The 56221-nt window shown below is 62.2% G+C and carries 57 protein-coding genes and 1 pseudogene; 23 read left to right on the forward strand and 35 right to left on the reverse strand.

All coding sequences use genetic code 11. The features are described from left to right. Positions 1–35: 35 nt before the first annotated feature. Both SM753_RS14665 and SM753_RS14670 read left to right on the forward strand, forming a co-directional pair. Positions 36–1985, forward strand: a complete 1950-nt coding sequence (locus SM753_RS14665; protein ID WP_323192170.1) for a bacterio-opsin activator domain-containing protein — start codon at positions 36–38, stop codon at positions 1983–1985. Between the two features lie 283 nt (positions 1986–2268). Beyond that, positions 2269–3054, forward strand: a complete 786-nt coding sequence (locus tag SM753_RS14670; protein WP_323192171.1) for a hypothetical protein — start codon at positions 2269–2271, stop codon at positions 3052–3054. A 62-nt stretch (positions 3055–3116) separates the two neighbouring features. Here the strand turns inward: SM753_RS14670 and SM753_RS21390 are convergent. Next, positions 3117–3335 (reverse strand): annotated as a pseudogene (locus tag SM753_RS21390) (alpha/beta fold hydrolase); the annotation flags it as partial. On the opposite strand from SM753_RS21390, the gene SM753_RS21395 reads away from it, so the two are divergent. Next, a complete protein-coding gene (locus SM753_RS21395) occupies positions 3325–3420 on the forward strand; it encodes a hypothetical protein (protein ID WP_369335365.1) in 96 nt (31 codons plus the stop codon). The pseudogene SM753_RS21390 and the gene SM753_RS21395 overlap by 11 nt on opposite strands. Before the next feature lie 298 nt (positions 3421–3718). Here SM753_RS21395 and SM753_RS14680 read toward each other — a convergent pair whose 3' ends face one another. Both SM753_RS14680 and SM753_RS14685 read right to left on the reverse strand, forming a co-directional pair. Beyond that, the gene (locus SM753_RS14680) at positions 3719–3961 is read right to left on the reverse strand and encodes a hypothetical protein (RefSeq protein WP_323192173.1); all 243 of its coding nucleotides are present in this window, start codon (positions 3959–3961) and stop codon (positions 3719–3721) included. Between the two features lie 92 nt (positions 3962–4053). Continuing rightward, the gene (locus tag SM753_RS14685; protein WP_323192174.1) at positions 4054–5124 is read right to left on the reverse strand and encodes a PQQ-binding-like beta-propeller repeat protein; all 1071 of its coding nucleotides are present in this window, start codon (positions 5122–5124) and stop codon (positions 4054–4056) included. Between the two features lie 801 nt (positions 5125–5925). Here SM753_RS14685 and SM753_RS14690 point away from each other — a divergent pair. The 3 genes from SM753_RS14690 to SM753_RS14700 all read left to right on the forward strand — a co-directional run bounded on the left by SM753_RS14690 (position 5926) and on the right by SM753_RS14700 (position 8652). Then, a complete protein-coding gene (locus SM753_RS14690; RefSeq protein WP_135536002.1) occupies positions 5926–6783 on the forward strand; it encodes a ParA family protein in 858 nt (285 codons plus the stop codon). Further along, complete coding sequence (locus tag SM753_RS14695) at positions 6783–7238, forward strand: hypothetical protein (RefSeq protein WP_323192175.1); 456 nt, start codon at positions 6783–6785, stop codon at positions 7236–7238. Before SM753_RS14690 ends, SM753_RS14695 begins: the two co-directional genes overlap by 1 nt. Positions 7239–7449: 211 nt before the next feature. Then, the gene (locus SM753_RS14700) at positions 7450–8652 is read left to right on the forward strand and encodes an MFS transporter (protein ID WP_323192176.1); all 1203 of its coding nucleotides are present in this window, start codon (positions 7450–7452) and stop codon (positions 8650–8652) included. Between the two features lie 214 nt (positions 8653–8866). Here SM753_RS14700 and SM753_RS14705 read toward each other — a convergent pair whose 3' ends face one another. The 3 genes from SM753_RS14705 to SM753_RS14715 all read right to left on the reverse strand — a co-directional run bounded on the left by SM753_RS14705 (position 8867) and on the right by SM753_RS14715 (position 11939). Then, complete coding sequence (locus tag SM753_RS14705; RefSeq protein ID WP_323192177.1) at positions 8867–9625, reverse strand: IclR family transcriptional regulator; 759 nt, start codon at positions 9623–9625, stop codon at positions 8867–8869. Between the two features lie 184 nt (positions 9626–9809). Then, positions 9810–10778: an alpha-ketoacid dehydrogenase subunit beta gene (locus SM753_RS14710; RefSeq protein ID WP_323192178.1), complete on the reverse strand. Its 969-nt coding sequence runs from the start codon at positions 10776–10778 to the stop codon at positions 9810–9812. 3 nt (positions 10779–10781) lie between these two features. Next, entirely contained in the window at positions 10782–11939 is a 1158-nt protein-coding gene (locus SM753_RS14715) for a thiamine pyrophosphate-dependent dehydrogenase E1 component subunit alpha (RefSeq protein WP_135535998.1), read from the reverse strand. A gap of 130 nt (positions 11940–12069) precedes the next feature. Between SM753_RS14715 and SM753_RS14720 the strand changes: the two genes are divergently transcribed. The 7 genes from SM753_RS14720 to SM753_RS14750 all read left to right on the forward strand — a co-directional run bounded on the left by SM753_RS14720 (position 12070) and on the right by SM753_RS14750 (position 21115). Continuing rightward, positions 12070–12573: an LUD domain-containing protein gene (locus tag SM753_RS14720; protein ID WP_138798758.1), complete on the forward strand. Its 504-nt coding sequence runs from the start codon at positions 12070–12072 to the stop codon at positions 12571–12573. Then, entirely contained in the window at positions 12570–14828 is a 2259-nt protein-coding gene (locus tag SM753_RS14725) for an LUD domain-containing protein (RefSeq protein WP_323192179.1), read from the forward strand. Before SM753_RS14720 ends, SM753_RS14725 begins: the two co-directional genes overlap by 4 nt. 65 nt (positions 14829–14893) lie before the next feature. Continuing rightward, complete coding sequence (locus tag SM753_RS14730) at positions 14894–16144, forward strand: ABC transporter substrate-binding protein (RefSeq protein WP_323192180.1); 1251 nt, start codon at positions 14894–14896, stop codon at positions 16142–16144. An 8-nt stretch (positions 16145–16152) separates the two neighbouring features. Then, positions 16153–18105, forward strand: coding sequence for an ABC transporter permease (locus tag SM753_RS14735; protein WP_323192181.1), 1953 nt, complete (start codon positions 16153–16155; stop codon positions 18103–18105). Then, positions 18102–18854, forward strand: a complete 753-nt coding sequence (locus SM753_RS14740) for an ABC transporter ATP-binding protein (RefSeq protein ID WP_323192182.1) — start codon at positions 18102–18104, stop codon at positions 18852–18854. Before SM753_RS14735 ends, SM753_RS14740 begins: the two co-directional genes overlap by 4 nt. Next, positions 18851–19588, forward strand: coding sequence for an ABC transporter ATP-binding protein (locus tag SM753_RS14745; protein WP_323192183.1), 738 nt, complete (start codon positions 18851–18853; stop codon positions 19586–19588). Before SM753_RS14740 ends, SM753_RS14745 begins: the two co-directional genes overlap by 4 nt. 144 nt (positions 19589–19732) lie before the next feature. Next, positions 19733–21115 (forward strand): FAD-binding oxidoreductase, encoded by a 1383-nt coding sequence (locus SM753_RS14750; RefSeq protein ID WP_369335366.1) that lies wholly within the window; start codon positions 19733–19735, stop codon positions 21113–21115. A 17-nt stretch (positions 21116–21132) separates the two neighbouring features. Here SM753_RS14750 and SM753_RS14755 read toward each other — a convergent pair whose 3' ends face one another. Further along, entirely contained in the window at positions 21133–21768 is a 636-nt protein-coding gene (locus SM753_RS14755) for a helix-turn-helix domain-containing protein (RefSeq protein ID WP_135535992.1), read from the reverse strand. A 189-nt stretch (positions 21769–21957) separates the two neighbouring features. On the opposite strand from SM753_RS14755, the gene SM753_RS14760 reads away from it, so the two are divergent. Then, positions 21958–22419 (forward strand): MaoC/PaaZ C-terminal domain-containing protein, encoded by a 462-nt coding sequence (locus tag SM753_RS14760; protein ID WP_323192185.1) that lies wholly within the window; start codon positions 21958–21960, stop codon positions 22417–22419. On the opposite strand, the gene SM753_RS14765 is transcribed toward SM753_RS14760, so the two are convergent. From SM753_RS14765 to paaA, 6 genes are all read right to left on the reverse strand, one after another. Beyond that, positions 22403–22921 carry a VOC family protein gene (locus SM753_RS14765; protein WP_323192186.1) on the reverse strand — a complete coding sequence of 173 codons (519 nt, stop codon included), beginning with the start codon at positions 22919–22921 and terminating at the stop codon, positions 22403–22405. The two genes, SM753_RS14760 and SM753_RS14765, sit on opposite strands and share 17 nt — an antisense overlap. An 83-nt stretch (positions 22922–23004) precedes the next feature. Then, a complete protein-coding gene (gene paaE / locus SM753_RS14770) occupies positions 23005–23175 on the reverse strand; it encodes a 1,2-phenylacetyl-CoA epoxidase subunit PaaE (RefSeq protein ID WP_202613910.1) in 171 nt (56 codons plus the stop codon). Beyond that, entirely contained in the window at positions 23172–23612 is a 441-nt protein-coding gene (paaD, locus tag SM753_RS14775; RefSeq protein ID WP_323192187.1) for a 1,2-phenylacetyl-CoA epoxidase subunit PaaD, read from the reverse strand. Before paaD ends, paaE begins: the two co-directional genes overlap by 4 nt. Before the next feature lies 1 nt (position 23613). Further along, complete coding sequence (gene paaC, locus SM753_RS14780; protein ID WP_323192188.1) at positions 23614–24462, reverse strand: 1,2-phenylacetyl-CoA epoxidase subunit PaaC; 849 nt, start codon at positions 24460–24462, stop codon at positions 23614–23616. Next, positions 24462–24776, reverse strand: coding sequence for a 1,2-phenylacetyl-CoA epoxidase subunit PaaB (paaB, locus tag SM753_RS14785; protein WP_135535987.1), 315 nt, complete (start codon positions 24774–24776; stop codon positions 24462–24464). Before paaB ends, paaC begins: the two co-directional genes overlap by 1 nt. 5 nt (positions 24777–24781) lie before the next feature. Further along, positions 24782–25723 (reverse strand): 1,2-phenylacetyl-CoA epoxidase subunit PaaA, encoded by a 942-nt coding sequence (gene paaA / locus SM753_RS14790; protein WP_323192189.1) that lies wholly within the window; start codon positions 25721–25723, stop codon positions 24782–24784. 194 nt (positions 25724–25917) lie between these two features. On the opposite strand from paaA, the gene SM753_RS14795 reads away from it, so the two are divergent. Then, the gene (locus SM753_RS14795) at positions 25918–26331 is read left to right on the forward strand and encodes a hotdog fold thioesterase (protein WP_138798764.1); all 414 of its coding nucleotides are present in this window, start codon (positions 25918–25920) and stop codon (positions 26329–26331) included. 126 nt (positions 26332–26457) lie between these two features. Here SM753_RS14795 and paaK read toward each other — a convergent pair whose 3' ends face one another. Both paaK and SM753_RS14805 read right to left on the reverse strand, forming a co-directional pair. Then, complete coding sequence (paaK, locus tag SM753_RS14800; protein WP_323192190.1) at positions 26458–27744, reverse strand: phenylacetate--CoA ligase PaaK; 1287 nt, start codon at positions 27742–27744, stop codon at positions 26458–26460. A gap of 217 nt (positions 27745–27961) precedes the next feature. Continuing rightward, the gene (locus SM753_RS14805) at positions 27962–28573 is read right to left on the reverse strand and encodes a GNAT family N-acetyltransferase (protein ID WP_135535983.1); all 612 of its coding nucleotides are present in this window, start codon (positions 28571–28573) and stop codon (positions 27962–27964) included. A gap of 132 nt (positions 28574–28705) precedes the next feature. On the opposite strand from SM753_RS14805, the gene SM753_RS14810 reads away from it, so the two are divergent. The 3 genes from SM753_RS14810 to SM753_RS14820 all read left to right on the forward strand — a co-directional run bounded on the left by SM753_RS14810 (position 28706) and on the right by SM753_RS14820 (position 30897). Next, positions 28706–29104 (forward strand): universal stress protein, encoded by a 399-nt coding sequence (locus SM753_RS14810; protein WP_323192191.1) that lies wholly within the window; start codon positions 28706–28708, stop codon positions 29102–29104. 93 nt (positions 29105–29197) lie between these two features. Further along, entirely contained in the window at positions 29198–30082 is an 885-nt protein-coding gene (locus tag SM753_RS14815; protein ID WP_135535981.1) for a 3-hydroxyacyl-CoA dehydrogenase family protein, read from the forward strand. Then, on the forward strand, positions 30082–30897 hold the full coding sequence (locus SM753_RS14820; protein ID WP_135535980.1) for an enoyl-CoA hydratase/isomerase family protein: 816 nt from the start codon (positions 30082–30084) through the stop codon (positions 30895–30897). Before SM753_RS14815 ends, SM753_RS14820 begins: the two co-directional genes overlap by 1 nt. Positions 30898–30900: 3 nt before the next feature. On the opposite strand, the gene SM753_RS14825 is transcribed toward SM753_RS14820, so the two are convergent. From SM753_RS14825 to SM753_RS14865, 9 genes are all read right to left on the reverse strand, one after another. Further along, the gene (locus SM753_RS14825) at positions 30901–31368 is read right to left on the reverse strand and encodes a MaoC family dehydratase (protein ID WP_323192192.1); all 468 of its coding nucleotides are present in this window, start codon (positions 31366–31368) and stop codon (positions 30901–30903) included. A gap of 145 nt (positions 31369–31513) precedes the next feature. Further along, complete coding sequence (locus tag SM753_RS14830) at positions 31514–32302, reverse strand: enoyl-CoA hydratase/isomerase family protein (protein WP_323192193.1); 789 nt, start codon at positions 32300–32302, stop codon at positions 31514–31516. Between the two features lies 1 nt (position 32303). After that, the gene (locus tag SM753_RS14835; protein ID WP_323192194.1) at positions 32304–33110 is read right to left on the reverse strand and encodes an enoyl-CoA hydratase-related protein; all 807 of its coding nucleotides are present in this window, start codon (positions 33108–33110) and stop codon (positions 32304–32306) included. Next, entirely contained in the window at positions 33107–33634 is a 528-nt protein-coding gene (locus SM753_RS14840; protein ID WP_135535976.1) for a gamma carbonic anhydrase family protein, read from the reverse strand. Before SM753_RS14840 ends, SM753_RS14835 begins: the two co-directional genes overlap by 4 nt. A 42-nt stretch (positions 33635–33676) precedes the next feature. Next, a complete protein-coding gene (locus SM753_RS14845) occupies positions 33677–34393 on the reverse strand; it encodes an ABC transporter ATP-binding protein (RefSeq protein ID WP_323192195.1) in 717 nt (238 codons plus the stop codon). A gap of 1 nt (position 34394) precedes the next feature. After that, positions 34395–35186: an ABC transporter ATP-binding protein gene (locus SM753_RS14850; protein WP_323192196.1), complete on the reverse strand. Its 792-nt coding sequence runs from the start codon at positions 35184–35186 to the stop codon at positions 34395–34397. After that, positions 35183–36268 (reverse strand): branched-chain amino acid ABC transporter permease, encoded by a 1086-nt coding sequence (locus tag SM753_RS14855; protein ID WP_323192197.1) that lies wholly within the window; start codon positions 36266–36268, stop codon positions 35183–35185. Before SM753_RS14855 ends, SM753_RS14850 begins: the two co-directional genes overlap by 4 nt. Beyond that, positions 36269–37144, reverse strand: a complete 876-nt coding sequence (locus SM753_RS14860; protein ID WP_237561341.1) for a branched-chain amino acid ABC transporter permease — start codon at positions 37142–37144, stop codon at positions 36269–36271. Positions 37145–37195: 51 nt separating this feature from the next. Continuing rightward, positions 37196–38458: an ABC transporter substrate-binding protein gene (locus SM753_RS14865; RefSeq protein WP_323192198.1), complete on the reverse strand. Its 1263-nt coding sequence runs from the start codon at positions 38456–38458 to the stop codon at positions 37196–37198. Positions 38459–38575: 117 nt separating this feature from the next. Between SM753_RS14865 and SM753_RS14870 the strand changes: the two genes are divergently transcribed. From SM753_RS14870 to SM753_RS14885, 4 genes are all read left to right on the forward strand, one after another. Next, positions 38576–39472 (forward strand): CoA-transferase, encoded by an 897-nt coding sequence (locus SM753_RS14870; RefSeq protein ID WP_323192199.1) that lies wholly within the window; start codon positions 38576–38578, stop codon positions 39470–39472. Next, on the forward strand, positions 39462–40232 hold the full coding sequence (locus tag SM753_RS14875) for a CoA-transferase (RefSeq protein WP_323192200.1): 771 nt from the start codon (positions 39462–39464) through the stop codon (positions 40230–40232). The genes SM753_RS14870 and SM753_RS14875 overlap by 11 nt, the downstream gene beginning before the upstream one ends. A 63-nt stretch (positions 40233–40295) precedes the next feature. Then, on the forward strand, positions 40296–40643 hold the full coding sequence (locus SM753_RS14880) for a winged helix-turn-helix domain-containing protein (protein ID WP_323192201.1): 348 nt from the start codon (positions 40296–40298) through the stop codon (positions 40641–40643). A gap of 109 nt (positions 40644–40752) precedes the next feature. Further along, the gene (locus SM753_RS14885; RefSeq protein ID WP_323192202.1) at positions 40753–42387 is read left to right on the forward strand and encodes an acyl-CoA synthetase; all 1635 of its coding nucleotides are present in this window, start codon (positions 40753–40755) and stop codon (positions 42385–42387) included. A 506-nt stretch (positions 42388–42893) separates the two neighbouring features. On the opposite strand, the gene SM753_RS14890 is transcribed toward SM753_RS14885, so the two are convergent. The 11 genes from SM753_RS14890 to SM753_RS14940 all read right to left on the reverse strand — a co-directional run bounded on the left by SM753_RS14890 (position 42894) and on the right by SM753_RS14940 (position 55007). Beyond that, the gene (locus tag SM753_RS14890) at positions 42894–43796 is read right to left on the reverse strand and encodes an ABC transporter permease (RefSeq protein WP_323192203.1); all 903 of its coding nucleotides are present in this window, start codon (positions 43794–43796) and stop codon (positions 42894–42896) included. After that, on the reverse strand, positions 43793–44779 hold the full coding sequence (locus SM753_RS14895; protein ID WP_323192204.1) for an ABC transporter permease: 987 nt from the start codon (positions 44777–44779) through the stop codon (positions 43793–43795). Before SM753_RS14895 ends, SM753_RS14890 begins: the two co-directional genes overlap by 4 nt. Before the next feature lie 23 nt (positions 44780–44802). After that, positions 44803–46449, reverse strand: a complete 1647-nt coding sequence (locus SM753_RS14900) for an ABC transporter substrate-binding protein (protein WP_323192205.1) — start codon at positions 46447–46449, stop codon at positions 44803–44805. A gap of 96 nt (positions 46450–46545) precedes the next feature. Further along, positions 46546–47625, reverse strand: a complete 1080-nt coding sequence (locus tag SM753_RS14905) for an AAA family ATPase (protein ID WP_323192206.1) — start codon at positions 47623–47625, stop codon at positions 46546–46548. Between the two features lie 13 nt (positions 47626–47638). Then, a complete protein-coding gene (locus SM753_RS14910) occupies positions 47639–49618 on the reverse strand; it encodes a VWA domain-containing protein (protein WP_323192207.1) in 1980 nt (659 codons plus the stop codon). Positions 49619–49628: 10 nt separating this feature from the next. Next, a complete protein-coding gene (locus SM753_RS14915; RefSeq protein WP_323192208.1) occupies positions 49629–50705 on the reverse strand; it encodes an ABC transporter ATP-binding protein in 1077 nt (358 codons plus the stop codon). After that, positions 50695–51705, reverse strand: coding sequence for an ABC transporter ATP-binding protein (locus SM753_RS14920; RefSeq protein ID WP_323192209.1), 1011 nt, complete (start codon positions 51703–51705; stop codon positions 50695–50697). The genes SM753_RS14915 and SM753_RS14920 overlap by 11 nt, the downstream gene beginning before the upstream one ends. Before the next feature lie 9 nt (positions 51706–51714). Next, the gene (locus SM753_RS14925; RefSeq protein WP_323192210.1) at positions 51715–52116 is read right to left on the reverse strand and encodes a hypothetical protein; all 402 of its coding nucleotides are present in this window, start codon (positions 52114–52116) and stop codon (positions 51715–51717) included. A gap of 9 nt (positions 52117–52125) precedes the next feature. Then, the gene (locus SM753_RS14930) at positions 52126–53199 is read right to left on the reverse strand and encodes a hypothetical protein (RefSeq protein WP_323192211.1); all 1074 of its coding nucleotides are present in this window, start codon (positions 53197–53199) and stop codon (positions 52126–52128) included. Between the two features lie 115 nt (positions 53200–53314). Next, positions 53315–54448: an enolase C-terminal domain-like protein gene (locus SM753_RS14935; protein ID WP_323192212.1), complete on the reverse strand. Its 1134-nt coding sequence runs from the start codon at positions 54446–54448 to the stop codon at positions 53315–53317. Positions 54449–54461: 13 nt separating this feature from the next. Next, entirely contained in the window at positions 54462–55007 is a 546-nt protein-coding gene (locus tag SM753_RS14940) for a hypothetical protein (protein ID WP_323192213.1), read from the reverse strand. Between the two features lie 128 nt (positions 55008–55135). Here SM753_RS14940 and SM753_RS14945 point away from each other — a divergent pair, with 128 nt between their 5' ends. Further along, positions 55136–55903, forward strand: coding sequence for an IclR family transcriptional regulator (locus SM753_RS14945; protein ID WP_323192214.1), 768 nt, complete (start codon positions 55136–55138; stop codon positions 55901–55903). Positions 55904–56221: the final 318 nt, after the last annotated feature.

Consider the following 56221-nt stretch of genomic DNA (forward strand, 5'->3'; position numbering starts at 1 on the left):
AAAGTTTTTATACTCTCACAATCGGTTTGTTCGCTATGGACGAGGCGACTCCCCCGGTCAACGGATGGCGCGAACTGGCCGAATCGATGCCCGGTGGCGTCGCGATCCAGGTCGACGAGGAGTTCGCCTACGTCACCGAAGAACTGGCGTCGATAGTCGGGACGGATGCGGATTCGCTCACCGGCAGACCGTGGCAAACACTGTTCGATAGGAACGAATCGGACCGCCTCGAACGAACCGCCGTCAGTAAAGCCCGGACTAAGGGTCGATGGGAAGGCAAGGCCCGAACGGGTGACCGGGGTGCCGGCGGAACGCCGGTCGAGATAGCGCTGTCCGCGACCGAGACGGGGAATCTGGTCTGGGCGGTGTCCGAACGTAGTGCCATCCCCGCCGAACGGAACGACGGTTCGGACCGCTACCAGTCGATCGTCGAGGCAGTCGGAGACGGCGTCTATGCACTGGACGAGAATCTCCAGTTTTCGTTCGTCAACGACGAGATGTGCGAGATGTTCGGACGCCCCGAAAACGAGTTGTTGGGGACGGACCCTCGAACGCTGTTCGTGGACGCGGACCAACTGGACATAGCCGCAGACATGCGAGAGCGGGTCGTTAGCGGGGACCTCAGCACCGGCACAGTGGAGGCAGTGACTGAGACACCCGACGGCGACCTGCTGGAGTTAGAGTCGTACTATCGACTGCGAGCGGAACCTGCTGACGGTGAGTTTCCGGGCAGTGTCGGGGTTGTCAGAGATGTCACCGAGCGTAATCGGCGCGAGCGGACTCTGGAACGCCAGCGCGACGAACTGGAGACGCTTGACAGGATCAACGAACTCCTCCTGGAAACCACACGGGAACTCATCCAGACGGCGACCCGAGAAACCGTCGAACGAACCGTCTGCGAACAGTTAGCGGCGTCCGATCTGTACCGGTTCGCTTGGGTCGGCGAGCGGGAGTTTGACGGAAACCGCATCGTTCCACGGGTTACCGCCGGTGACGACAGAGGGTATCTCGACGAAGTGACGATTACTGACACCAGGAGCGAAACCGGTCAGGGGCCGGTTGGACGCGCACTGCGTAGCAACGAGGTGACGGTAGCCAACGTCGACGACTCCTCGTTCGAACACTGGCGGGACGCGGCACGCGAACGCGGGTTCGAATCGGTCGTTGCAGTACCGCTTCGAGACGGGGAGACTGTATACGGTGTGATGGTCGTCTACGCGACCCGAGAAGATGCCTTTAGCGAGCGCGAACAGGCGGGTTTCGACGTTCTCGGTCGGACAGTCGGGTCCGTCATCAGCGCTGCAAAGAGCCGGGAACTGCTGTTCGCTGACGCGGTCGTCGAACTGGAGTTTCGCGTCGAAGACTCGGACACCGTATTCGTCCAAGCCGCGTCGGAGTTCGATTGCGAACTCGAGTTAGACGGGTACGTTCCATCGGCGGGGCGGTGGATCCTCTATCTCTCTGTCACCGGCGGTCGGCCCGTCGCCGTCGCCGAAGCGATGGCGAACGACGAGCGAGTCGAACGCGCTAGAGTCATCGGAGACGAGGGCGGTGACGGCCGCATCGAACTGGTCGTAGCGGAATCGTCGTTTCTCCACACTGTGACCGGAGTCGGAGCAACAGTTCAGGCCGCTTCCGCGGACGGCACCAGTATACGGTTGGTCGTCGAGGCTCCGGACGACGGGGAGATACGTGACATCGTCGACCAGATATTGAGCGTGTACTCGGACGCCGAACTGTTGGCCCACCGCGAACGCGACCGGGAGATTACGACGGTCGGCCGACCCGGCGGAGTACTGGATGACCTCACCGACCGGCAGCGAGAGTCCGTCCGGGTCGCCTACCGGTCCGGATACTTCGACTGGCCGCGCGAAAGTACAGCAGAGGAGATAGCCGAGTCGTTAGATATCTCGTCCGCGACGCTGCATGGACACATTCGGAAAGCCGAGCGGACTATCCTCTCAGCTCTGATAGATGACGATTGACATCCTCCCGCGCCGAAAGACGCCGAATCCCCGAAGGGGATAGTAACGGAGACGGAGACAGATTACGCACCGGTAGTCACAACGTATCACGAAGCATTTCGTCCGCCTCCCCAGGACACTACGTGAGTAGGGGCTAGAACTTTAACGTTAGTCTGACAGGAAATCGTATGAATTCGTATACTACTCCCGCTCCGTATGAGCGGTGCGGATCCAACGAGGTCGGGGAATCGTGACAAGGAAACAGGCACTGTATTCCCTGACAAAGATAGGGTGGATCCTGATAGTGATCGGAACGACTGTCCTCGTGTTTATCGGTCAGACAGAACCGGTCATCGCCCCGTCGCAGCTACCGACAGAACCGATGGTCATCTTCGGCGGAGCGGCCGGAGCGGGGATCGCGGGGGTGCTAGTCGTCATGCATTTTCAGCATCGGTCGTGGAAAGCAATGGGTCGAAAGGCTGGGCTCACGCCGGACGGCGGGTCCGTTCTACCGCTCGGAAAACCGGATCTCACAGGCACAATCAACGGACGGCCCGTCCGGGTCCGGATAAAGACGCGCAAGTCCGGTACTAGCACCGAAGGTGGGACGAACACCACCTCGTACATGGTAGTCGAGGCAGACCTCGACCAACCGGCCGATGAAGGTGCCATTATCACCCGAAACGAGGGGCAAGCGGACGCAGAGCGGATCGATTTCGGCTCCACGTCGGTCATGAGTGAACCTGTCGACGGCGGATTCGTCACGTCCGCCGGGTCCGCAGATCTCGTCCGAAGCGTCCTCTCAGAACCCGTGGAAGACACTCTCCGTGAGGTCCACACGGTCGATAGACTACTCGTCGGTGACGCAGTAAGCACGCTCACTGACGCCGTCCCAGATATGGGAGACTCACTACTTGGCAGTGTCGCCGAAAGCGCGATGGAAATGAGCCTGTCCGGTGATCCGTCGACAGTGACACACGAAATGGACGACATCTTTGTCGACTCTGGCCTGCTCTTGCGACAGGTCAGGGCAGTCGTCGCAGTCGCGGACGCTTTCGAGGATGCGACTGCCGACGACAAACAGGGGTGAGATGTCGTTCGAGTGCGCCCACTGAACGTCTATTCGACGTGGGCTATAGCCACCGCAGGCTCTCAGTTGACGGCTTCAGATAGATGGTCGATCAGCATCCCGGTCACTTCCTCGCAGTCCATGTGAACCCAGTGTGACGCGTTCGGGAACGACCCTAACCGGCCGTTCTCGCAGTAGTCGACGCTCGCTTGCGCCATTTCCGGAACGAGCGCAATGTCGTCCTCCCCCCAGCAGACCAGCGTCGGCTGAGAAACGGTTTCGCGCGGTGGGCTGTCCGAACGGCTTGACTGTGCGCCAAGTACCGCTTCGGAGCATCTCCGGAAGGCTGAAACCAACCTTGTTCGGGCAGTGTTCGAGTACGCCTGATCAGGTCCGTTCTACAGCAGCGGCTCAGTGCCCCGACGCTGAATATCCCGTCGAAACTTCTTCTCGCGGGGTGTAGACGGTTCACAAGTCCCGTCTTCCGCATTCGTCCGACGGTTTCTATGGCGGCCGATCACGGATCGGAGTATTATCCCACGAGTAACTGCCCGATCCACGGGTCCCTGACAGACAGGACATTTTACGAAGCGTTGTCAGTGGGTTTTCATAGCCGTGGAGGGCGGTCGGAATTCAGCGCTAGAGAATAACAAGGAGAGAGTCGCTCTGTAGTCCGGACCGGATGTCAACGGTGTTTCGAGCCAAGTCTGAGATAGATCGTATCGTCCGTGTACGCCAGGTAGTACGCATACACCCCGACGGACGCCACGAGAGCGCCGGCCGCCGCCAGAAGAACGTTGTCCACGACACCCGGATCCCCGAGTCCGGAGTGGATCATCACCCCGCCGACGAGGAGAAACGCCGTCCCCGCGATCAGTTTTACTAGTCGAGCCATCAGTCCCGTCAGTATCGGTATTTCTTTGGCCATCTTCGGTCACCGAAGTGTCAGTCGGTCGCGCCGTCGCGTCTCTGTACTCGTATCCACAACCCGGACTGCCCGGAACCCGCTCTGTCGGGAGTTCATGCCGAAAAGTCAGCGTCATGAGCCGTAATCGTTGCCTCGCACGAGTACACTGCTCCGCCGTGAGCCTCGAAGGTCACCGCCTCAGCCGGCGGGTCCCCTCCTTCGGCGAGTGTCTCGCTGGACGCCGGATCGACCGCGCGGAAGTTACCGGCACGCCGCAAGACGATAGCGTCTCCCGTCGACGCCATCTGACTGTAGTCGCTCATGTCTTCCTCGACAGTCCACGCCACTTCTTCTGCGCCGGGGTCGATCGCGTAGAGGGTTTCCACGCCATAGGCGGTGTAGAACGCCTTACCTTCGGCCGTGACGACCTGTCCGCCGTTGCCGATATCGGCGTCGACTGAAACGTCGGTGCGGTCGCCCGTCTCGATGTCGATGAGCGTGAACGCGTCCCCATTCGGCGCTACCAGCGTCCCGCCGACGACGCCGGTTGTGTGGAGGTCAAGGTCAGATATCGTCCATATCTGCTCAGGCCCGGTTTCGAGGTCTAGATCGTATCCCAGTATCTCGGCGGACCCGTTGGTAGCTCTACGGCCGACCACGGCGTAGTTGCCCTCACCGGCGACCCAGTTCACTCCTTCCTGTTCTATGAGGCTACCGTGTCGGGAGCCGTCAGAGCCCATGGCGTAGAGACCGTCTTCTAAACTGTGGTACTGATGGGGAGTAATGACGTAGTCGGCGAGAGCCAGCATAGGCAACGAGCCTGTTCCGCCCTGGCTCTGTCCGTCTTTTTCGCCGTTCGCCCGCTCGATCGGGTACACCGTTCCCGGACCGGTTCGAGCGGCGTGGTGGACAAAAACGTGAGTGTCCGTCACGGCGAGCCTGTCGATGTCGCCGGTGTCTGAGGCCTCCCACTCGACGCTTTCGTTCTCGGTGTCGATCCCGTACAGGGTATCTTCCACGGCGACGGCCAAAAATCCAGAACCGATAGCAGTGCGATACGCCGTCGGCTCTACCGATTCAGTGGGTAGCTCTTTTTCCCATAGCGTCTCGAATCCCGTCCCCTGCGGGTTGCTGCCGTTCTCATCGTTGTCTTCGTCGTCGTCGCCGGTCCCTCCGTCACTCAAACAGCCAGCGAGACCAGCCGTGGCCCCAGTTGATGCGAGTATCCCAAGCACCGTTCTTCTGTCAGCTGTCGGTTTGGACATTATGTAGCGGTGAGGTGTTAGGCGTTTTAATTAGGACCCTACGTGAGTAGTGTCACGATATCAAGCGTCCGTGTCATCAAAAAGAGACCAGCGGTGTGACCGTCAAACGGCGCAGCGGCAGCCGGAACCAGTTACTATAGCTGTAAGATATAGGTATTAGATATAGATATGAGAAATACCTACAAGATATGACCCAATCCTGGATCTGACACGCAAGACTACTGCTTGAGGCGAGGAATAGCTCCCAAGTCGGCCCTATGGCGTCATCAGGTAGAAATATGACGCGATAGTATAGTTGCTAGGTATAGCTGTATCGTATAGGTATAACATATAGGTAAATGAGATAGTTGCCTCCAGTCGGCGATTATCCGTACCGTCGGAGTGATAGTCCGGAGTACACCGAGACAGTTTCTCTATAGTTCATAGCTATACGTCATAGCTATAGCTTAAACCCGTCTGTTGGATGAACAACTACTGTGAGCCCTGCTCCAGAGACGTGTTCAAGTCGTACGTGAGAGAGATAGATATTAGCTATAGGTATGGCCTATACATTAGGTCCAGTTCGGTCACGAACTAAAAACACCCGCCGCAGTACTGCGGTAATATTCGATACTATAGTTTAGTCCTATACCTATACGATACAGCTATACATCATATTCCAACAATTAAGCTATAACGTCTGACCTAGATTTATATTCCCGGCCTACAACTTCCACTCATATGTTAACCTACACGCCGGTGTCGGAGGCCGGAGGCGTCGGGAAAACGACGACTGCTGCGACACTCGCAGCGAGTCACGCGCGGGCGGGCCACGACGTTCTTGCGATCGATATGGATACGCAAAACGGAAGTCTCACGTATCTGTTCGGACCGGAGTACGACCGGGGCGACCCGGAAGTAGACAATCTCGTTCGGCATCTGGTCGGACGACCGAAGGGGGACTTCCACGACCTCACTCACGAAGTGGGGGAGGGTATTGACCTGATCCCGTCTCACAACATGCTCGAAGACGTCCACGAGTTCCTCCTGAACGAGAAGAACCAGGCGGAGAAACTCGGCGAGTCGTACAGCATGTACCACCAGCTACACCGGGTACTCAGCGACGCAAACGTCCGCGACGAATACGATGTAGTTATCGTCGATTCAGCGGGGAAGGCGGGTCCGATCCTCTACAACGCGCTCGTCGCGGTTCGGAACGTCGTCATCCCATTTGAAGCGACCGCGAAAGGACAGGAATCTATCGAAGGGTTAGACGACCTCGTCGACGGACTCGAAAGCAACATCGGAGTGGACGTTGGCGTCCTGTCCGTCGTTCCGATCGGCTACAAGGATACTCGCGACCAGCGAGAGATCCTGGATGCCCTCCGTGAGAGCGGGTTCCCCGTTCCCGTCGTGATCGGGGAACGCGGTTCGCTCATGGAGGGGTGCTGGAAAGAGCAGTGTAGCCCGTACGGGTACGTCGAGAACCACCGCGACCGCAAACGCGAGTACGAGATGGAGACGCTGGAGCAGTTCGACGACCTCGCTCGATATCTCGAACGGGAGGCGGGCGTCGAGCAACCGGAGGTGACAGCGTAATGGGGCTCAAGTCCGGCTCTCGCGACGCTGGACTCGACGAATCCGAAGACGATTCAGACGGGTCCAACGATGCGAAGTCGACCGAGACAGAGAGCATCGACAAGTCCGAAACGGCCGCCCAAGAACCGGACGAAACGCCGGAGGAAACGGCCCCTGAAGCGTCAACAGAAACCGATACCGGGGCGGAACCGGAGGACCAGCGGCCGACGATGGACTCGCTCCCGTACAAGATCCGCAGAAACAAGGTCAACGAAGGTCGGGAACAGGTCCCGTATTTCCTCCGAGAGGAGATCATAGAGGCGGAAACTGAGTTACAGGAGACGCTACAGGACCGCCTCGACGAAACCGTATACAAGTCGGACTACCGGGAAGCGTCTATGGTAGTTGCACAGCGGAACCCGGAACTCGTCGCCGAGGTTCTCCGGGAATGGGGGTACGATCTAGACACGGGATAGCGACGGATGGAATCGGCCTGACCGGTGTTCCAGTGCCGGCGCGTAAACCCGGACTGGGGGCGAAGGAGTTACCGACCCACTGACCGGCGAAACGGGAAAAGATTCATATCAAGAGCCAGTGTTTTCTGTGCTGTCGACACGCAGTCGTGCCGGCGAACTTACGACTGCAGTGGGAAGAAGACCGGGATGAAAATTAGCAGTTCATATACTGATGAGCACGATACGGAATGCGGTCCAGGGATTGCGAGGAGATGGACGCGGCTGGACACTTCTCATCGTGGCGATAGGGTGGCTGATCATCAGCGGCTCCCGGATCCTCTTTCCGGCGTTGATCCCACAGATCAAAGTCGACTTCGCGATCAACAATGCCAGCGTTGGGTTCGCGATGACGCTGCTGTGGCTGATGTACGCAGGGCTGCAGTTTCCGTCCGGGATCATGGCCGACCGGATCGGAGAGCGGAGGCTTCTCGCCGGAGGAGCTATCATCGCCGCGCTCAGTTACGGCGTGTTTTACCTCTCCCCGGTTTTTGTGGGCTTTCTCGCCGCCTGTTCTCTCTTTGGTCTCGGCGCTGGACTGTTCGGGACGCCCCGTGACATACTCGTCTCACGCACGTTTCCGGACGCAGATAACACCGCGTACAGCATTATCTTCGCCGCCGGAAGCATCGGCGCGGCGTTGCTCCCCTACATCGGGGCGACAATCGCGAACCGCTTGGGGTGGCGACCGGCCGTCGTGTGGCTGCTTCCGCTACTTCTCCTGGTTGGCGCTCTCCTGTGGTGGGTTGTCCCGTCCAGAGAGTCGTCTGGAGACACCGGAACCCTCTCGGCGGCGGAAACTGCGCGTCGGACTCTCAGTGCGTTGACTGAGCGGTCGGTGCTGTTAGGCAGCAGTGTCATGGTGCTTTTCATCTTCACATATCAGGCGCTCGTCTCCTTTCTACCGACCTATCTCGTCGAAGTCAAAGATCTCGACCAGGGGATCGCAGCCCTGCTGTTCGGGCTGTTGTTCGTGGCCAGTGCGATCATTCAACCTATCTCGGGCCATGTTGCGGACCAGTACGGAAAGCACGAGACCGTTCTCTCGTTGATCGCGCTGTCGACGGTGACGCTTCTGCTACTGCCGTTTACGAATGCTCTCATCGCGCTTGCTCTGCTCGTTCCGAGTTTGAGCGTCCGGAATGCGGTTTTGCCCCTGGCGAGCGCGTTTATCGTATCGGAACTCCCGGAGGATGTGCAAGGGGCCGTCTGGGGGTTTCTGCGAACGGTCCTGTTCGGCATCGGTGCCACGGGGTCTACAGTTATCGGACTGTTTGCCGATAGGGAGTTGTTCGATGTCGGGTTTCTCGGACTGGCGGCGTTGACAGCAGTGGCCGCAGTGTTGTGGGTGGGGATCGCTCGGCGGTCGCCCAGTTGATGGGGCCGATCCTCGTTTATGTCCGACACTATCGAACGGACGTTTTACAGAGGAGGACAGATGTAGCTGAAAGCAAGTAGCGTGGGCCGGAGCGCGATTACAATACTACATCTGTAACGACGAGGCGAAAATCAGGAGGAATCCCGACCACCGAAGCAAAGAACGGCCCGTGAGACGGATAAACTGTCAGTCCGGATCGAACGAAGGCCCCGGCTCAGGTGAGCATAAAGTCGAGTTGAATGACGTTCGCCGCATTACGCAGGGCCTCACAGAGCTCATCTCGGCGATCAGGTCGTTTGAACTGGCTACATGGGCCGGAGACGCTGATAGAACCGAGGGGGTGATCGTCGACGATAACGGGAGTAGCGATACAACACAGGCCGTCGACGCTTTCCTCGTTGTCGAACGAGATACCGGCGTCGCGGATCTCGGCTAACTCCTCTTCCAGACCGTCCCGGGAGGTGATCGTCTGTTCCGTAAACCCCTCCAGACCGTGGCGCTCGACGATATCGTCGACTCTGTCGACGGGGAGATGAGCCAGAATGGCTTTCCCGGTGGCCGTGGCGTGCATCGGACGCTGTTCACCGAGGTTCATGTACGCCTGCGTCGAATTGCTAGAGTTCGTCGCGTACACGCACGTCCCCAAGCCGTTCTCCTCGATGACGAGGTTCGTCCGTTCCTCCACCTCGGCCGCGAGTTCGTCTACCTCCTCTTTCCCCTGGCGATACAGGTCAATACTGTGCTGTACTGTCGCTCCGAGCTGGAGGTACTGGCAACTCAATCTGTACAACCCGTCTTCCTTGATCAGATATCCTGCCGAGGTGAGCGTGTTCAGATGCGTGTAGACGGTACTTTTCGGCAACGAAACCACGTCTGCGACCTCGGAGACGCCGATAGGTCCGCGGCGCTGGATGACTTCGACGATGTCGAACGAGCGTTCGACAGCCCCGATAGTTTTCGAATCCGTATCCATGATAGTTATTTATGCTGAATACGGAGATATACTTTTCGATGATAGTAAACGACCGTACGGTACAGGTGAAAGGTGATGTGGATCGGTACCAGAGTTCACGGAGAATCCAATTTCGAGAAGGCTAGGCAGACCCACTAGGCAAGCGAGGGCGAAGAGTAGACGTGTCGTCGGCGGGAGAGTGCCGTCAGTAGTTGACGGTTTCCGAGATAGCTTCCTCGATACGGGGGGGCTGGGGGATGTAGAAGTCCTCCATAGCCAACAGTGGAACCGGAACGTCGAACCCGGTCACCCGTTCGACTGGCGCTTCGAGGAACATCAACGCCTCGTCGTTTATCGTGGCGATGAGTTCTCCGGCGAACCCGCCGCTTTTCGGGGCCTCGTGGACGACGACGCACCGACCGGTCTTTTTCACCGACTGGACCACCGTCTCCCGGTCGAGCGGTGAGATCGAACGGAGGTCGATCAGTTCGACGTCGATCCCGTCGAGATTGTCGACGGCCTCGCGCGTCTTGTGCATCATCGCACCCCAGGCGATCACGGTGACGTCTTCGCCCTCCCGCCTGACTGCGGCCTCGCCCAGCGGTTCGGTGTACGTCCCATCGGGGACTTCCTCGCGGAACGACCGGTAGACGTGTTTCGGTTCCATGAACAGCACGGGGTCGGGGTCGCGGATGGCGCTGATCAGCATCCCTTTCGCGTCGTGTGGGGTGCTCGGAACGGCCACCTTCAGTCCGGGGATGTGGCTGTACACGGCTTCGAGGCTCTCGGAGTGGTGTTCGAGCGCACGGACGCCCGCACCGTAGGGGGTACGAACGGTCATCGGTGCCGTGAGCTCACCGCGGGTCCGCCAGCGTATCCGACTCGCGTTAGTGACTAGCTGGTCGAACGCCGGCGGAAGGAACCCTGAGAACTGGATCTCGGCGACCGGCCGGTATCCGTACGTCGCGAGACCGATCGCCGCGCCGACGATAGCGATCTCGGAGAGCGGCGTGTCGAGAACGCGGTCCCCGCCGAACGTCTCCTGGAGGCCCTCGGTCGCGCGGAAAACACCGCCGGACTCCGCTACGTCCTGACCGAACACAAGCGTGCGGTCGTCGGTGGCCATCTCCTCGTGCAAAGCGTCGTTTATCGCTTCGATTATCGTTGCCTGCATGGTTCACCCCTTGGGGCGCTGCTCGATGTGCTCGTACATGTCCGGTCGTTCGTCCAGCAGTTCCTCGTACTCAGATAGCTGTCGACGGAGTTCCGGAGGCATCTCCTCGTGGAGATGCTCGAATATCTCCCGGACGTCCCGCTCGGCGAACTCGTCGGCGGCCGCGACGGCGTCGTCGAACATCTCGTCTATCTCCTCGCGAACCGCCTCCTCGTCTATCGCCTCGAACAGCCCCTCCGACTGAAGGAACTCGCGGTAGCGCTCTAGCGGGTCCTGTTTCTCCCACTCCTCGACTTCGGACCGCTCGCGATAGCGCGAGGGGTCGTCGCTCGTCGTGTGGGCGGCCCGGCGATAGGTGACGGCCTCAACTAGCGTCGGCGTGCCATCCATCGCGTTCTCGCGTGCAGTCAAAACTGCGTTGTACACCGCGAGAACGTCGTTGCCGTCGACACGGATACCGTCGATCCCGTATCCGAGCGCCTTCTGGGCTACCGTGTCGGCGGCGGTCTGCTCCTCGAACGGGAGCGAGATGGCGTACTGGTTGTTCTGCGTGAAAAACACGGCGGGCGCGTCGAGTACGCCAGCGAAATTGATCCCCTCGTGAAAGGCCCCGGTAGACGTTGCACCGTCGCCGAGGTTGGCGAACGCGACGGAGTCGGCGTCGTCGAGTTTCATTCCCCACGCAGTCCCCGTGACGACCGGGACGTGCGACCCGATGGAGATGGCGACGCCGAACGAGTTCGCGCCGTCCATTCGGGACGCGTCCTCCAGTCCGCGCCAGTACAGCAGGAGGTCCCGCATCGAGAGGCCGTGTATTAGGAGCGTGCCGGCCTCCCGTCCGTACGGAAAGATCCTGTCCTGGTCGGAAAGGGCGAACGCGCTCCCGATGATGCTGGCTTCCTGTCCCCGGCCGGAGGCGTACGTGCCGAGTTTGCCCCGTCTCTGGAGTTTCGTCGCCCGGTTGTCGAACACCCGCTGGAGAACCATCCACCGATAGAGTTCTCGGAACGTTTCGTCGTCGAGGTCGGGCAACCGTTCGGCGTCGTAGGAGCCGTCCGGTTCGAGTATTCTGTACGTGTCCACGTCTACGTCGTCCTGCGAGACCGTTTCCGCATCGGCGGAGATCGGTCTCGCTGGCGCTGGCCGCGGATCCTCGTTCATGCGCTACTGACGCCTTGTCGAGAAGGGTTATAAAGCTTGACAGTTGTTTAATATATCCGATACTATCGGAGGCGATACCTCCGCCCGGGGAAAACGTTACAACCTAGCGGGCGAGGATAGCAGTAAGAGCATGACGACTATTGACACGTTCGAACAGTCGCTGGCCGACCTCCCGGCCGCGGTCGACCGAGTGTCGTCGGACGGGTTCGACGAGGCACTCGAACAGTGTCTCGAACGGCCGGCTGTGGGGGTTTCGCTCCCGTTCCGGGACCTGTCGTTAACCGACCACCCAGTCGAGACCGACCCGTCACCGTCCGCCCTCTCGGACGCTCGAACGGGCGTGACGCCGGTCGGTCCCGCTGTTGCCGAGTACGGATCGGTGGTGATCCCCTCCGGCGTCGACGGGGCCGAACAGGTCAGCCTCTACCCGGATATCCACGTCGGCGTCCTCGCCGCGAGCGACATCGTGGACTCGCTCGCGGAAGCCGTCGGAGAACTCTCGGAGGGTATCGCCGACGGCCTCACGAGCGCCGTCTTCGCGACCGGGCCGAGCGGGACCGCGGATATGGGCTCAGTCGTGTACGGCGCACACGGTCCCGAATCAGTCCGCGTGATCGTTCTGGAGGACCGATGAGCGAGGACTCCCGGAGGACGGCGGACCGCATCAGCGAACTCCTCCGCACGGAAGGCGAACAGGTCCAGGCCAACGTCACCCCGTTCAACGAGGGTCGCTACCGCCGCTACGCCGAGATGGACGACACGGAGGCGTACCGGTCGGAAGCCCGCCGGATCAAGGAAGACGCCATTGAACGCCTCCCCGAACTGATCGAGCAGGTACGGGAGACAGTCGAGAGCAACGGCGGATCCGTCTACCTCGCCGAGGACGCGGCCGACGCCAACGAGTATCTCCGCGAAGTGGCTCGCGGGAACGACGCCGGCACGGCGGTCAAGAGCAAATCGATGACTACCGAGGAGATCGACGTCAACGAACACCTCGAACGCGCCGGGGTGGACACTTACGAAACCGACCTGGCGGAGTTCGTCCTGCAGATCGCGGACGAGTCGCCGAGCCACATCGCCGCGCCGGCGATACACAAGTCCCGTTCGGAGATAGCCGACCTGTTCAAACGACATTTCGACCTGGACGAACCGCTTCGGACCGCCGAGGAACTAACGGCGTTCGCCAGCGACTACCTCGAGGAGCGGATCGCGGAGGCCGACATCGGTCTGACCGGCGCGAACTTCGTCACCGCCGACACCGGAACGATAGCGCTCGTGACGAACGAGGGCAACGCCCGGAAGTGCGCGGTGACGCCGGAGACACACGTCGCGGTCGCGGGCGTCGAGAAGCTACTGCCGAGTCTGGCGGACCTCCCGCCGTTTCTGAATCTCATCGGCCCGGCGGGTGCCGGCCAGGACATCACGGCCTACCTCTCTCTTCTGACCCCACCGGTCGACACGCCGGCTATCGACTTCGACGATCCCGATGCACCCGGCTTCGGGGGTCCGGACGACCGGGAGTTCCATCTGGTTCTGCTCGACAACGGCCGGACCGAGATGCGAGAAGACGACGAACTGCGCGAAACGCTGTACTGCGTGCGTTGCGGGGCCTGTGCGAACACCTGCGCGAACTTCCAGCAGGTCGGCGGCCACGCGTTCGGTGGGGAGACCTACAGCGGCGGAATTGCCACCGGCTGGGAGGCCGGCGTCCACGGCATGGACAGCGCGGCAGAGTTCAACGACCTCTGTACCGGCTGTTCACGGTGCGTCGAGGCCTGTCCCGTGAAGATCGACATCCCCTGGATCAACACGGTAGTCCGGGACCGGCTGAACCGCGGTGCCGACGCCTCGACGTTCGACCACCTTGTCGAGGGGCTGTCTCCCGACGACGAGTCCGCAGGGCTCGACCTCGGAAAGCGGCTGTTCGGCAACTTCGAGCGACTCGCGGCGTGGGGAAGCCGGACCGCGCCGCTGTCGAACGCGGTCGCCGATTCGACGCCGGCCCGGATCGCGCTCGAACGGGTCGCCGGCGTCGACCGCCGTCGGGACCTTCCGCGGTTTCGACGCGAGACGTTCCGAGACTGGTTTCACCAGCGCGATGCGGCGGCCCCCGACGACACCGGGCGGACGGTCGCGCTCTATCCGGACGTGTACACGAACTACGTGGACGTCGAGCGGGGCAAGGCGGCAGTCCGGACTCTGGAGGCACTCGGTGTCGATGTCACCGTACCTGACGCCTGCGGAAGCGGACGGGCACCGCTCTCGCAGGGCATGATAGAAACCGCAACGGAGCAAGCAAAGGCGGTGTACGAGTCGCTTGGTCCGGTGATCGAGTCCGGCAGAGATATCGTCGTTATCGAACCGAGCGACCTGGCAATGTTCCGGGGGGAGTACGACCGCCTGCTTCCCGAGACGGCGGCCGAACGGGTGGCCGAAAACAGTTACGAGGTCATGGAATACGTCTACGGTTTACTGGAGAACGGAGCCGACGCCGACGACCTGGCCGGGCCGAACGCGGACGAGACGCCGACCGAAGCGGCCCGAAACGGCGTCGCGTACCACAGTCACTGCCAGCAGCGGACACTCGGACTAGAAGCGCATACGGTCGCAGTGCTGGAGGCGGTCGGCTACGACGTGATCACGTCCGACGTGGAGTGTTGCGGGATGGCCGGTAGTTTCGGCTACAAGACGGAGTATTACGACCTGAGCGTGGCCGTCGGAGCGGACCTCCGCGACCAGTTCACGTCCCCGGAAGCCGACGGGCGTCTCCTCCTCGCCAGCGGAACCTCCTGTGCCGACCAGATGAACTCGCTGTTCGAGCGTCGAAGCGCCCATCCGGTCCAAATTATTTCTCCCGAAGTCGACCGGATAGCTGACCGAAGACGGTAACTTCCGGGGTGGGGTGTTATTCTCACCCAAAGCTATATTTGTGGAGGGAACACACTACCTTTAGCATGGCTGAAAAGAGGAATACAGAGTGCGGATCGTCTCCGCGACGACGCGACGTTCTGAAAGCTACCGCCGCGGCCGGGACGACGGGTCTCGTGGGAGTCACGGGTTGTCTCACAAACGAGGGCAGTGACGGGGACACCGTCACCGTGGGATGGCTGTACCCCCACACGGGCCCGTACAGCGGTCTCGCCGAATATCAGGAACAGGGTGCGAAACTGGCGATAGAACAGTTGAACGACAGCGACGACATCGACATCGAGATAGAAGGCCTGCACGAGGACACGCAGGCCGACCCCCAGACCGCTCGGCAGATCGCCCGACGGTACGTAGAGAACGAGAACGTCGATGTCGTCTGTGGCACTATCTCGAGCGCGGCGGGGTCCGCGGTTCAATCGTACACCGAGCAGCGGAACGTACCGTTTTTCCCGGACATCGCGGCGGACGAGATCACGATGGACTCCTGTACGCGGAACACGTTCCGCTACGAGACCCGAGCGAGCCAGACGGCGACCGCAGCGGCGAGTTGGGCGGTCGAGAACTTCGGAACTGACATCTGGGTACACAACGCGGACTACCTCTGGGGGAACAGCGTCGCCGAGGCGTGGAAATCACAGGCAAAGTCCGCAAACGGCAACGTGAACATCGAAGGGGAGACGACGAGCGAACTGGGCGCGACCGACTTCTCCACCTACATCAGCCAGATGTCCGATTCGGACGCAGACTGGGTAGTCACCGGACTCAACGGCGGGGACGCCGTGCAGTTCCTCAAGCAAGCCAACAGCCACGGACTCAAAGACGAGATGACGATCGTCAGTCCGGTGAACTCGTTCCAGTTCATCCGCAGGGCCGCCCCGGAGGCCTCGGTCGGGACGTACTCGGCCGTCCGGTACTTCGAAGGGTACGACTCTCCGGAGAACAAGGAGTTCGTCGACCTTTACACGGACCGCTGGGACCAGCCCCCGGACAACTTCGCGCACGTCTCGTGGACGCACATGTTCATGTACGCCCACGCCGTCGACTCGGCGGACTCCGCCGATCCAGACGACGTGATCGACGAGTTGCCGTCGATCGATTTCACCTCCCCGATGGGCCCGACGCAGTTCCGGGACTGTGACCACCAGGCGGTCCGTCCGTACAACGTGGGCGAGATAGTCGAACCCGACCAGCACGACTGGCCCTCTATCGATGTTATGCGGACCGTCTCTGCAGAAGATACGATGCTCCCATGCGAGGAAACCGGTTGTAACTTCTGAACAGGTACATGATCAGTCCAAGCCTGTTCGTCACGGAGTTGCTGAACGGACTCACCCTGGGGGTGTTGTATCTCCTCATAGCCGCCGGGCTGTCCGTGATCTTCGGAATGACGGACATCATCAACTTCGCTCACGGCGCGCTGTACATGCTCGGCGCGTACCTCGGGCTCTCGGTGATCGGCGTCACGGGGAGTTTCTGGCTCGCGTTGCTTATCGCGCCGATACTGGTCGGCGTCGTCGGAGCGGTGATGGAGCGTCTCACGCTACACCACATATACGACCGTGACCCGCTCTATCACATCATCCTGACGTTCGGCGCGATGCTGATGATCACGGAGGGAGTCAAATACGTCTGGGGACCTCAGCCCCAACAGTTCTCGACGCCCGCTATCCTCGCGGGCACGGCTACGATGGAAATGAGCATGCTATCGATCAGTTATCCGATATACAAGCTCTTTCTCATCGCCGCGGGCGTCGGCGTCGCGCTGCTCGTCTGGGGCCTGTTCAAGTTCACTGACTTCGGACTTATCGTCCGCGCCGGGGCACAGAACCCGGGGACCGTCCGACTGCTCGGGATCGACGTGTCGAACTACTTCACGCTCGTGTTCGCCCTCGGAGCGGCGCTTGCGGGGGCCGCCGGCGTTCTCGCCGCACCGTTTCTCAGCGTCTCGCCGTCGATGGGTGACTCGATCCTCATCGTCGCGTTCATCACCGTCGTCGTCGGCGGACTGGGTAGCTTCCGCGGCTCAGTCGTCGCCGCGATACTGATCGGACTCGTGGAATCGCTCGGGAACCTCCTCGTGCCGGAACTGACTGGGTTCTCCGTCTACCTCCTGATGATCGCCGTACTGCTCGTTCGCCCGCAGGGACTGCTCGGCGAGTACAAGGTGCGCCAGGCGTCCACGAAAGTCTCGTTCGACGAGGTTATCCCGCCCGTCCGGGTTACGTCGAAGACGGGCCTGGCAGCTATCGCCGTGCTCATGCTCGTTCCGCTCGGCATCGGCATCGTCTGGTCGTCGTACTACGTCGGCCTGCTCTCGCTCATTTTCGTCTGGGCGCTACTGGCGCTCAGCCTCGACATCGTGATGGGCTACATGGGACTGCTGTCGTTCGGCCACGCGGCGTTCTGGGGCGTCGGCGCGTACGTGACCGTGCTCACCACGATCCACTACACCGACCTGTTCCCGGTTGCGCTACTGCTTGCGGCGGTCACCTGCGGCGTCATCGCCTGGGGTATCGGCGCGCTCTCTATCCGGCTGACGGGAGTGTACTTCGCCATGATCACGCTCGCGTTCGCCGAACTGTTCCACCAGATCGGCGTAACCTGGAGCGAGGTCACTGGCGGCGCTAACGGGTTGATCATGCCGATTCCGCAGATGTTCGGCATCAACCTCGGCGACACGGTCGTGTTCTACTACCTCACGCTCGCCATCCTCGTCGGGACGTACGCGCTCTCGGTCCGGATCCTCGACTCGCCGTTCGGTCGCGTCGTCAAGGCCATCCGCGAGAGCGAGCGACGGACCGCCTCACTTGGGTACGACACGAACAAGTTCAAGCGTCGGGCGTTTGCCCTCTCGGGGACCATCGGCGGTATCGCGGGGTCGCTCTTCGCAGGCTACCAGTGGTTCGTCAGTCCCGAGACCCTGCATTGGGTCATCTCGGGCGACGCCGTTATCGCCATGATGCTCGGCGGTATGGGGACCCTGTTCGGGCCGATGATCGGCGCGGCCGTGTTCATCGGCATCAGCGAAGGACTCTCGGCGTACATCCCGGGGTGGCGGTTCCTCCTCGGACTGTTTCTGGTCCTCATCGTCATGTTCGCACCGCGTGGGATCGCCAGTCTCCCGCGCGTGATCTCGAAGTCGACCGGCGACGCTCGGAGCCGTCTCTTCGGTGATTCCGACGAGATCGACATCGCGGACTACGAACAGACCGCGGCCAAAGAGGGTGAGAACGAGTGACGATCCTCGAAACGGAGAACCTGACGAAGAAGTACGGCAACCTCGTCGCGGTCGACGACGTCGAACTCTCCGTCTCGGCCGGGGAGATACGGTCGATCATCGGTCCGAACGGCGCCGGAAAGTCGACGCTGTTCGACCTGATAACCGGGATGCAACCGCCGACCGACGGGCGGATCCGGTTCGACGGGACGGACATCACGGGTATGGCGTCTCACAAGATCGCTCAGCGGGGGATGTCCCGCTCCTTCCAGATCACAGACGTATTCGGCGGACTCACCGCCCTCGAAAACATTCAGGTCGCCGCGCAGGTCGACGACTCCCGCCGGAGTTCGATGCTACGTGACGCGGACGGCCTCTCGGAAGTCCACGGGAAAGCGATGGACGTGTTGGCGGACATCGGACTGGACGACCGCGCGCACCAGCGCGCGTCCGACTTCGCCTACGGCGACCGGCGCAAGCTAGAGATAGGGCTCGCGGTCGCGAACGACCCAAAACTGCTGTTGCTCGACGAACCGACCGCGGGAATGGGGTCCGAAGACACGAACTCTACGATGCAGATGGTACAACGACTCGCCGCCGACCGGGACTTCACGGTACTGCTCATCGAACACGACCTCGAGATAGTGATGAACGTCTCCGACCGCATCACCGTTTTGCAAGACGGCGGGGTCATCGCTGAAGGGCCGCCGGAGGCGATACAGGACGACGAAACCGTACAGGAGGCCTATCTGGGAGGGGTGTTCTCGTGACCGACCCGTTACTCTCGCTGGAGGACGTACACGCCTCCTACGGCGAGAGCCACATCCTCCGCGGCGTCTCGATGGAGGTCAGTCCGGGCGAGGTGGTCTCGCTCGTCGGCCGCAACGGGGCCGGCAAGACGACGACGCTACGAAGCATCGTCGGCGTCCTCGAACCGACCCGCGGGACCGTCACCTTCGACGGCGAGGACGTGACGCACCTCCCGGACCACGAGCGGGTTCAGCGCGGCATCCAGTACGTTCCCGAGGACCGCCAGGCGTTTCCAGACCTGACGGTCGACGAGAACCTCCGCATGGGCGACCTGCGGTCCGGTGGCGAGGGGATCTACACTATCGACGAGGTGTACGACGTGTTCCCGCGACTCCGCGAACGGCAGTCACAGTCGGCCTCGCACCTGAGCGGCGGGGAACAACAGATGCTCGTCATTGCCCGCGCGCTGGTGGGAGAGACGGAACTGCTCCTTCTCGACGAACCGAGCGAGGGTCTCGCGCCGCAGATCGTCCGGGACGTTCTCGACGTGATAGACAGGATCCGCGATGAGGGAGTTACGATCCTGCTCGTCGAGCAGAACGTCCACGCGGCCATGGAGACGGCCGACCGCCACTACGTGATAGACAGGGGCCAGATCGTCTTCGAAGGCGATACGGCTGCCCTCGAAGGCGACCGGGAAGTGCAGGAAAAGCACCTGGGCGTCGGCGCGACCCTCGACGAACCGCAGGACTGATCCCACTGTTTTTTTGCCGGCTGTGTCGTTTCGTACTCGCAGTCGTTCGCTGATTTTCCGCCCGTTCGAGCGCCGTCTCCGTCGAATCACGCGGCTGTCCTGACCGAACGAAATAAATAGGGTCGAACGGTGCTAGAGAACCACATGGGGTTCGACTTCCTGTACGACACGACGCTGGAGGACGACCAGATCTCCACGCATCGACAGAGTCGCGAGGACCACAGCAGTGACTGGGGAACGCTGGACGGGGGAGAGAGCCTGCCCGACGTCGTCGTGTGGCCCGAATCGGTCGAGGACGTATCGAGCGTGTTGGCGGCGGCGAACGAGCGGAGCGTGCCCGTAACACCGTACGCCGCGGGGACGAGCCTGGAGGGTCACGCGGTCCCGGTCGAAGGGGGAATCAGCCTCAACATGACGAAGATGGACCGGATCCTCGACATCAGGCCGGAAGACTTCCAGATCGACGTCCAACCCGGCTTGCTCGGGTCTGAAATCGACGAACTCGCCGGAGACCACGGGCTGTTTTTCCCGCCGCTTCCGTCGTCTGGAAAGATATCTACGATCGGTGGGATGATCGCCAACGACGCGAGCGGGATGCAGACGGTCAAATACGGCGAGATCCACGACTGGGTGCTCCGACTCGAGGCCGTCCTCGCCGACGGAACGGTGATCGAGACGGGGAGTACGGCGGCCAAGACCTCCGCGGGCTACAACCTGATGGACCTCCTCGTGGGGAGCGAGGGCACCCTCGCCGTCGTGACCGAGGCGACGCTCGAACTCGCCGGCCTCCCCGAACAGATATGGGGCGGCCGGGTCGTATTCGAGAACAGGACGGAGGCGTCAGCGGCCATCTCGGACGCGGTTCAGTGGGGGGTCGACGTCGCGAAGATCGAACTTATCGACGAGTTGAGCGCGGCGATGGCGAACCGGTATCTCGACGCCGACATGCCGGTCGCGCCGATGGCGTTCGTCGAGTTCCACAAGAACCACAACATCGAGGACGAGGTCGCGTTCTTCCGGTCTATCTTGGACGAGTACGACGTGTCCGAGGTCGAGATCACGGAGTCCGGTGAGGAGATGGACGAACTGTGGGAAGTCCGGGAAGAGATGGCGTCGGCATTGAAACACTATGACCCGGACCTGGAGATGCTCACTTCGGGGGACGTAACCGTGCCCATTAGCAAGTACGCCGACCTGATCGATTATATCTCGGAGCTAGAGACGGAACACGACCTCGAGATCCCCAGTTTCGGCCATGCCGGCGACGGGAACATTCACTACACCGTCATGGTCAGAGAGGGGGACGAAGAACACCGTGAACTCGGTGAGCGGGTCGACGAACAGATCGTCCGCCACGCCATCGAACTGGGCGGAACGTCGACCGGCGAACACGGCGTCGGAATGGGGAAACAGAAGTACCTCCCCGAGGAGTACACCGACGGGACGGTCGACCTCATGCGACGCATCAAGACGGCCTTCGACCCGAACGGGATACTGAATCCGGGGAAGATATTCCCCTCGGAGTAAGTCACGTGTGACGTAGGCTACGTAAAGAGGTCCTCGAACAGGGAGGCCTGAGCCCGGCGGAGACGTTCGAGGAACGCGGATTTGCTGATCCCGATCGCGTCTGCCACGTCGCCCGCGTCCGCCTCCCGCGGAACGGTGAAATACCCCATCTCGACGGCGCGTTGAATGCTCTCGATCTGGGCGGGTGTGAGGTCCCACCGTTTGGCAACTGGCTCGTCGTCAGTACGGAGCGGGTAGACGCGTTCGAGACTGACGCCCACCGTCTCGCCCGCGGTTTCCATGACGCCGTTGAGAACGTCGTAGCCGACGACGACACCGATGAGCAGCGCCCCCTCGGGCTGGTATCGTATCGATTCGACCAGGAGCCCTGCGCTGATTAACTCGTGGACGATACAGGGGTCCTTGGAGAGACAGCGGAAGTTGTCGCAGGTCTCCGTTCGGGAGCGGTGGAGATAGCGGATCCTGTCGTCACCGTCGAGTCGCTCCGAAAGTTGGTCGTTCGGGTCCGCGCTGAACTGGAGGAGAACGTTGCCGTCCGCGCGGAGTTGGGGAGGCCTCGCGGTGATGACCGTATCCGTGGCCCGACTCGCTTCGGCGAGCGGGCATTCGTCGCCCTCGATGCGGAACTCGACCATCAAGCACTCCTCGATCATCCTGTCTGTTCGAGCGGACCGCGAACACTTAAATGGACCACATGTTAGGGGTGTTTTGCTGTGGTAACTGCGAGCGAACGGTTTAAGTGATCTCTCTTCGCCAGGTTCGAGGCCTGTAAACCGCAGTCAGTTCCCGTGTTCGGGGCGTGACAGAGTAAATTATATGTGCAACGATAGTGAGTTTCATACGTGACATACAGCTACGAACCACACCACTTCGAGGACTTCGAGGTGGGCCAGACGTTCCAGAGCGTCGGGAGAACGGTCACCGAAACGGACTTCGTAACGCACTCGATGGTCACGGGGGACTGGACGGAACTCCACACCAACAAGGAGTACGCCGAGGACGGAAACTTCGGCGAACGCGTCGCTCACGGTCCGATGACGTTCTCGCTCGCGACGGGTCTGGTCTACCGCTGTGGCTTCCTCGAACGGACGGTGCTCGCGTTCCTCGGCATGAACTACATGGACATTCCGAACCCGGTGTTCGTCGACGACACCGTCTCGCTGGAGATGGAAGTCGAAGACGCCCGCGAGATCTCCAGCCGCGACGACTCCGGCCTCGTGGTGATAGACTCCACGATGACGAATCAGGAAGACACCGTCGTCTTCGAGGGCGACATGAAGTTCCTCATCAAGAGTCGGAACTAACCGAGCCATCCGTTTCACCTGCCTCGCCGCCAACGGCGAGCGGTTTCCCGTCCACGAAGAGCCTCTCGCCTGCCGGTCTGTGCTCGGCGTACCCGTCGAAATACTCCATTAGCTGGATGAGCGCTCCCGTCGGGTTACTGGGAGAGATAAACGCCTCCGCCCAGTGGTCGAACGCCGCCCTGTCCACGATCTGGTACCCCTGTGCCTCTAGTCCGCGGACAGCGGCGTCGATATCAGCCACCTCCAGCGTGATGTGGTGCAGTCCCGGCCCCTTCTCTTCGAGAAACGCCGTCAGAAACGACTCGGTTCCGGGTTTCGGGGCGACGAGTTCGAGACGGGATGCGTCCCCGAGCACGTACGTCGCCCACGTGAATCGGCCGTCATCGCTTTCCTCTTCGTGGATCTTCTCACAGCCGAGCGCGAACAGCAACCGCTCACCGTCTTCGATCGATTCGACGGCGATACCGACGTGGTCCATGCGCATCTGCGGCACGTCACTCATACCGAAACGGTTCACGGCGACGATAAAAAACGCTCCCCTGACAGCCGGACCGACGAGGCCGAAACAGCAAGATACCGACCGGCCTACGCCATCTTCTCGAAGGGCTGCTCGCAGTCGTTACAGAAATGCATCGACCGGCACAGCGACGGGCCCTTCGGATGGTCCCGCTCGGTGTTTTCTGACCCGCAGTACGGGCACTCTGCGGGTTCGTGCTCGCCGTCGGTCTGGACGGAGGGGTCGTTTCCCCAGCTCATATGCTCAGTCCGAACTCCTTGAGGTCCTCTTCGCCCTGTTCCGTGACCATTTCGAGAGTCCACTCGGGACTCCAGACGAGCTGGACGGAGGCGTCCGCGACGCCGTCGACCGCGCCGACTTCGTCGGTGACCTGCGAGAGCAGCATCTCCCGGGCCGGACAGCCGGTGTACGTCAGCGTCATCGCGATCGTTACGTCCGAGCCGTCACCGTCGGCGGCGTCCGTCGCATCGACGCCGTAGATCAGCCCCAGGTCCACGATGCTGATCGGCATCTCGGGGTCCTCTATCTCGTAGAGGACGTCCCACACGGCGGCTTCGAGCCCGTCCGCGTCCTCGCCCGTCGCCGGAAGGTCCTCGACGTCACCACCCTCGCGATACTCCGTGTACTGACACGGCGTCGCGTCAGCGTCCGGGTCGGAGGGTAACTCGCTACTCATCTCAGCTCGGGTCCTCCATGAGCGTGGTCGCCTCCGTCCGGCCGAGGTCGCGGTACGTCTGGGTGAAATCATCGTAGAGGGCCTCCCAGTCGTCCGTGTGGTTGCCGTCTCGACCGATCTCGGGGGGAAGGTCGGCGCTGGTGATCGTCCCGTCCTCGGAGATGGGAACGTCGAGCCCGTAGCTTTCGAGTTTCGGAACGACGTTCGAGAGCCACTCCTCGCCGAGTTCGTCGAGCGGTTCGGTCCGGTACTCGTTGTCGACGATCCGGGCTTCGACATCCGGGTCCGTCGGCTCGAAGAGAGTCAGCGCGTACGGGAACAGCCGGTCGACGGCCTCCTGAAGGCGACGCTGACCGTCGTCGTCGGAGGCGAGCCGATCGAGCCAGCTCTCCGCGTGTTCGAGGTGATAGTCCTCCTCGCTCTGGATCTTCCCGACGCGGTCGCGGATCGGCCCGTACGACGAGTCTTCGAGCGCCTCCAGTCGGAGGTCTTCAGCGACATCGTAGAGGTACGTCCGAACGATAGCGTCGCTCCAGTCGCCCTCCTCGAACGGCAGTTCCGTCATCGTGCTGTGGCGGAACGTCTCCGGATCGCGCTCGAACAGGAGGTCCGGTTCGTCGTAGCCGAAGTCCTGTAGCAGGTCGTACCACAGCCTCGCGTGACCGAGTTCGTCCTGCGCGATGTTCGACAGGGCGAGGTCCGACTCCAGCGTGGGCGCGCGGACCTGCCACTCCGTGTATCGCTCGGCGGCGACGAACTCGTCGTCGGCGAGGCGATAGAGCAGGTGCTGCACCGCTTCCCGCTGGTCGTCGTCCAGGTCCTCAACCGGCGCGGCGGCAGTCGAAGACATTAGCTATCCCCCCGCTGGCGTTCGGCCTCCGCCTGCTCGTTCGCCGATTCCTCGACTTCCTTGGCGGGCGGCTCGATGTTGTAGGCGGTCGACCAGCGGTAGGACTTGTCGGTCGTCCCGCCGAAGCTCGTTTCCTCGGCGTCCACTTCGCCGACCTCCTCCTGCGGAACGACCCACAGGCTGTTGGTCGGTTTCCGGCGACCGTGCTGGATCTGCGCGAACAGCTTCGCCATCTCGCGGTCCGGTGCGTGGACGTTTCCGCAGTGCGTGTGGTACTCGCCCGTCTTCTTCTGTCGGAATACTTCCCAGATCATGGTTGTTAGTCGGCTGCGGTCGGCGTGTGGCCCGCCGTCGGCTGGTCGTCTCCCTCGATCGCGTCACGAACCCACTCGACGGCCTCCTGTGCGTTGGCACGGCCCTCGATCTGACCGACGCCCGGTTCGTAGTCGTTTTTCGCGATAGTGAAGAACTCGTCCCAGTCGAGGTCGTCCTCTTCGACCTCGAACGTCCCGTCGTCGTTTTCGCGGATACGCGGCTCGTCCGGGATCTCCAGGTTGTACTTGCGCGCCTTCGGCAGGTACTGGTTGAGGAAGGCGTTGCGGAGCTCGTCGTTGGTCATCGTCTTCAGCCCGACTTCAGCGGCGAAGTCGTGGTGGGTGGACTTGTCGTCCGACGGGCCGAAGAACTGGATGATGCGGGGCCACCACTCGTCGAAGGCGTCCTGAAGCATCTCCTGTTCCTTCTTCGAGCCGGTCGCCAGTTCGCGCATGATCGACTCGCCGTGTTTGACGTGGAACCCTTCCTCGAAGCAGATCTTGTCCATGGCGTGGGCGTACGGTTCCCAGCTGGTGCGTTTCAGCGTCGCCTGACGGCGCATGGCCGCGCCGTCGACGAAGAAGGCGATCATGGGGATCTCCGCCCAGTTCTCCATCGGGTAGTGGAAGCAGTTGAGGAACTTCCCCTTCCCGTTCGCCAGTTCGTCCAGCATCTCTTCGCGGGTTTTGATGCCGAGCGATTCGGCGGCCCGGTAGAGGAACTGGCCGTGGCCGATCTCGTCTTGCACCTTGGCGCTGAACGCGAGCTTCCGGTCTATACTCGGCGACTGGCGGATGAACGGTCGCTCCAGGTACGCCCCCATGATCTCGCTGTTGGCGTGGAACTGGATCATGCGGGTCGCCGCCTTGCGGTACTCCTCCGGCAGGTCGTCCCCGGGGTTGAACTCCCGCGGACCGGCGCGTTCTTTCACTTCGTCTATGTTCATTGTCTACTCTTATGGACGGACGGATGAACCATAGGGTTTCACCCCTACATGAACGGGCTTTATATATGGACAGATGCGTACCGGGCCAATCCAAAGAGGAATCCGACTCGATCCGACGAGTTCCGAGCCTACGCCCCGTGGACAGATCTCCCCAAGCAGTACCTATTTCACCCCGTGTGACCACGAGGCAGTGTATGTCGGACGACCCCGAATCGATGAGAGCACGCGCTGAGAGCGATCCGTACTGTGAAACGCTCGGGATCGAACTCGTCGAAATGGACTCGGGCCACGCACGGACCGAACTGACCGTCGGCGAGAACCATCTCAACTTCCACGGAACCGTTCACGGGGGCGCGATCTACTCGTTAGCGGACGCGGCCTTCGCCGCAGCGTCGAACAGTCACGGCGAGACGGCGTTCGCGCTGGAAACGAACATCTCATATCTCGACATGACCGAGACGGGAACGACGTTAGACGCGACGGCGACAGAGACGTACAACGGCCGCCGAACGGCCGAGTACAGGGTCGAAGTCACCGGTCCCGGCGACGACCCGATCGCCACGTTCCGCGGCAGGGTTTACAAGCCCGGTTCGTCGGACGGGGAGTAAGTCATACTGTCAACTGTAACTGCGGAAAGAGAATCGGACCCCCGGAGCCGATATTCTGCAAGGAATTACAGCCGACAGTCTCAGTAGCAGTCGACCGAACGAAGAAACCCGCGGCAACCCGTGATGTCAGCGGTGGTCGTAGACGCGTTGGACCTTGCCGACTTCGGTACGCTCGATGTCACCGTACTCGACGAGTTCGAGCGAATCAGGGGAGAACACGAGGACGTTCTTGAGTCGTTCCTGGATTTCGCCACGCAACTGGTCGACATCCCCGTCGAAATCCTCGCTGAGTTCGACGGTGATCTCGATTCGGTCGAGATTGTTCTCCTCGTAGAGGTCGATGCGGTACTGTGGCTCGACGCCGTCGAACTTCAGGACGACGTCCTCTATCTCGCTGGGGTAGAGGTTCGCCCCCCTGACGATCAGCAGGTCGTCGGTGCGTCCCGTCACGTTGTCCATCCGAACCGTCGTCCGCCCGCACTCGCACTCGTCGTACGAGAGCGTCGTCAGATCGCCGGTCCGGTACCGCAACACCGGGAGCGCATCCTTGCTCAGCGTCGTCAACACGAGTTCGCCCTCCTCGCCTTCGGGGAGCGGTTCGGCCGTCGACGGATCGACCACTTCGGGGTAGAAATGGTCCTCGAAGACGTGCAGTCCTTCCTGAGCCTCGTTGCACTCACAGGAGACTCCCGGGCCGATGATCTCGGACAGACCGTACAGATCGATACCGTCCACGTCGAGACGGCTCTCGATCGCCTCCCGCATCGGGTCGGTACACGGTTCGGCCCCGAACATTATCGTCGAGAGCGGGAGGTCGCCGACGTCGACGCCCATCTCCTCGGCGGTCTCCTCCAGATACAGGGCGTACGACGGTGTGCACGTTATCACGTCACTTTCGAGGTCCTGCATCATCTCGATCTGGCGTTGCGTACCGCCAGCGCCGATCGGGAGCACAGTTGCGCCGAGTTCCTCGATCCCCTGGTGCAGACCGAGGCCGCCCGTGAACAGGCCGTACCCGTACGCGTTCTGGACTAGGTCCCCGGGTTCGACGCCCGCCGCTGCCAGGCTCCGTGCGACGACTTCGCTCCACACGTCGAGGTCGCTGTCGGTGTACGCGACGATCTTCGGTTTCCCCGTTGTGCCCGACGAGGCGTGGAGTCGCCGAACCTCCGAGTTGTCGACAGCGAACAAGCCGTCCGGATACTCGTCCCGGAAATCTTCTTTCGTCGTAAACGGCAGTTTCGACACGTCTTCGACGCCACTGATGTCGTCGGGGTCGACACCCGACTCGTCGAGGGCGTCCCTGTAAAAGGAGACGTTTTCGTACGCGTTCTCGACGGTCTCCTGCAGTCTCCGGTCCTGTAGCTCCCGCAGTTCCGATCGCGGGGCCGTTTCCACCTGGTTGTAGATCATCCTCGGTTGTACATCTCCGGTCCTAATGAAAAATCATTGGGTAGGCAAACCACCGCCGTGGAGATATGTCACGGGATGGATCCGGTGAATATTGACAGCTGTACGGGCGAACTCGATTTACCACTAAAGTGACGGTCAGTCGTCCGGTCGAGGACGATCCCGCAGACTGGATGAAATCCTCGGTGAGAACGAAAGGGCTGAGACAGTCCGGAGAGGGTCAGATATCGTCGCTTCGGAACGCTGGGGGACGCTGGACGCGTTCCGCGACGGGGTCCGCCAACGACAGTTCCATCTCGAGGTCCGACCGTAACCGCTCCTCGACGCAGAACCCAACGTTCTCGTACACCGAAATCGCGCGCCGGTTCCCCTTCGAAACTTCGAGCGTCACCGCGTCGTGACCGCGGTCCTCGGCGTAGGCGATGACGTGTTTGACCAGTTCGGTCCCGATCCCTCTGTCCTGATGCTCCGAGTGGACGAAGATGACGAACTTCGGGTCGGTCGCGTCCGCCGGGGCCACACCGACGTGGCCGACGACCTCGTCGTCGACTGCGACGAGGTTCCACCCGTCGTCGGCGAGTTTATCCAGCCAGTCCTCGATCTGGGGAACCGTCGTAGGCGGCAGTCCCATCGTTCGGCTGTAGGAGTCTATCTCGTCGTACATGGTGACGAGCGACTCCCGGTCCTCGTCGCGGTACGGGCGTATCAGCAGCGGAACGCCCTCGCTGTCGGTGAACCGTGGACAGCGGGGTGGACAGAGCGGCGTCCCCTCGCAGTCGGAGTTGTCCCAGACGTTACAGACGGTTTTCGAATCCGCCTGACGAGCGCTCATACCTGAACTTCTAATCCAACGGGTAAGGGCGCTGTGGGGAACATGTTCGCCGAAACGGTCTCGTACCGATCCGAAACGTCCACCTCGAAGAACAGGGGAACAATTATTGGGCTAGTAACCGAAAACAACGGTATGTTTAAACTACTGGCAGCGCTGGACGAAGTGGATCAGATGCACGCACAGATGGATGCGGTCGAAGATATCGCCGCCCTGTCGGACGACGTGACGGTGTATCTGCTACACGTGTTCACCGACAACCCGTCGGGGGCGTCGGTCCATCAAGTGGAGGCCGTCCGGGAAGCGATGGAACGGCTCGAATCGCTGGACGTCAACGTACAGGCCGTCGAGACGAGCGGCGACCCGGCGACGCAGATCCTCGAACAGGCGGAGGACCTAGACGTCGAACAGATCTGTATCGGCGGTCGCAAGCGCTCCCCGACCGGGAAAGCGCTGTTCGGGAGCGTTACCCAGGACGTCGTCCTCAGCGCCGACAGACCCGTACTAGTCTGCGGGGCACAGAGCCAGAACTGAGAGCGGAGACGCACTGTTTGGCGAAACCGCGTTCCGACGACGGCGACGCCCGGAGAGGAATCTTAATGTGAGTGGTTGTTCACTGGGAAAACGATGCGTGTTACCGTACTCGGAGCGGGGACGATGGGCCACGGGATTGCACAGGTGTCAGCGACGGGCGGGTACGACGTCACGATGCGCGACATCGACGAATCGATCCTCTCCGACGGGATGGAGTCGATCGAGTCGAACCTGCAGGGCGGCGTCGACCGTGAAAAGCTCTCCGCCGCGGAGAAAGAGGACGCCCTCGACCGGATCGAGACGACGACCGACCTGGAAGCGGCGGTCGCAGACGCGGACCTGGTCGTCGAAGCGGTGCCGGAGGACATGGACCTCAAGCAACAGACGTTCGACGACGTCGCGTCACACGCCCCGGAGGACGCCGTAATCGCGTCGAACACCTCCTCGATGTCGGTGACGGAGATAGCCAGCACCCTCGACCGTCCCGGGAGAGCGATCGGGCTTCACTTTTTCAATCCGGTCCACATCATGGGACTGGTCGAGATCGTTCTCGCCGAACAGACCGACGAGGCGACGGTCGACGCCGCGACGGAGTTCGTCGAGACCATCGAAAAGGAGCCAGTGACAGTTCGGGACTCAGCCGGGTTCGCGTCCTCTCGGCTCGGCGTGACACTCGGCGTCGAAGCGGTACGGATGCTGGAGGAGGGCGTCGCCGGACCGCGCGACCTCGACGCCGCGATGGAACTCGGCTACAATCACCCGATGGGGCCGATCGAACTCGGCGACGTAGTCGGGCTTGACGTCCGTCTTGACATCCTCGAATACCTCCGTGAAGAACTCGGCGAGCGGTTCCGACCGCCGCAGTTGCTCAAGCAGAAGGTCCGCGCCGGGAAACTCGGCAAGAAGACCGGTGAGGGGTTCTACGTCTGGGAAGACGGTGAGATAGTTGGCGTCAGCGGCGAGTGGGGTGACGACTGATGGCGGACGTCGAAGATGCGGCCGCCGACTTCGAGACGGTGTCGGCGACCGTCGGAGCCCACGTCGACCGGGTGGCAACCGTGACGCTGTCCCGGCCGGACGCACGAAACGCCCTCAACACCCAGTTGCGCGAGGAACTCGAAGCCGTGCTGTCGGCGGTCGAAGACGACGACTCCGTCAAGGTCGTTGTCCTCACCGGGGACGAGGAGGGCGGCGCGTTCGTCGCCGGCGCGGACGTGACGGAACTGCGCGAACGGGACTCCATCGAACAGCGTGAGCAGGGCAGGCGGCCGCGGATCTACGAGCACGTGGCGAACCTCTCGAAGCCGATCATCGCACGGCTCAACGGGCACACGCTCGGCGGCGGCTGCGAGCTCGCACAGGCGTGCGACGTGCGGATCGCCGCGGAGAGCGCGAAACTCGGACAGCCCGAGATCAACCTCGGCATCATCCCGGGCGGCGGCGGAACCCAACGGCTCCCCCGCCTCGTCGGCGAGGGGCAGGCGATGCGGCTGATCCTCTCCGGCGAACTGATCGACGCCGAGGAGGCCGCCGACATCGGCCTCGTCGACGAGGTCCACCCGGACGACGACCTGGACGAACAGGTGTACGACCTCGCCGAATCAATGGCCGAGAAGAGCCCCGTCGCTCTGGAAATCGCCAAGACCGCCGTTCAGGCCAGCTCGAAGATGGACCTGGACGATGGCATCGAGTACGAGGCGGAACTGTTCGCCCAGTTGTTCGCGACCGAAGACAAAAACGAGGGCATCGACGCGTTCTTCGAGGACCGCGACCCCGAGTGGAAGGGGAAATAACGGTCAGTCGGGGCCGGACCGTTCGACGAGTTCGCGGTTTTCCAGCGACAGGACGGTCACGCCGTCCTGATTCGTCACCGTGATCGCCTCGTGAACGATCCCCGTCTCCGGGTTGCTCTCGGACACTCGCGTGTCCAGAACCTCGTTTTCGACGGTCAGCGTGTCGCCGGGGCGGACCGGCTCGTGCCACCGGACGTCGTCGATCCCCAGACCGCCGACGACGGCCCGCTCGCTCCGGATCTCGTCGACGAGCAGGCGGACGGACAGCGACAACGTGTGGTAGCCGCTGGCGATGATCCCCCCGTGCTGGCTCGCGGCGGCCGCTTCCGGGTCGGTGTGGATGTCGAGCGGGTCGAACTGCTCGGCGAACTCGACGATATCGTCCTCCGAAACGGTCGTCGACCCGCACGATACGACGGTTCCCGCTTCGATGTCGTCGAAATAGGTCTGTCCGTCGTCGTCGCCGTTCATGCGGGAACCGTCATCACACTAGCAGAAGCGTCTTACCATTCTCCGGCGATCGGGCTGAAACGGCTCATAGGGACTCTCGTACCCGTGTACCGGTATTTGTTGGCCCGTGCCGGCGAAAGGACCGAACAGACTACAACAGTCCCTATCACTCCCCGGTGAACTCGGGGTCGCGATCGTCGCGGAAGGCGCTCACGCCCTCGGCGTGGTCCGCCGTTTTCAAGAGCGTGCTCTGGGCGAGGGATTCGACGAGTCCGGCCGTCTGCGTGTCCGTGTCGCGGGCGGTGTTGACCGCGCGCTTCGCCAGTCCAAGCGCCTGCGGCGGTTGCCCGAGCAGGTCCGAGGCGTACTCCCGGGCGGCCGCCTCGGGCGCGTCCGCGACCCGTTCGACCAAACCGATCTCGCGGGCTCGGTCGCCGTCGACCAGTTCGCCCGAGAAGATCATGTCCTTGGCCCTTCCGGGGCCGACGAGATGGACGAAACGCGAGCATCCGCCGAGTCCGGGGATGAGACCGATGTTGTGCTCGGGGAAGCCGAGTTTCGCGTCGGGGGAGGCGATACGCACGTCGCAGGCCAGCGCGAGTTCGAGTCCCCCGCCGACGCAGGTGCCGCTTATCGCGGCCATCACCGGCTTCTCCATCGTCTCGATCCCGTCGAACGCGCGGCCGAGGACGCGCGAGTTCGACCGGAATTCGGCGGTCGTCCACTCCCGCGCCTCCTCGAACAGCCCCACGTCCGCGCCGACCGAGAACACGTCGGCGTCGCCGGTGACGATACCGACGCGGACATGGTCCTCGCGAAGCACGTCGACCGCGTCCGCGAGTTCGTGTCTTACTTCCTGACTGATCGCGTTCACCGGGGGGTTCGCGAGGCGAACCGTCGCGACCCCGTCGTCGTCGACCGATACGTCCAGCGTGTCGAACTCGTTTCCTGTCATGTTAGCTCCAGTCCGGGTCTCGTTTCTCGAGAAAGGCGTCGAGTCCCTCTTCGAACACCTCGGAGTTGCTGATCCGCTTTATCGTGTCTCGCTCCTCTTCGAGATGCTCGTCCAGACGCCCCTGGAACGTCGAGTCGATCAGTTCCTTCGTCTCCTCGTACACCGACGTCGGGCCGTCAGCCAACTCCGCCGCCCACTCCGTTACCGCGTCGATGAACTCGTCTTCGGGGCCGTCGATCCGGCGGTTGGCGAGCCCAAGTTCGGCGGCCTCGGCCGCTGTGATCGGTTCGGGTTCGAAGATGAGTTCCCGGGCCTTGTACGGCCCCACGGTTTTCGCGAGGAAAAACGGCGTCGCGTTGTCCGGCGTGAGCCCGATCCTCGCGTACGCGGTGTCGAGAACGGCGTGGCTATGCATGGCGACGAGGTCGCACGCGAGCGTGAACCCCAGTCCGCCGCCCGCCGCGACGCCCGTGACCGCGGCGATGACCGGCCCGGGGAACCGACGTAGCGTGCGAATGAACCGGTTCGACGCGGCGGCGATGGCGTCGATCTTCACCGACCGCATCTCCGACGGCGCGTCGCCGATAGACCGGAGGTCGGCCCCGGCCGAGAACTCCGGTTCGCCGCAGAGAACGAGACAGTCGACGCTTTCGTCTACTCCCTCGACAGTCTCCGCCATCGCCTCCACCTGCGGCGGCGTGAACACGTTGATCGGTTCCTCGTTCCGTTCCATCACGAGGCGCGCGACGTCGCCGTTCGCGACGTACTCGATCCGCGCCTGATCGTGGACCCGTTCGACACGGGTCATTGGTGGCTCCCACCCTCACTGCGGCCGAGCGGCGCTTCCGCCGTGCGATACCGTTCCGCTAGCTGGAGATACTCCTCTCCGTACCAGCGGATCTGGTCGCGCTGTTCGTCGGTTATCGGTTTCAGTTCCGGCGGCGATCCGTACGCGATGTGGCCGTCCGGTATCTCCTGGTCCTCCCGGACGACGGTCCCCGCCGCGACGATGCAGTCGTCGCCGACTGACGCGTCGGGAAGGACGGTACTCGACATGCCGAGGAGGACGTCGTCCCCGACGGTCGCCCGGTCGACGACGACGTTGTGGCCGATGGTTACGCCCGACCCGACCGTCGCCTCGTGAAGCATCGTGAAGTCTTGCACGTTCGTCTCCTCGCCGACCGTGATGGGGCCGTAATCCCCCCGCATGCAGACGAACGGCCAGACGCTCGCCCGCGGTTCGACCGTGACATCGCCGACGAGATACGACATCTCGGAGACGAACGCCGACTCGGCGATATCGGGGCGGTCCGTCTCAAACGGTCGTTGCATTCGCGTCACCTCCGTACGGTTCGCTGATATTGCGGATCACGTTCATTTCACCCCCAGATACGTCTCCATCGCGGACCGGTCGCTCAGCAACTCCGAGGCCGGCGCGTCGTGGACGACCTCGCCGGTTTCAAGCACGTAGGCGAGGTCGGCCAGGTCGAGCGCCATCTCGGCGTTCTGTTCGACGAGGAGTATCGTAACCCCGTCGTCGTTGAGGTCCCGGATGATATCCTTTACGTCCTCGACTATCTGGGGTGCGAGACCCTCGCTCGGTTCGTCGAGCAGGAGGAGGTCGGTCTCCGGGCCGAGCAGTCCACGCGCGATGGCGAGCATCTGCTGTTCGCCGCCGCTCATCGTCCCCGCTTTCTGCGTTCGACGTTCGTCGAGTCGCGGGAAGCGGTCGTATATCTCCTCGAACCCGGCGCGTTTGTCGCCTTCGCCGGTGTGTGCCGCGAGTCTGAGATTTTCTTCGACTGTCAGATCGCCGAACACGCGTCTCCCTTCCGGCACCCAGGAGATACCCCGCTTGCGGACGGCGTGCGGTTGGAGCCCCTGGATCTCCTCGCCGTTCATCGTTATCGTCCCCGAGGTCACCGGGGTGAGACACATGATGCTCCGTAGCGTCGTTGTCTTGCCGGCCCCGTTGCGGCCGACCAGCGCGACGATCCCGCCGCGGTCGACCGAGAGCGAGACGTCGAAGAGGACGTGACTCTGCCCGTAGTGAGTGTTGATCGACGAGACGGAGAGCAGTTCCTCTGCCATCTTACTCACCACCTAGATACGCTCGCTGCACGCGGTCGTCCGTTCGGATCTCCGCGGGGTCTCCTCGCGCGATGAGTTCTCCCTCGTTCATCACTACTATGAATTCTGAGATGTCCATGACGATATCCATGTCGTGTTCGATGAGAACCAGCGTCGTGTCCGACGCGATCTCCTCGATCAGTTCGACCGTATCCACGGTCTCCTCCGGGCTCATCCCCGCCGTTGGCTCGTCCATCAACAGCAGATCCGGACCGGCGGCGAGCGCGATCCCGATCTCCAGATGCCGTCGCTGACCGTACGAAAGGTTCGATGCCTGCCGGTCGGCGACATCGAGAAGGTGAACGCGCTCCAGTACGGCCTCCGCGTCGTCGACCGCACCGTCGAGGCTCGTGTAATGCCGGAGGAAATCGGACGCACCGAATCCGGAATACCGGGCTTGTGTGGCGAGTCGAACGTTCTCTCTCGTAGTCAGGTCGTCGAAAAAGTTTGTTATCTGAAACGATCTAACGACCCCTTTGTCGACGATATCGTGCGGTGCCATGCCGTCGATTCGCTCGTCCCGGAACCGTATCTGACCGCTGGTCGGTTCGTACTTGCCGGTGAACAGGTTGAACAGAGTCGTCTTCCCCGCACCGTTCGGGCCGATGATCGACGTGATCTCGCCCTCCGGGATCGACATCGAGACGTCGTTGATGGCAGTCAGTTGACCGAACTTCTTCGTCACGTCGTCCGTTCGAAGTAGCGTCTCGTCCGTCGTTTCGCTGTCGGGCGTCTCGGGCTTGGTGCGGTTCATGATTTCCCTCGGACTTTGCGGACGTAGTTTTCGATCGCGTTTTTCGCGTTCGTCAGGGCGTTCCGCGGGTCCTCTTTAAGAGAGATGAGTACCCCCGCTAGTCCCCGCGGAGCGAAGATGACGACCACGACGAAGATGCCACCGAGGATGACCTCCCAGGCCGCTATCCCGCCGAGCATCTCCTCCAGGATGATGACCGACGCGGCTCCCAGCATCGGCCCCCAGAGCGTCCCCATCCCGCCGAGCAACAGCATCACGACGAGTTCGCCGCTGACGGTCCAGTGGAGGAACTGAGGGTGAGCGAGGCTCTGGAACGGAACGTACAGCCCACCGGCGAGGCCGGCGAATCCGCCGCTGATGGCGAACCCGACCACCTTGTACCGGCGGACGTCGTACCCGATGAACGCCACCCGCTCCTCGTTCTCGCGGATCCCCTGGAGAACGCGCCCGAACGGCGAGTTCGCCAGACGAACGAGGAACGCGAGCGACAGCGCGACCAGAAGCAGTGTCAGGAAGTAGTAGTTGATCCGGTCGCTCAGGTCGATTCCGATCAGTTCGTACAGTGCGATGCCGTAGATCCCGTTGTCGCCCCCGGTGATCGATTCGACGCCGAGGAGGGTCGCGGGGAGGTCAGCGAACGCCGCCACGTAGAACATCTGTGCGAACGCCAGCGTCAGCATTGCGAAGTAAATACCCCGAGAACGGACGCTGAACCAACCGATCACGGCCGCGACCGCGACGCCAGTGAGCATCGCCACCGGCAAGACGACGAGCGCGTTCGGCGTAACCTCCGTTATCAGCAACGCCGCCGAGTACCCGCCGGCCCCGAACATGGCCGCGTGGCCGAACGACAGCAGGCCGGCGTAGCCGAACACGAAGTCCAGCGACAGCGCAAGCAGCGCGAACACGAGTACCTGCACGAGGATGTACAGCCAGTACGGTTCGACGATGGCGACGACCGGGCCCAGAATCGCCAGCAAGACGATGAGACCGAACACGGCGAGTCGCCCCCTGCTCGTGAGGATCTGGCTGTCCCCGACGGACGTGCGTCGCGGGTCGAACATGGCAACGATCTCGCGCATCTATGCTGCCTCCGTTGCGCCGAAGAGACCGCTCGGTTTGATTATCAGGACGACTGCCATCAGCGCGAACATGAACAGGTCGGTCAGCGACGGCGCGATCAGGGCACCGTAGGCAGTGACGAGCCCGATCAGTAACGCGCTGAACACGGCCCCGCGGAAGCTCCCGAGACCGCCGATAACGACGATGACGAACGCCTGGATGATCACGCCGAACCCCATGCCGGGGTTGACTGACCGCGACGCGCCGAGGAGGACACCTGCGACGCCCGCGAGCGCGGCGCCGAACACGACGACGCCCGTGAACACCCTCGATACGTCGAAGCCGAGCGCGTCGACCATCTCCGTGTCGTGAGCGCTCGCGCGGATGATGATACCGATGTCGCTCCTGCTGATCGCGAGCCAGATCGCTCCGATGAGAACGGTGCTCACCGCCAGGACGAACATCCAGTAGACGGGATAGCTGAGCGACCCGTACGTCAGCGTGCCCGAGAGCGCATCGGGAACCTGGATCCTGAGCGACTGAGCGCCCCAGATCTCGACGACGAGCCCCTGCGTCATGATAGCGATTCCGAACGTGAGCAGGATGTGATACAGCGGGTTGCGTCCGTACAGCGGTCGAAGCGACAGAATCTCTATCGCGCCACCGACGACAGCGACGAGGAGAGGCGCGATGACGAGCGCCAACCAGAAACTCCCCAGTTCAGTTGCGACGGTGACCCCGAAGTACGCCCCCAGCATGTACAGCGCGCCGTGGGCGAAGTTGATCACGTCTAACATCCCGAAGATGAGCGTGAGACCTGCGGCGACGAGCGCGAGCGTCATTCCAAGCTGAAGGCCGAGCAAGGTGGCCCGGATCAGCGTCGTCGCGTCTACCACTGCGTCTCACCTCCGGTAGCGTGGCGCTGGTTGTTCGGGTCGGTGGTCATCTTACAGGCTGCAACCCCAGGTCGGAATCTCGGGCCGTTCGAGGGTTTCGACGACCTCGTTCTCGACGGGGACTTCCCCGTCGCTCTCGACGACTTGGCGGATGTCCATGTCCTGGATCGGGTCGTTCGTTTCGGGGTGGAACTGGAAACTCCCGCGCGGGCTGTCGATCTCCGTGCCGCTGAGCGAGTCGGCGAGGTCGTCCGGGTCCGTCCCGTCGACGTCGTCGACAGCGGCGTTGAAGGCCTGCGCCGAGTCGTACCCCTGAACTGCGTACACGTTCGGCCGAGTGTCGTGTTCGCTCATGTAGTTCTCGACGAACTCCTGGTTCCGGTCGTTTTGCTTCGTCGGCGTGTAGTGCAGGATAGAGTACTTCCCGAGTGCCGCTTCCCCTTGTGCGGGGAGCGTGTCTTCGGAGAGGAGGAACCCACTCCCCGTCTGTGTCATTTTGTCGTCGAGACCGAAGTCGCTGAACTGGGAGACGTAGTTGACCGCGTCGCTACCGGCGAAAAACGAGAACACGGCGTCGGCACCGCTGTCCTCGATCTCACCGAGGTACGGCGAGTAGTCGTCGCTGCCGAGCGGTACGCCGACCTCGCCGACGACTTCGCCGCCGGCCTCTTCGAACGCCTCCGCGAAGAAGTTCTTCGAGTTCTGGCCGAACGCGTAGTCGGCGTAGGCGAGAACGACGTTGTCGGCGACGTTGTCGTACACCCACGGCGCGAGCGGGGCACTGGTCTGCCAGTCGTTGAACGACGTTCGGAAGTGATACTTCAGACAGCCCTCCTTGACGACGCGGTAGTCGCCGGCGTTGGCGTTGAGCCAGATCGCGCTGGCCTCGTTCTCGACCGTCTGCATCATCGCTATCGCGACGGCGCTCGACACCGGTCCGACGAGGACGTCCGCACCCTCGTCGACGAGCATCTGACGGGTCACCGAGACGCCGCGGTCGGTGTCGGCCTCCGTGTCGCTCTGTACCGTTTCGACCTCGCGGCCGGCTATCTGACCGTCGTTCTGGTCGAGAAAGAGTTCGAAGCCGTTGACGATACTCTCTCCGAGCAACGAGTACGTCCCCGAAAAGGGGAGCACGTACCCGACCGTCAACGTCCCGTCGTCGCTGCCGGTGATCCCACCGAGACAACCCCCCAGAGCGGCGGCCGTTCCCGCGACGCCGCTACTGAGCAGGAATCGTCGTCGCGACGTAGTTGTCGACGACTGTGATGCGTCTCGCTGTCCACGCTTGGTAGTGCTCCTCTTGGGAGTCATACACAAGTCGTAGTCGATCACGCATTTATAATTTTCGACCATGATGAGTTCTTTTCTCCGGAGTCAGAGCCGGAACGCCGCGTGGATTTATAAGGGAATATCGTAGACGGATCAGTGATGGCACCAAACCCGTTACCTACGTTGGAAGAGGCAGTGTCGGAGATAGAGTCCGGCAGTTCCGTCGCTGCCGGTCTCGCGCTCGAACATGCGATCCCTTTCGCGGTCGGCCACGAACTGCTGCGGCAGGGAACGGACGACCTCACGATGATCGGCCCCATCAGCGACCTCCTGTTCGACCAGTTGATCGGCGGCGGCGCGGTTTCGGGTATCCGGGCGGCGTGGGTCGGTAACGTGAGCGCCGGCACCGGCTACCGGTTCCGCGAGGCAGTCGAAAACGACCGGATACGCGTCGAGAATCACTCTAATTTCAGTATCGCGCTCGCGCTCAAAGCCGGTGCGATGGGCGTCCCGTATCTGCCGACCAGATCGCTACTCGGGAGCGATATCTTCGAGGAGAGCGATCTGTTCGCCCGCGCCGAGGACCCGTTTACCGGCGACGAGGTCGTACAGGTTCCGGCGGTAAATCCAGACTGGACCGTGGTCCACGCACAGCGTGCGAGCCCCGAGGGCGACGTCCACATGTGGGGTAACACCGGAATCACGGACCCCGCCGTCGGTGCCGCGGAGAACGTCCTCGTGACGACCGAGGAAGTCGTAGACTCCGAGACGATCAAGAGCGACCCGAGCAGGACCGCTATCACCCGCGAACAGGTCACCGCCGTCGTCGAGTGCCCCTTCGGGGCGCACCCGTCCCCGTTGACGGGCCACTACAACCGCGACAACGAGTACTACCTCGACTATCACAGTCAGACAGACACGCAGGAAGCGTTCGACGAGTGGGCGGACGAGTGGGTGTACGGCGTCGAGAACCGTGACGAGTACATGGAGTTAGTCGACGCCGACCTGTCTATCACCGAACCCACCGTCGCCGCGGAGGTGGAGTATGGCCAGTGAGGAGTACACCGACCGAGAACTGATGGTCAGTGCCGCGGCCGCCGAGATAGACAACGGTGACACGGCCTTCGTCGGTATGCGACTCCCACTTATCGCGTTCCAGGTCGCCGTCAGCACACACGCGCCCGATTCGATGGCCGTCTACGAGAGCGGGGTCGTCAGAGACGCCCCGGCCGACGGGTTCATTCACACCATGTGTGACCTCCCGAACCTGAACCGCGCCGTGTCGACGACCGGGATGATCGACATCATGAGTCGCCTCCAGCGGGGCGACGTCGATGTCGGCTTCCTCGGCGGGGCCGAGGTAGACCGGTACGGAAACCTCAACACCACGCGGGTTCGAGCGGGTGACCGCGAGGTTCGACTCCCCGGTAGCGGCGGTGCATGCGACATCGCGTGTATGGCCGACAGGACTGTTCTGCTGATGCCGCACGAACCGCGGCGGTTCGTGGAGGAGGTCAACTACGTCACCAGTCCGGGACATGCGAGCGACGGGAGCGGCCGGGAGAACCATCCCGCCCCAGGCGGCGGTCCCAGCGCTCTCGTCACCTCCAAAGCCACCTTCGGATTCCGCGACGGCGAACTCTATCTCCGTAGCACGCACCCCGGCGTCGACGCCGACGACGTGCTTGCCGACTTCCCGTGGGACGTGAACACGGCGTCGGACGTGGGCGAAGGGACAGTGACCACAACCTCGAAACCGACGGGAGAGGAGCTAGAACTGATCCGAACGTTCGACCCTGACGGCTTCTGGACGTAGATGACGGCGACCGGGGTCGGTGAACACCCCGATGTTAAGAACTGGCAGCACGTTCTCCCGTGTATGCCAGGTACCGACGATATCGACAACCCCGAAGCGTTCGCCGACGACCTCCCACTGACGGCGGTGTTCGGAGATCACCCGAAAACCCGGATCGTAAGCGCGCTGTTGACCGAGTCGGAGAACCCGACGACCGACTTCAGCGTAAGCGAGATCGCACGGATATCCGGCGTCGACGACGATAGGGTCGCCGACCACCTCGACGAACTCCGGTCTTCGGGGATCGTCGTCGAAACGGACGAACTCGACGACGCAGCCACGTACAGGCTCGACGAGGACCGCGCTGTCGTCGCAGACGTTCGCCAGTTGCACGAGGATCTGTTCGAGGAAACGACCGGATCCGCCGAGTAACGGTGCAGCGAGCACATCGAAAGATCACAGATAGAATTTCGGTTTCGTGTTCGATTTCCGTACAACAACCGTTAGGTATTTGGTCTGATCCTATGATCGAATAGTTATCATGGCGCTAAGAGAGCCAGCGGAGAACTTACCAGACGAATCAGCGAAGCCGGACTATATTCACGCCGTCCCCGAGGCCCACTACCCAAAGCGGATCAACGTCGTCGACGAACTCGTGGACACACACGTACAGGACGGACGCGGGGACAACGTGGCGATCCACTTCGAGGACGAAGAGATCACCTACGCGGAACTACAGGAACGAGTGAACCGGATGGGGAACGCGCTCCTCGATATGGGGATCGAAGCGGGTGACCGCGTCGCCGTTCGGTTCCCGAACCGCCCGGAGGCTATCGTCAGCTGTCTCGCCATCCAGAAGATCGGTGGCGTTGCGCTTCCGTCGATGAAGCTCCTCCGCGCGAAGGAACTCCGGTACATCATCAACAACGCCGAAGCGCGTGCGATCGTCGTCTACGACGACCTGCTCGACGAGGTCGAAAACGCGATGTCCGACCTAGAGACGGTCGAAAACGTGATCGTCGCCGAGCGAAACGGCGTCGAGCACGACCGACACAGTTACGACGACCTGCTGGACTCGGCGAGCACCGACCTCGAGAGCCGCGAAACTAAGCGCGACGACCCCGCGCTGATGCTTTACACCAGCGGGACGACGGGGCGGCCGAAAGGCGCGATCCACACCCATCGACAGATCCTCGCATCCGCCGACACCTACGCTCGGTACTGTCTGGAACCCTCGGAAGACGACGTGTTCGGCGGTAATCCGCCGCTACCGTTCGCGTATGGGTACGGGGATCTCGTCACGTTCCCGTTACGGTTCGGCGGGAGCACGAGTATCGTTGAGGACGCGGACCCGGGCGACCTGCTCGAAGCCGTCGAGAACCACGGGATCACGGTGCTCTGTTCGATCCCGACGGCGTTCAACCAGATGCTCTCGGAGTATCCGGACGGGCCCGAGACGTACGACGTGTCCTCGCTACGGGTCGGCGTGAGCGCCGGCGAGCCGCTGACGCCGACGACGTTCGAATCGTTCCGAGACGAGTACGGGGTCGAGCTACTCGACGGGATCGGGACGACGGAGATGCTACACATCTTCATCAGTCACCGCCACGACGAGGAGATAGACCCCAGCGCGACCGGGTTCCCCGTCCCGGGATACGAGTGCAAGATCGTCGACCCCGACACCGGAGAGGAGTGTGAGCGCGGCGAACCGGGACTACTGGCGGTCCGCGGTCCGACCGGGATCGAGTACTGGGGCCGGCCGGACAAACAGGCGGACGCCGTGAAGGACGGCTGGTCGTATCCGGGAGACATCTTCGTCCAGCGAGAGGACGGTCGTCTGGAGTACAAGTCCCGGAACGACGACCTCATCATTTCGAGCGGATACAACATCCCCGGGCCCGAGGTAGAGGCAGTCATTCAGGAGCAAGAGTCCGTATCGGAAGTAGCCGTCATCGGGAGCCCGGACGAGGAACGCGGCGAGATAGTGAAGGCGTTCGTCGTGCTAACAGAGGACCAATCGGCTAACGACGCTCTGGTCGAGGAAATACAGAACCACGTGAAAAACTCCCTTGCACCGTACAAGTACCCGCGCGAAGTGGAGTTCGTGAACGAACTCCCCCGGACCGAGACCGGGAAGATCCGTCGGACCGAACTCCGGGATCAAGAGCAGTCGTAGCGCGGCCTTCTTCGCTGCCGTATACCTGATTTTTGGACCCTCGGTAGTCGTACCGTCGGTATCGTCGTTCTTAGTGGTGCTAGCACGATCGCGTATCTGGGAAGATATACTGTCGGCTGTAAGTCCTTGTGGACGTTCACCGGATCGGTCCGGCGAATATCCACACTCGGTTACAGCCGACAGTACACCCGTACCGACAAACCGGTAGTTCTCTGTGACGGATTGCCCGTATACGTCTATCGTATACGATAGTAAGGAGAGATCCGATATGATCCCGACTTCACGGCCGCAGACTCGTAACTACCCTATCGGTTAGGGCACAATATCGCATATAAACACACCCTAAGCCCGTGTTATTTTCGGGTGTATTCGGAATCGTTTACGATATCCGTATACGGCAATACAGGACTGTCGCGCCGCTAGTCGGGTTCACAGACGACGGACGAATCCTCGGTCGCTCACAGAGAGCGAGATGAAAATAGAAGACCCCAAACCGGATCACGGCATCAGGCTCCGCCCTTGGCGGAAACCGCCACGTTGTCCTCCAGAGAGCGGGCCACGACGTAGAGGCTCCAGATGAACAACCAGAGGGCGAAGCTCGGGATGACTACCCACCACCAGGCCCGGGTCAGTTCGCCGGATTCGAACACCTGATGCAACATTAGACCCCAACTGACCGTATCGGAGTTACCCAGCCCGATGAAACTCAGGCTCGCTTCGAGCAGGATGCCCCAGGTGATGGCGAACACGAAGTAGATCAGGATGAGAGGCAACAGGTTCGGGAGCAGGTGGTAGTACATTATCTTCACGTCGGACGATCCGGCTGCTTTCGCGCTTTTGACGAACTCGCGTTCCCGGAGCGACAGCGTCTCCGAGCGAGTGATCCTGGCGACCGACCGCCAGAACAGGAGCGCGATCACGACGGCGATGGTGTACAGTCCCGACCCGAATATCGCGACCAGGATGATCGCGAGCGGGTAGAACGGCAACCCGTACGCGAGGTCGGTGAGACCCATCAACAGAGTATCTACTTTCCCCCCGTAATACCCGGACACGAGTCCGATGTTGACTCCGATGGTGACGACGAGAGCCGCGGACAGGAATCCGACGAGCAGCGACGTCCGGAACGAGTGGATCGTCTGGCTCAGAACGCTGTACCCGAGGTACGTCGTCCCGAACGGGTACGCGGCGCTCGGCGATTCCAGTTGCGCGTACTCGCCCGACGGCTTCTGTAGATATTCGAACGGACCAGGCATCGGGAGGTGCGGTCCGACGATACCGATCAGTACGTACACAACGAGGATCGTGAGTGCGAACTTCCCCCACCGGTCCTCGAAGACCGGTTTGAAGAAGTCCCATACTATCCGTCGAGCCCGCGAGGCCGATTGGTAGTACTTCTCGTTTATCATGTTTTTCCGTAGCTAATCCGCGGATCGAAGTATCCGTACGCCAGATCGACGATAAGGTTCGTTAGCAACACTATCACAGCCACCATGAAGAACGCAGCTTGCGCGACGGGCATGTCCTGCCGCGTCGCCGCGAGCACCAGTTCGCGGCCGATCCCCGGCCACGAGAACACGACTTCGATGAGGATCTGACCGCCGAAGGCGACACCGACCATCGGCGTCAGCCACGTCAGGAGCGGGAGCATACTGTTGCGTGCCGCCCGCTGGCGCACCTGTCGGGGTTTGAGTCCCTTGAGCCTGTGCAGTTCGACGTAGTCCTTCTGGCGCTCACTGATGATGTTGTTCCGCATCAGCAACATCGGATCGGCGATGTAATGGAGCAACGCAGTGATAAACGGTAACGCCGCGTACTTGTAGAACGTGGGCGACGTGAGTCGCTCCGTGACGGACTTGTCAGCACCTCCGATGGGACCCATACCTCCAGTCGGCAGCCAGCCGAGGTTGTAGGAGAAGATCACCAGGAGGGTCAGCCCGAGAACGAAGTGCGGCACGGCGCGGATGGACACCGGGACGTACGTCCCCCAGCGGTCGAGGGCCGTATCCTTGTTCCAGCCGACGATCGATCCCCAGAAGTACGCGATGACCATCACCAGCGTGAGCGCCGGCACCATGATGAGGAGCGTGTTGATCAGTCTCGGGAATATTACTTCTGCCACGGGCTCCCTGTAGAAAAAGGAGATACCGAAGTCCCCCTGAAGCACGTTCCCGATGAAGATCACGTACTGCTCGTGCAGCGGGCGGTTCAATCCGAAGGTTTCGAGCATCGACTGACGCGCCTCCTCGGTGAACTGTCCGCTGATCAACATCGCTGTCGGGTCGCCGGGCATGACCCGAAACAGGACGAAAATCGCTGACAGGAGGAAAAACAGCATCGTGACGAAACTCACGACCCGCCTGATCAGAAACTCAGTGAGTGAATTTGTCATAATAGGTGAACGGGATCTGTCGCTTACTCTTCTGGGTAGTGGAGGTTGTTGTTGTTGTCGAACTCGTACCCCGCCTCGCGGAGTGTCTCCTTGGCACCTTCGACATCGCGTTCGACAGGCGGGAGATCAGCCGCGTAGTCGAGTTGCGGGTGGACCAGTGTCCCGTCGCCGATGTCCGCCTCGCCGTTGTAGAAGATCTGTGCGATCCGCTGGGCGTCGGTCGCCTGCATGAGCGCCTTACGGAACGCAACGTCGTTGTACGGCGCTTGGTCGAGGTTGAAGGTCATCTTCATCTGCAACACGCTCGCCGCGGTCGACTTGGTGATGTAATCGTTCTCCGCGAGCGCGTCCGTCACCGACGGCGGGGGTGACGAGGTCGTCATGTGAATGTTCTGCTCCTCGAAGTCCGCGCGGATCGCTTCCATGCTCGCCCGGTTGACGAAGATGAACTCGTCGTACGCGGGGGTCTCCCAGTGGTCGTCGAACGCCTCGTATCGGATCTCCGAGTCGGTGATTTCGGTTATCTCGAGCGGACCGCTGCCGACCAGTTGGTCGACGTCCGCGTCCCAGTTGACCGGCTCGTCTACCTCGTCCGGGACGTTCTCCCAGATGTGCTTGGGCAGGATATTCATGAACGTCATCGCGGAGTTGAGGAACGCGACGTTCGGCTGTGCAAGGCTCACTCGCACGGTCTGATCCGTCTCCAGGGTCGCGCTCTCGACATCGCTGAGGAACGGGTCGTACTTCGGGAAGGTGTACTCCGTCAGGAAGTCGAACGTGAACTTGAGGTCCTCTCCCGTGACGGACTCCCCGTCGTGGAACGTCATCCCGTCGCGAAGCGTCATGTCTATCGTCGTCTCGTCGATCTGTTCGTACTCCTCGACCGCCCAGTTTGTCGGGTTCCCGTCCAGACCGACCCGGCTCGGCGTGTCGTACGCCAGTTTGAGCAGATACTGGAGGTCGTTCGAGCTGGGAGCAAGCGGATTCGGGATAGCGATCTCCTGTTGGGCACCGACGATGAGTGTGTCGGTATCGCCCACAGGCTCGGCCGTCAACACGGTCATCGTCCCCGTCGTCCGAGCGCCGATGAACTCTGTCGGTTGGATGTCGAACTGCCCCGTGTTAATCGGTAGCGTCGCCTTCGGCCAGACGTACGTTAACTCGGGCAGGTCTTCGCGGAGGATCTCCTGCATCTGCTGGATGATCTCTGTCCGCTCCGACTGGTCGTACGCCGCTCGCTGCTGGTCGAAGAGGTCGTCGTACTCCTCGTTTTCGTATCCCGAGGCGTTCACCGACGAATCCGACGTGTACGTCGAAAGGAAGTAGTCAGGGTCGACCCGGTCGGGGGACGACCCCCACGGCGTGTGGCTGACGTTTTCGGGCTGGTTGGTGTACGCCTCCCCGACGAACGTTCCCCACGTCGTCGTGTCGAGTTCGAAGTCGACGCCGATCTCGCTCCACATGTTCGCCGTCTCCCTCGCGACGTCGACGAAGTTCGAGAGTTCGCCGACCCTGATCGTTTGCGTACCGACCTGCTCGCCCGGGGCTCCGCCCCCACTGTTACAACCTGCCAACAGGGCTACCGTCGCCATAGCCCCGCCTTTCAGCATCGATCGTCGGTCTATTGACTGTTCTCCGAAGTCGTACCGCCGTTTATTGTCGTCTGTCATTGGTATCCAGTATGCGACTCTACCACATACTCCCGCTCTGTTTCTGTTCCGTTAGCCCACACTATATAACTTTCGATGATCTAGGTTTCCCTCGGTTCACTGTGGGGTTTCGGGTGAAATCGACGCGTGTTCTTTCCGTGCCGCTAACAGAGCCGAATCGACATCGGCGGCGTCCTCCTCGAACGGGAGACGCACTAGACGATGATCCAGCGCCATGTGAGCGACTTCTTCGAGCATCTCGGCGGACGCCAACGGTTCACCACGGAGCGCAGCTAACGCCTGGACGGACCGTCGTAGCGTGTTGTCGCCGCGGTGACCGTCGACACCGAGACGGACGTTCGTCTCCGCGATGGTTTTCGCGACCCGGGCCGGTAACTCGACGCTGTCGAGTCGGTCGCGCGCGTCGACGATCCGGCGAGTCAGGTCCCGTTCCTCCTCGGCGTACGTCTCCTGGAACGCCACCGGGTCGGCGTCGAACGCCGCTCGACGGTCACTGATCTCCACCCGTTCGTCGACGTCCTCCACTCCTTCCACGTCGACGACGAGCCCGAACCGGTCCAGCAGTTGCGGCCGCAGCGACCCCTCCTCGGGGTTCATCGTTCCGACGAGGATGAACTCCGCGGGGTGGCGGTGGGAGACGCCCTCTCGCTCGACGACGTTCTCTCCCATCGCCGCCGCGTCCAGCAGTACGTCCACCAGGTGGTCGTCGAGCAGATTCACCTCGTCGACGTACAGCACGTTTCGGTTCGCGGCCGCGAGGATCCCCGGCTCGAACCGCTGTCGGCCCTCCGTCACCGCCGCTTCGAGATCCAGCGTTCCGGTCACTCTGTCCTCGGTGGCGTTCAGCGGCAGGTCGACCACCCGCATCGGGCGGGTCTCCGCCGACAGCAACTCGCCGTTCTTGCGGCGCTGCCGGCACTCACCACACATCCGCTCAGGATCTGTCGGTGAACAGCCGTACGGGCAGTCCGCGACTGCCTCCTGATCGGGAAGCACGTCCGCCAACGCGCGGACAGCCGTCGATTTCGCGGTGCCGCGCTCGCCCCGGATCAGCACGCCGCCGATATCCGGATTAACCGCGTTCAGCACCAGCGCGCGCTTCATCCCCTCCTGATTCACGATCGCCGTGAACGGGAACGTCGTCGATTCCTCTGTGGTCATCTCGTCGTCAGTCATACGTTGTTCTCGGTCATGATTCGATGTACTCTCCGTCCGGTAGTTCGATCAGCGGCACGTACTGTCCGTCCATCGCGTCCGCGAGCGTCCGGTTCCACTCGAACTCCTCGCGCTTTGCCGCCAGCGCGTCCTCGTCCGACCAGAGCGAGTACTTCGCGTCGTTGAGCCCGTAGCCGGTGTCGACGTACGCGGTTTCGATATCAGCCTCGCCGTAGGCTGAGGCGATCCGCAACGCTTCCGTCTCGGGGTCGGCACCGTCGTTGTACGGGACGTTCGCTTTCCCGTCGCTGAACACGACCACGAGCGGGTAGACGTCCTCGTTCCGGCGGCGTTCGCGCTCGACGAGGTCGTACGCGGAGGCGAGCCCGTGACAGAGCGGGGTGTTACCGCCGACCCGGAGCTCTGACACCCGACGCCTCGCGCGGTCGACGTTCCGAGTCGGGTCGACGTAGACCTGTGCGCTCTGTCCGCGGAACGCCACCACTGCGACGCGATCCCGCGTTCGGTACGCGTCTTCGAGCAGCGAGAGAACGGCCCGCTTCGTCTCCCGCATCTGCGGACCGTTCATCACGCTCCCGCTGGCGTCGACGACCAGCACCAGCAGGGCCTCCGCGTTCCGTTCCCGGATCGCCTGCCGGAGGTCCTGCGACCAGACGTCGATACCGTCGCTGTCCGCGTCCGACCGCCGGTGTTGTCGGCGGGCCGCGGCTCGCACCGTCGCGTCGATAGCGACGTCGTCGACGTCGTCCTGCCGCCGAGCCCCGACGTACCGGCCGCTTCGCATCCGGATCTTCGAGGGGACTCGCCGGCCGTAGTCGTCGCGGAGGGTGCGGTCCTGCGGCGGATCGATGGCGGTCCGGTCGATCGGATAGGTCGTCTCCGCATCGGTGATGAGGTCGTTTCGGCCGCCGTTTATCGGCACTCGCCCGTCGGACCCTTCGTCAGCGCTGTCAGCCGTGTCCGCGACCTCTTCCGGTTCGGCGTCGTCCGGCAGCAGCACCGCCTCCCCGGCGTCTGTCGCCGCTCGCATATCGGTCGGCAGCCGATGCGCCAGCGCGAGCGTCTGCGCCTCGGCGAGGTCTCGGTCGCGCACTTCCCCGGCCCCGTCGAACGCGGCGATCGTCGCGGCTGTCCGGCGAACCGCGATGTCGCCGCGCAGCCCCGGTACGCGATGGTCGACCGCGCTCTCGGAGATTGCGGTCGCGATGTCGTCAGGGACGGTCACGTCGTCGAGTCGGTCACGCGCGTCGACGATCCGGCGAGTTAGGTCCCGTTCCTCCTCGGCGTACGCGTCCCGGAACGCCGCCGGGTCAGCGTCGAACGCCCCCCGCCGGTCACTGATTTCGATGCGTTCGTCGACGTCCTCGACGCCTTTCACGTCGACGACGAGCCCGAACCGGTCCAGCAGTTGCGGCCGCAACGGTCCCTCCTCGGGGTTCATCGTTCCGACGAGGACGAACTCGGCGGGGTGGCGGTGGGAGACGCCCTCTCGCTCGACGACGTTCTCACCCATCGCCGCCGCGTCTAACAACACGTCGACGATGTGGTCGTCGAGCAGATTCACCTCGTCGACGTACAGCACGTTTCGGTTCGCGGCCGCGAGGATCCCCGGCTCGAACCGCTGTCGGCCCTCCGTCACCGCCGCTTCGAGATCCAGCGTTCCGGTCACTCTGTCCTCGGTGGCGTTCAGCGGCAGGTCGACCACCCGCATCGGGCGGGTCTCCGCCGACAGCAACTCGCCGTTCTTGCGGCGCTGCCGGCACTCCCCGCACATCCGTTCGGGGTCGGTCGGCGGACAGCCGTACGGGCAGTCCGTGACGACCTCCTGGTCGGGGAGAACGTCCGCGAGCGCGCGAACTGCCGTCGACTTCGCGGTGCCGCGCTCGCCCCGGATCAGCACGCCGCCGATATCCGGGTTGACCGCGTTCAACACCAGCGCGCGCTTCATCCGCTCCTGATTTACGATCGCCGTGAACGGGAACGATTCGCTCATCGTCGCCGGATCACGGCGGTCCCATCTCCGACTGAGGCGGTTGTTCGGTTGGATCCTCTTCCTCGGGTTCCGCCAGCGTGTCGATATCCGCTGCCCCCTCGGTCACGTCGTGATGGAGGAAACAGGCGACCTGACGGTCAGTCTGGGACGAGTCAAGCGCCGGAACCGCCTGGGAGCACTCCTCCATCGCGTCGGGACACCGCGGGTGGAACTGACACCCCTGGATGTCCTCGTCGTCGTCCTCCTCGGAGATGGGGAGGAGCACCCGCTCCCGGTCACCGGTGAGCGTCGGGAGGCTGGCGACCAGCGCCCGCGTGTACGGGTGTTTCGGCGCTCCGACGATCTGTTCGGCGGTCCCCTGTTCGACGATTCGACCGCGGTACATGACGCCGATCCGGTCCGCGATCAGTTTCACGACCGAGAGGTTGTGGGTGACGTAGAACATCGCGAACCCGTGTTCCGTCTGTAGTCTGTCGAGCAGCCGAATGATCCCCGACTGCAGGGAAACGTCGAGCATCGACAGCGGCTCGTCCGCCACGAGCAGATCCGGGTCTAACACGATCGCGCGTCCGATGCTGACGCGCTGTCGTTCGCCGCCGCTCAGTTGATCCGGGAACGAGTCCATGTACTCCTCGGCCGGGTGGAGTCCGACGTCTTCGAGGGTGGTTTCGACTTTCGCCTCCAGTTCCTCCCGGTCGAGGTCGCGGAAGTTCTTCAACGGCTCGGCGATCGCCTGAAACACCGTCTTCTTCGGGTTGAGCGTCTCGTACGGGTCCTGGAAGATGATCTGGGCGCGTTCGCGGAACGCCCGGAGTTCCTTGTTCGAGTACTCGCAGATGTTTTCCCCGTCGAACAGTATCTCCCCCTCGGTCGGGTCTTCGAGTCGGAGCGTCGTCTCGATGAGCGTGGACTTTCCCGACCCGCTTTCGCCGATGACGCCGAACGTCTCCCCGCGGTCGATCGTCAGGTCGAGGTCGTCGACCGCCTCGACCTGGTCCTCCCGTCCGAGCAGGCGACTGAGGAACCCGGACGCCGCCGCGTAGTACTTCTTGATTCCGTTGATCTCTAGGAGCGGATCAGTCGACATTTGACCAGTCCACCTCCGCGGCTTCTCCCCGCATCAAATCTGATTCTCCGGCGCGGTAACACGCGGAGTGGATCCCCTGACGTTCCTCTCGGAACTCCGGATGCGCCGTCTCGCATTCCGCTTCTGCGAACGGACATTTGTTGATGAAGCGACACCCCTCCGGCGGGTTATGTAGGTTCGGTGGTTGCATCTTCATCGCGATCATTTCCTCGGTGCTGGATGCGAGGTCGGGGAGGGAGTTTTTCAGCCCGATAGTGTACGGATGCACCGGCTGGTCGAACATCGTCTTGCTCGGGCCTTTTTCGGTGATCTTACCGCCGTACATCTCGATGATGAACTCCGACGTTTCGACGAGGTCGGCGATGTCGTGGGAGACGAAGATGACCGAGATGCCGAACTCGTCCCGGTACGTCTCGATGTCGTTTAGGATCTTGTCCCGGAGCAACACGTCGAGCCCGGTCGTGGGCTCGTCGGCGATGATGAGTTCCGGCTCCAGGAGAAGCGACATGGCGAGCAGGACCCGCTGTCGCATACCCCCGCTCAACTGGTGGGGGTAACTCTTGAGGCGCGAGGGGCTGATGCCGACGAGGTCGAGCACCTCCTTCGCGCGCTCGATGCAGTCCTGTTTCGACACGTCCGACCTGTGGGCCAGGATCGTCTCGGTCAACTGCTGCTGGATGGTGTACACCGGGTCCAGGCTTCCCATCGCACTCTGGGGAACGTAGGCTATCTGTTCCCACCGTATTTCCCGCATCCGCTCGTCCGAGATAGCCGCCAGGTCGGTTCCGTCGAAGGTGATCTCGCCCGACGGGATGACAGCGTTGTCGGGGAGCCCCCCGATGATCGCCTTCGCGAGCGTCGACTTCCCGCAGCCGGATTCGCCGAGGACGCCGACGATAGACTCCGTTTCGATGTCGAACGACACCCCGTCGACCGCGCGGACGTACCCGTCTTCGACCTCGTACTGAACTTCCAGATCCCGTACGGAGAGCAGAGACATTGTGACCGTTTACGTTTGCCAGTCGTATCTGGCGCAGCTACTTATCTCTGAACCGCGCCGGAACGCGCGCAGGAGGCCGTAGTTGTAACATCTCGCAGCCATCATGCTCGACATGAACAGGTCGCCCTCGTTGAGCGCATCCAGGGGGGTGACCTCGCCGCTCATGATCCTGTACAGCGATTCCGTGTCGCTCTCGACGCGCGTTACCTCGTTGACGAGGTCCGGCGATTCGATGCGGCCGGGATCGCATTCGATACCGTCGGGCGTGGCGTGCAGAACGAACGGCTCGGCGTCCGACAGGTCGAAGACGAACTTCCGGTCCGCTAGCTGCTGTTCGAGTACTTCGCTCCCTTCGTCGTCGTCGGCCAGCTGTTCGAGAAAGCTGGTAACTTCGGTTGTAATGTCACTCATTGTTTCACCTTACTTTTGTTTGAGCAGTTTGTCCGGGTCGCCGTATTTCTCCGCGACGTCGCGGATGTCGGGGTCGTCGAGGAACGTTAGCTTGCCGTCCTCGACGACAGGTTCGCCGTCGATCTCTATCGTGGGGTCGAGCACGAATCCGTCGAGGTGAAGCTCCGTCCCGCCGGTCTCTTCGAACGGGTACATGCTGAAACATCGCATGTTACCGATGGCGATGTGGATGTTCCCGTATCGGCGCTCCGCCTCGTTGGGGATCGGCTTCTGGTCGAGCGGAGCGTCGCGGACCTTCGGATGGAGTCCGAACATGAACTCCTCGCAGAAGCCGACGTTCGGGACGCCCTCGACGATGTCGCTGAGTTCGTCGGCGGCGCGACCGCCCTCGATATTCGTACAGAAGTTGTCTTCGAACGTCAGCTCGATCGGCTCGTCCCCGACGCCCACGCCGCTGAAGGCGTCGTAGCAGACGACGCCGTTCGTTTCCTGCGGCGGGAGCACGCCGGCGATAGCCCCCGGGAACGTCGCCGGATACGTGCCCGGTCGCTTCTCGTCGGCCGGGACCGTCCCGAAGTCGCCGCCCCAGTCCTCGGGATTGTACGTCGCGGTGACGTCGGTGCCTTTCTCGCACGTGACGTGGATCTCCGAACCCGAACGAGTGAGCGAAAGCGCCTTCTTCTCGATTTCCAGGACCAGTTCGACCGGATACTCCGCGGCCTCCTGAGCGAAGAACTCCGGGTCGTGGGGATTGGCCACACTGTACATCTCCAGACCGTGTTCCATGATCGCCTTCTGCGTCCCGCGGTCGTGGCTCGTCGCGAAAGTCAGCCGAAGCATCTTGTCGGCCGCTTTCAGCGCTTCGTCGACGATCGGTCCGCCCCCCTGGGCCTGGATGGGGTTGAAATCTATCCACGTTACCACTACGTTCGCTCCCTGTGAGCGGGCCTCGGCGGCCACTTCGTTCACCACGTCCTCGTCGGCGTAGCTATCGGCGACGACGACGACCTCCTCGTCCTCCGATACCTCCGCCCAGTTGACAACGTAGTTTCTAATACCTACTGCTCTGTCAGTCGCTCTCATGCGACCGCAAAGAGACCGCTTTATGTATTAAACGTTTTCCATGGATTCAGGAATAGGAGGCGGTGATTTATCGAAAAAAGAACCCGTAATTGCTCGGATTTACCCGTGTCAGCCCTCAATCTATCCGGTACCGCTCGATCGCGTCGCCGTCGACGGTAATACCCATCCCGTGGTCGTCGGGAACGGTGAACGTCGGGGCGTCCGGACGCCAGCGCTCGCCGTTTTCGAGGAGCGAGCCCTTCGCGTCAGCGTTCAGTAATCCCGTCGGATACGCCCGCTCCGGAGCGGCGAGCGCGAAGTGGGCGGCCGCGGCCGCACCGACTCCCAGTTCGAGCATGCCGCCGACGTAGCAGGGGAGCCCGTGCGCCGCCGCGACCGCCGCGACACGCGTCGCGTTCGTGATGCCGCCGGCCTTCGCGAGTTTGACGTTCACGGCGTCGACTGCGTCCGCACGAGCGAGCGCCGCGACATCGGCAGGGCTGTAACAGCCCTCGTCCGCCATTACCGACGGCTCGACCGCCGCCCGCACCCGACTGAGCCCTTGGAGGTCGTCGTGTCCGACCGGCTGTTCGACGAAGACGATGCCGGACGCGGCGTCGCGTAACGCGTTGATCGACCGGATCGCCTCCCCGACTGTCCACGTGCCGTTGGCGTCGACGCGGATCCGGGCGTCCGGACAGGCCTCGCGGACCGCCTGTAACCGTTGACGGTCCGCACTCAGGTCGTCAGCGCCGACTTTGAGCTTGAAGTCGGTGAAGCCGCGCTCGGCAGCCGCCGACACCTCGTCCCGGACCGTCTCCGGGTCCTTGATACCGACCGTGTAGTGGAGCGGGAGCGTGCGATCCGCCGCCGTCGGTCCTCCGAGCAAGGAGACCGTCGGCTGTTCGAGATACTTCCCCACGAGGTCGTACAGCGCAGTGTCGACGCCCGAAAGCGCGAACGGATGCGTGGCGACGACCTCGTCGAGGTCCTCGACGATCCGCGCCACATGCGTCGGGTCGCGGCCTTCGACGACCGGTGCGAACTCCCGTTCGAGTATCGTCCGGACGGTCTGCTGTGTTCCGCTCTGGGGCCAGTCCGGGTGGGGAGCGACCTCGCCGTACCCCACGGCGTCGTTCGCCGCTTCCGCGCGGACCAGGACGTGGTCGAACGAGTCCGAACCGGACGTCGACGCCCCCGAACCGCCGGTCTGCAGGCTCGTCGCCTTCGGAACGCTGATCGGGATCGCGTCGAGGGATGTGATCTCCATGCTGGTCGGGTCGTTACTCGTGGTCCGCGCTCGTAAACGAGTCCTCGTCCGTTTCGGCGAACTCGTCGCGCACGTTGTCGAAGTCGGCACCGACCCGGAAGTCCTTCGGGTTCTCGACCTCGTCGGGGACGATACCGACGAGCTGTTCGACGCGTGGGACGCGAACGCGAGGGTACGACCCGATGTGGATGTGCTCCTCGTCGCCGATCACTTCGACGCGGTTCTCGGCGCCGCCGGGCAGGTACACGACGTCGCCCGGCCCCGCTTCGATCGATTGCTCGTTCCCGTCGTTGTCCTTGTAGTACCAGACGCATCGGCCCTTGATGGTAGTCAGGATCTGGTACATCTCGGGCATGTGCGAGTGCAGCGGGAAGACGTCGCCGGGTTGCCCCGTCGTCCACGTGACGTACATGTCGTTGGTCAGCATCACCGAATGGACCGTCTTCAGGTTATCGCCGGCACCCTCGACGAGGTCGGGAGCATCCGGCGCGTGTACTTTGAACGCGTGCTGTTCTGGCAGGACGGAGTAGTCCTTGTCGGCCACTGGGTTATCGGCCATACCTCCTAAAACCCGTAATCGATATATAAAACCATGGGTCACTTCGGATCTCGGTCCGGATCTCGAACATCCCCGGCCGTTCGGTAATACCGACCAAGATTTATTATAGTCCAAACGCAGTGTGTGGTATGGCACAGAAAGGCACGCAAGGCGGCGTCAAATCCGACGAGACGCTGCTCGACATCATCGAGACGGTCAGGGAACGCGACGGCGGGAGAGTCACGGAGATCGCCGAGGAACTGGACCTGGCCAAAAGCTCCGTTCACAGCCACCTGAAGACACTCGAAGATCACGGGTTCATGTGTCGGGACGGCGACGAGTACAGGATCGGGTACCGCTTTCTCGACTACGGCATCTGGATGCGAAATCAGAGCGACCTGTTTCAGGTGGCCAAGCCGAGACTGAAAGAACTGTCGCGGGAGACCGGCCACAAGGTCTGGTGCGTTATCGAACGGGACGGGAAGGCGGTGTACCTGTACGGGGCCGAAGGGAAGTCGCCGATTCAGACGTACGCGCGCGAGGGCGGCATCACGGAACTACACTTTCTGGCCGCCGGCAAAGCGATCCTCGCCCATCTGCCGGAGGCCCAACGGGAGCAGATCGTCGAGGGGGACGGCCTGCCCGCGAAGACGAACGGGACGATCACCGACCCCGAGACGCTGTACTCGGAACTCGAGGAGATCCGGGAGCGAAAGGTCGCGTTCAACATCGGCGAGGCGCTGGAGGGGTTAAACGCGGTCGGTGCACCGATCAAGCGCGTCGACGACGGCGTCTACGGGGCGATCAGCCTCTCCGGCCCGGCGAATCGTCTCACCAGGGACCGACTCGAAGACGAATACGCGGAGCGACTGCTCGGGATCGCAAACGAGATCGAGATCAACATCAGGCACATCTGACCCGCGTTCGGTGTCACCGAACCCATTTGTCAGCCCCTCCAGTAACTGTGTTTATCCCTCCGATAGACGGGTTCTCAGTCGGCGTTATCAGGGTAGTGCCGTCACGGATAACCGGTAAGATGGCCCGTCACCCCGATTTAGCATCAGTTTGAGAGTCTCGGAGAACTATCCCTCGTTCGTTGTCAGCGAATATCACGCGTTATCGACTATCATACGCCCGAGAGCTGTGTCGGTCCGCTCTGACCATCAAGCAGAAACAGGCATCTGACGAACCAGCATTTTAACACAGGTTTAGGGTGTGTTTTACGGCAGCCAGAC

The sequence above is a fragment of the Halostella sp. PRR32 genome (assembly GCF_034808085.1).
GTDB classification, from domain to species: domain Archaea; phylum Halobacteriota; class Halobacteria; order Halobacteriales; family Natronoarchaeaceae; genus Halostella; species Halostella pelagica.

Coding starts and splice junctions, on each gene's coding strand:
- SM753_RS14940 (WP_323192213.1), bottom strand. CDS start 55,007: ATGGCCGATAACCCAGTGGCCGACAAGGACTACTCCGTCCTGCCAGAA.
- paaD (WP_323192187.1), bottom strand. CDS start 23,612: ATGAGTAGCGAGTTACCCTCCGACCCGGACGCTGACGCGACGCCGTGT.
- SM753_RS14715 (WP_135535998.1), bottom strand. CDS start 11,939: ATGAACGAGGATCCGCGGCCAGCGCCAGCGAGACCGATCTCCGCCGAT.
- SM753_RS14820 (WP_135535980.1), top strand. CDS start 30,082: ATGGCGGACGTCGAAGATGCGGCCGCCGACTTCGAGACGGTGTCGGCG.
- SM753_RS14665 (WP_323192170.1), top strand. CDS start 36: ATGGACGAGGCGACTCCCCCGGTCAACGGATGGCGCGAACTGGCCGAA.
- SM753_RS14755 (WP_135535992.1), bottom strand. CDS start 21,768: ATGATCGAGGAGTGCTTGATGGTCGAGTTCCGCATCGAGGGCGACGAA.
- paaE (WP_202613910.1), bottom strand. CDS start 23,175: ATGAGCTGGGGAAACGACCCCTCCGTCCAGACCGACGGCGAGCACGAA.
- SM753_RS14865 (WP_323192198.1), bottom strand. CDS start 38,458: ATGACTCCCAAGAGGAGCACTACCAAGCGTGGACAGCGAGACGCATCA.
- SM753_RS14810 (WP_323192191.1), top strand. CDS start 28,706: ATGTTTAAACTACTGGCAGCGCTGGACGAAGTGGATCAGATGCACGCA.
- SM753_RS14845 (WP_323192195.1), bottom strand. CDS start 34,393: ATGGCAGAGGAACTGCTCTCCGTCTCGTCGATCAACACTCACTACGGG.
- SM753_RS14920 (WP_323192209.1), bottom strand. CDS start 51,705: ATGTCTCTGCTCTCCGTACGGGATCTGGAAGTTCAGTACGAGGTCGAA.
- paaC (WP_323192188.1), bottom strand. CDS start 24,462: ATGTCTTCGACTGCCGCCGCGCCGGTTGAGGACCTGGACGACGACCAG.
- SM753_RS14880 (WP_323192201.1), top strand. CDS start 40,296: ATGCCAGGTACCGACGATATCGACAACCCCGAAGCGTTCGCCGACGAC.
- SM753_RS14690 (WP_135536002.1), top strand. CDS start 5,926: ATGTTAACCTACACGCCGGTGTCGGAGGCCGGAGGCGTCGGGAAAACG.
- SM753_RS14910 (WP_323192207.1), bottom strand. CDS start 49,618: ATGAGCGAATCGTTCCCGTTCACGGCGATCGTAAATCAGGAGCGGATG.
- SM753_RS14915 (WP_323192208.1), bottom strand. CDS start 50,705: ATGTCGACTGATCCGCTCCTAGAGATCAACGGAATCAAGAAGTACTAC.
- SM753_RS14825 (WP_323192192.1), bottom strand. CDS start 31,368: ATGAACGGCGACGACGACGGACAGACCTATTTCGACGACATCGAAGCG.
- SM753_RS14840 (WP_135535976.1), bottom strand. CDS start 33,634: ATGCAACGACCGTTTGAGACGGACCGCCCCGATATCGCCGAGTCGGCG.
- SM753_RS14765 (WP_323192186.1), bottom strand. CDS start 22,921: ATGAGTGACGTGCCGCAGATGCGCATGGACCACGTCGGTATCGCCGTC.
- SM753_RS14905 (WP_323192206.1), bottom strand. CDS start 47,625: ATGACTGACGACGAGATGACCACAGAGGAATCGACGACGTTCCCGTTC.
- SM753_RS14680 (WP_323192173.1), bottom strand. CDS start 3,961: ATGGCCAAAGAAATACCGATACTGACGGGACTGATGGCTCGACTAGTA.
- SM753_RS14835 (WP_323192194.1), bottom strand. CDS start 33,110: ATGACCCGTGTCGAACGGGTCCACGATCAGGCGCGGATCGAGTACGTC.
- SM753_RS14850 (WP_323192196.1), bottom strand. CDS start 35,186: ATGAACCGCACCAAGCCCGAGACGCCCGACAGCGAAACGACGGACGAG.
- SM753_RS14705 (WP_323192177.1), bottom strand. CDS start 9,625: ATGGATACGGATTCGAAAACTATCGGGGCTGTCGAACGCTCGTTCGAC.
- SM753_RS14815 (WP_135535981.1), top strand. CDS start 29,198: ATGCGTGTTACCGTACTCGGAGCGGGGACGATGGGCCACGGGATTGCA.
- SM753_RS14700 (WP_323192176.1), top strand. CDS start 7,450: ATGAGCACGATACGGAATGCGGTCCAGGGATTGCGAGGAGATGGACGC.
- SM753_RS14885 (WP_323192202.1), top strand. CDS start 40,753: ATGGCGCTAAGAGAGCCAGCGGAGAACTTACCAGACGAATCAGCGAAG.
- SM753_RS14930 (WP_323192211.1), bottom strand. CDS start 53,199: ATGAGAGCGACTGACAGAGCAGTAGGTATTAGAAACTACGTTGTCAAC.
- SM753_RS14855 (WP_323192197.1), bottom strand. CDS start 36,268: ATGCGCGAGATCGTTGCCATGTTCGACCCGCGACGCACGTCCGTCGGG.
- SM753_RS14900 (WP_323192205.1), bottom strand. CDS start 46,449: ATGACAGACGACAATAAACGGCGGTACGACTTCGGAGAACAGTCAATA.
- paaA (WP_323192189.1), bottom strand. CDS start 25,723: ATGAACATAGACGAAGTGAAAGAACGCGCCGGTCCGCGGGAGTTCAAC.
- SM753_RS14725 (WP_323192179.1), top strand. CDS start 12,570: ATGAGCGAGGACTCCCGGAGGACGGCGGACCGCATCAGCGAACTCCTC.
- SM753_RS14805 (WP_135535983.1), bottom strand. CDS start 28,573: ATGAGCGCTCGTCAGGCGGATTCGAAAACCGTCTGTAACGTCTGGGAC.
- SM753_RS14875 (WP_323192200.1), top strand. CDS start 39,462: ATGGCCAGTGAGGAGTACACCGACCGAGAACTGATGGTCAGTGCCGCG.
- SM753_RS14695 (WP_323192175.1), top strand. CDS start 6,783: ATGGGGCTCAAGTCCGGCTCTCGCGACGCTGGACTCGACGAATCCGAA.
- paaB (WP_135535987.1), bottom strand. CDS start 24,776: ATGATCTGGGAAGTATTCCGACAGAAGAAGACGGGCGAGTACCACACG.
- SM753_RS14795 (WP_138798764.1), top strand. CDS start 25,918: ATGTCGGACGACCCCGAATCGATGAGAGCACGCGCTGAGAGCGATCCG.
- SM753_RS14735 (WP_323192181.1), top strand. CDS start 16,153: ATGATCAGTCCAAGCCTGTTCGTCACGGAGTTGCTGAACGGACTCACC.
- SM753_RS14890 (WP_323192203.1), bottom strand. CDS start 43,796: ATGATAAACGAGAAGTACTACCAATCGGCCTCGCGGGCTCGACGGATA.
- SM753_RS14720 (WP_138798758.1), top strand. CDS start 12,070: ATGACGACTATTGACACGTTCGAACAGTCGCTGGCCGACCTCCCGGCC.
- SM753_RS14750 (WP_369335366.1), top strand. CDS start 19,733: ATGGGGTTCGACTTCCTGTACGACACGACGCTGGAGGACGACCAGATC.
- SM753_RS14925 (WP_323192210.1), bottom strand. CDS start 52,116: ATGAGTGACATTACAACCGAAGTTACCAGCTTTCTCGAACAGCTGGCC.
- SM753_RS14870 (WP_323192199.1), top strand. CDS start 38,576: ATGGCACCAAACCCGTTACCTACGTTGGAAGAGGCAGTGTCGGAGATA.
- SM753_RS14945 (WP_323192214.1), top strand. CDS start 55,136: ATGGCACAGAAAGGCACGCAAGGCGGCGTCAAATCCGACGAGACGCTG.
- SM753_RS14730 (WP_323192180.1), top strand. CDS start 14,894: ATGGCTGAAAAGAGGAATACAGAGTGCGGATCGTCTCCGCGACGACGC.
- SM753_RS14895 (WP_323192204.1), bottom strand. CDS start 44,779: ATGACAAATTCACTCACTGAGTTTCTGATCAGGCGGGTCGTGAGTTTC.
- paaK (WP_323192190.1), bottom strand. CDS start 27,744: ATGATCTACAACCAGGTGGAAACGGCCCCGCGATCGGAACTGCGGGAG.
- SM753_RS14830 (WP_323192193.1), bottom strand. CDS start 32,302: ATGACAGGAAACGAGTTCGACACGCTGGACGTATCGGTCGACGACGAC.
- SM753_RS14935 (WP_323192212.1), bottom strand. CDS start 54,448: ATGGAGATCACATCCCTCGACGCGATCCCGATCAGCGTTCCGAAGGCG.
- SM753_RS14710 (WP_323192178.1), bottom strand. CDS start 10,778: ATGCAGGCAACGATAATCGAAGCGATAAACGACGCTTTGCACGAGGAG.